Annotated in this window: 49 protein-coding genes and 4 tRNA genes (2 of these 53 running past the window's edge); 34 read left to right on the forward strand and 19 right to left on the reverse strand. The window is 63.6% G+C overall.

All coding sequences use genetic code 11. The features are described from left to right. The 3 genes from D0T11_RS04590 to D0T11_RS04600 all read left to right on the forward strand — a co-directional run. Window positions 1–290, forward strand: the 3' portion of a protein-coding gene (locus D0T11_RS04590) for a TlpA family protein disulfide reductase (RefSeq protein ID WP_119654606.1). It extends 1,168 nt beyond the left edge of the window; 290 of the gene's 1,458 nt are visible here — the last part of the coding sequence; the start codon falls outside the window, past its left edge; its stop codon occupies window positions 288–290. A gap of 208 nt (window positions 291–498) precedes the next feature. Next, on the forward strand, window positions 499–1,122 hold the full coding sequence (locus tag D0T11_RS04595) for an RNA polymerase sigma factor (RefSeq protein ID WP_119654607.1): 624 nt from the start codon (window positions 499–501) through the stop codon (window positions 1,120–1,122). Then, window positions 1,109–2,497 (forward strand): TonB family protein, encoded by a 1,389-nt coding sequence (locus D0T11_RS04600; protein ID WP_119654608.1) that lies wholly within the window; start codon window positions 1,109–1,111, stop codon window positions 2,495–2,497. The genes D0T11_RS04595 and D0T11_RS04600 overlap by 14 nt, the downstream gene beginning before the upstream one ends. Window positions 2,498–2,669: 172 nt before the next feature. On the opposite strand, the gene D0T11_RS04605 is transcribed toward D0T11_RS04600, so the two are convergent. Together D0T11_RS04605 and D0T11_RS04610 are read right to left on the reverse strand one after the other, a co-directional pair. Continuing rightward, window positions 2,670–2,957: a hypothetical protein gene (locus D0T11_RS04605; RefSeq protein ID WP_119654609.1), complete on the reverse strand. Its 288-nt coding sequence runs from the start codon at window positions 2,955–2,957 to the stop codon at window positions 2,670–2,672. 90 nt (window positions 2,958–3,047) lie between these two features. Beyond that, on the reverse strand, window positions 3,048–3,272 hold the full coding sequence (locus D0T11_RS04610) for a dodecin family protein (protein WP_119654610.1): 225 nt from the start codon (window positions 3,270–3,272) through the stop codon (window positions 3,048–3,050). A 205-nt stretch (window positions 3,273–3,477) separates the two neighbouring features. On the opposite strand from D0T11_RS04610, the gene fumC reads away from it, so the two are divergent. From fumC to D0T11_RS04645, 7 genes are all read left to right on the forward strand, one after another. Continuing rightward, entirely contained in the window at window positions 3,478–4,884 is a 1,407-nt protein-coding gene (fumC, locus tag D0T11_RS04615) for a class II fumarate hydratase (protein ID WP_119654611.1), read from the forward strand. Between the two features lie 128 nt (window positions 4,885–5,012). After that, complete coding sequence (locus D0T11_RS04620) at window positions 5,013–5,774, forward strand: hypothetical protein (protein WP_119654612.1); 762 nt, start codon at window positions 5,013–5,015, stop codon at window positions 5,772–5,774. A 126-nt stretch (window positions 5,775–5,900) separates the two neighbouring features. After that, the gene (locus D0T11_RS04625; RefSeq protein WP_119654613.1) at window positions 5,901–6,494 is read left to right on the forward strand and encodes a GNAT family N-acetyltransferase; all 594 of its coding nucleotides are present in this window, start codon (window positions 5,901–5,903) and stop codon (window positions 6,492–6,494) included. Then, entirely contained in the window at window positions 6,487–6,885 is a 399-nt protein-coding gene (locus tag D0T11_RS04630; protein ID WP_245990600.1) for a diacylglycerol kinase family protein, read from the forward strand. The genes D0T11_RS04625 and D0T11_RS04630 overlap by 8 nt, the downstream gene beginning before the upstream one ends. A gap of 117 nt (window positions 6,886–7,002) precedes the next feature. Then, window positions 7,003–7,473, forward strand: coding sequence for a DUF6970 domain-containing protein (locus D0T11_RS23035; RefSeq protein ID WP_245990601.1), 471 nt, complete (start codon window positions 7,003–7,005; stop codon window positions 7,471–7,473). Window positions 7,474–7,646: 173 nt separating this feature from the next. Continuing rightward, complete coding sequence (locus D0T11_RS04640; protein ID WP_119654615.1) at window positions 7,647–8,150, forward strand: DinB family protein; 504 nt, start codon at window positions 7,647–7,649, stop codon at window positions 8,148–8,150. 135 nt (window positions 8,151–8,285) lie between these two features. Continuing rightward, window positions 8,286–8,912 (forward strand): thioredoxin family protein, encoded by a 627-nt coding sequence (locus D0T11_RS04645; RefSeq protein WP_119654616.1) that lies wholly within the window; start codon window positions 8,286–8,288, stop codon window positions 8,910–8,912. Between the two features lie 76 nt (window positions 8,913–8,988). On the opposite strand, the gene D0T11_RS04650 is transcribed toward D0T11_RS04645, so the two are convergent. Both D0T11_RS04650 and D0T11_RS04655 read right to left on the reverse strand, forming a co-directional pair. Continuing rightward, window positions 8,989–9,561, reverse strand: a complete 573-nt coding sequence (locus tag D0T11_RS04650; RefSeq protein ID WP_119654617.1) for a DUF4382 domain-containing protein — start codon at window positions 9,559–9,561, stop codon at window positions 8,989–8,991. A 318-nt stretch (window positions 9,562–9,879) separates the two neighbouring features. Then, the gene (locus tag D0T11_RS04655; protein ID WP_119654618.1) at window positions 9,880–10,359 is read right to left on the reverse strand and encodes a DUF4293 family protein; all 480 of its coding nucleotides are present in this window, start codon (window positions 10,357–10,359) and stop codon (window positions 9,880–9,882) included. Between the two features lie 90 nt (window positions 10,360–10,449). Between D0T11_RS04655 and D0T11_RS04660 the strand changes: the two genes are divergently transcribed. The 5 genes from D0T11_RS04660 (at window position 10,450) to D0T11_RS04680 (ending at window position 15,967) form a co-directional block, all read left to right on the forward strand. Further along, window positions 10,450–11,649 (forward strand): thiolase family protein, encoded by a 1,200-nt coding sequence (locus D0T11_RS04660; RefSeq protein WP_119654619.1) that lies wholly within the window; start codon window positions 10,450–10,452, stop codon window positions 11,647–11,649. A gap of 121 nt (window positions 11,650–11,770) precedes the next feature. Then, a complete protein-coding gene (locus D0T11_RS04665) occupies window positions 11,771–12,310 on the forward strand; it encodes a GNAT family N-acetyltransferase (RefSeq protein WP_119654620.1) in 540 nt (179 codons plus the stop codon). A 234-nt stretch (window positions 12,311–12,544) separates the two neighbouring features. After that, window positions 12,545–13,336 carry a tRNA pseudouridine(38-40) synthase TruA gene (gene truA, locus D0T11_RS04670; protein ID WP_119654621.1) on the forward strand — a complete coding sequence of 264 codons (792 nt, stop codon included), beginning with the start codon at window positions 12,545–12,547 and terminating at the stop codon, window positions 13,334–13,336. 222 nt (window positions 13,337–13,558) lie between these two features. Continuing rightward, the gene (locus D0T11_RS04675; protein ID WP_119654622.1) at window positions 13,559–15,319 is read left to right on the forward strand and encodes an ABC transporter ATP-binding protein; all 1,761 of its coding nucleotides are present in this window, start codon (window positions 13,559–13,561) and stop codon (window positions 15,317–15,319) included. Between the two features lie 123 nt (window positions 15,320–15,442). Further along, window positions 15,443–15,967 (forward strand): hypothetical protein, encoded by a 525-nt coding sequence (locus D0T11_RS04680; protein WP_119654623.1) that lies wholly within the window; start codon window positions 15,443–15,445, stop codon window positions 15,965–15,967. Window positions 15,968–16,072: 105 nt separating this feature from the next. On the opposite strand, the gene D0T11_RS04685 is transcribed toward D0T11_RS04680, so the two are convergent. The 3 genes from D0T11_RS04685 to D0T11_RS04695 all read right to left on the reverse strand — a co-directional run bounded on the left by D0T11_RS04685 (window position 16,073) and on the right by D0T11_RS04695 (window position 17,201). Further along, the gene (locus D0T11_RS04685) at window positions 16,073–16,795 is read right to left on the reverse strand and encodes an outer membrane beta-barrel protein (protein ID WP_147374520.1); all 723 of its coding nucleotides are present in this window, start codon (window positions 16,793–16,795) and stop codon (window positions 16,073–16,075) included. Window positions 16,796–17,000: 205 nt separating this feature from the next. Continuing rightward, window positions 17,001–17,074: transfer RNA gene (locus D0T11_RS04690), tRNA-Pro, on the reverse strand. A gap of 53 nt (window positions 17,075–17,127) precedes the next feature. Next, window positions 17,128–17,201: transfer RNA gene (locus D0T11_RS04695), tRNA-Pro, on the reverse strand. 287 nt (window positions 17,202–17,488) lie between these two features. Between D0T11_RS04695 and D0T11_RS04700 the strand changes: the two genes are divergently transcribed. After that, window positions 17,489–17,869 (forward strand): T9SS type A sorting domain-containing protein, encoded by a 381-nt coding sequence (locus tag D0T11_RS04700; protein WP_119654625.1) that lies wholly within the window; start codon window positions 17,489–17,491, stop codon window positions 17,867–17,869. 177 nt (window positions 17,870–18,046) lie between these two features. Beyond that, window positions 18,047–19,189 (forward strand): NAD(P)/FAD-dependent oxidoreductase, encoded by a 1,143-nt coding sequence (locus D0T11_RS04705; protein ID WP_119654626.1) that lies wholly within the window; start codon window positions 18,047–18,049, stop codon window positions 19,187–19,189. A gap of 24 nt (window positions 19,190–19,213) precedes the next feature. Here the strand turns inward: D0T11_RS04705 and D0T11_RS04710 are convergent, their stop codons facing one another. Next, on the reverse strand, window positions 19,214–20,998 hold the full coding sequence (locus tag D0T11_RS04710) for an ABC transporter ATP-binding protein (RefSeq protein ID WP_119654627.1): 1,785 nt from the start codon (window positions 20,996–20,998) through the stop codon (window positions 19,214–19,216). Window positions 20,999–21,341: 343 nt separating this feature from the next. Between D0T11_RS04710 and D0T11_RS04715 the strand changes: the two genes are divergently transcribed. The 8 genes from D0T11_RS04715 to coaE all read left to right on the forward strand — a co-directional run bounded on the left by D0T11_RS04715 (window position 21,342) and on the right by coaE (window position 28,378). After that, a complete protein-coding gene (locus tag D0T11_RS04715; protein ID WP_119654628.1) occupies window positions 21,342–22,430 on the forward strand; it encodes a Glu/Leu/Phe/Val dehydrogenase dimerization domain-containing protein in 1,089 nt (362 codons plus the stop codon). Between the two features lie 98 nt (window positions 22,431–22,528). Beyond that, a complete protein-coding gene (nusB, locus tag D0T11_RS04720) occupies window positions 22,529–23,713 on the forward strand; it encodes a transcription antitermination factor NusB (RefSeq protein WP_119654629.1) in 1,185 nt (394 codons plus the stop codon). A 197-nt stretch (window positions 23,714–23,910) separates the two neighbouring features. Continuing rightward, window positions 23,911–24,222, forward strand: a complete 312-nt coding sequence (locus D0T11_RS04725; RefSeq protein ID WP_119654630.1) for a YtxH domain-containing protein — start codon at window positions 23,911–23,913, stop codon at window positions 24,220–24,222. Window positions 24,223–24,440: 218 nt separating this feature from the next. Further along, window positions 24,441–25,451 carry an isocitrate/isopropylmalate dehydrogenase family protein gene (locus D0T11_RS04730; RefSeq protein ID WP_119654631.1) on the forward strand — a complete coding sequence of 337 codons (1,011 nt, stop codon included), beginning with the start codon at window positions 24,441–24,443 and terminating at the stop codon, window positions 25,449–25,451. Between the two features lie 169 nt (window positions 25,452–25,620). Next, window positions 25,621–26,145 carry a DUF1573 domain-containing protein gene (locus D0T11_RS04735; protein ID WP_182888237.1) on the forward strand — a complete coding sequence of 175 codons (525 nt, stop codon included), beginning with the start codon at window positions 25,621–25,623 and terminating at the stop codon, window positions 26,143–26,145. A 134-nt stretch (window positions 26,146–26,279) separates the two neighbouring features. Then, window positions 26,280–26,597 (forward strand): preprotein translocase subunit YajC, encoded by a 318-nt coding sequence (gene yajC / locus D0T11_RS04740; protein ID WP_119654633.1) that lies wholly within the window; start codon window positions 26,280–26,282, stop codon window positions 26,595–26,597. A 162-nt stretch (window positions 26,598–26,759) separates the two neighbouring features. Continuing rightward, window positions 26,760–27,677, forward strand: coding sequence for a YbbR-like domain-containing protein (locus tag D0T11_RS04745; RefSeq protein ID WP_147374521.1), 918 nt, complete (start codon window positions 26,760–26,762; stop codon window positions 27,675–27,677). 104 nt (window positions 27,678–27,781) lie between these two features. Continuing rightward, window positions 27,782–28,378: a dephospho-CoA kinase gene (coaE, locus tag D0T11_RS04750; protein WP_182888238.1), complete on the forward strand. Its 597-nt coding sequence runs from the start codon at window positions 27,782–27,784 to the stop codon at window positions 28,376–28,378. A 123-nt stretch (window positions 28,379–28,501) separates the two neighbouring features. Here the strand turns inward: coaE and D0T11_RS04755 are convergent, their stop codons facing one another. Together D0T11_RS04755 and D0T11_RS04760 are read right to left on the reverse strand one after the other, a co-directional pair. Further along, window positions 28,502–29,674 carry a GNAT family N-acetyltransferase gene (locus D0T11_RS04755; protein WP_119654636.1) on the reverse strand — a complete coding sequence of 391 codons (1,173 nt, stop codon included), beginning with the start codon at window positions 29,672–29,674 and terminating at the stop codon, window positions 28,502–28,504. Window positions 29,675–29,685: 11 nt separating this feature from the next. Further along, entirely contained in the window at window positions 29,686–31,326 is a 1,641-nt protein-coding gene (locus tag D0T11_RS04760) for an ArnT family glycosyltransferase (RefSeq protein ID WP_119654637.1), read from the reverse strand. Between the two features lie 208 nt (window positions 31,327–31,534). Here D0T11_RS04760 and D0T11_RS04765 point away from each other — a divergent pair, with 208 nt between their 5' ends. Beyond that, the gene (locus D0T11_RS04765) at window positions 31,535–32,848 is read left to right on the forward strand and encodes a hypothetical protein (protein WP_147374522.1); all 1,314 of its coding nucleotides are present in this window, start codon (window positions 31,535–31,537) and stop codon (window positions 32,846–32,848) included. Here D0T11_RS04765 and D0T11_RS04770 read toward each other — a convergent pair. From D0T11_RS04770 to D0T11_RS04780, 3 genes are all read right to left on the reverse strand, one after another. Beyond that, window positions 32,817–34,436: a hypothetical protein gene (locus tag D0T11_RS04770; RefSeq protein ID WP_119654639.1), complete on the reverse strand. Its 1,620-nt coding sequence runs from the start codon at window positions 34,434–34,436 to the stop codon at window positions 32,817–32,819. The two genes, D0T11_RS04765 and D0T11_RS04770, sit on opposite strands and share 32 nt — an antisense overlap. A 197-nt stretch (window positions 34,437–34,633) precedes the next feature. After that, window positions 34,634–34,711 (reverse strand) — tRNA-Val (locus tag D0T11_RS04775). A 26-nt stretch (window positions 34,712–34,737) separates the two neighbouring features. Then, a tRNA-Val gene (locus D0T11_RS04780) sits at window positions 34,738–34,812 on the reverse strand. Between the two features lie 187 nt (window positions 34,813–34,999). On the opposite strand from D0T11_RS04780, the gene D0T11_RS04785 reads away from it, so the two are divergent. Both D0T11_RS04785 and D0T11_RS23320 read left to right on the forward strand, forming a co-directional pair. After that, window positions 35,000–37,468, forward strand: a complete 2,469-nt coding sequence (locus tag D0T11_RS04785) for an AsmA-like C-terminal region-containing protein (RefSeq protein WP_119654640.1) — start codon at window positions 35,000–35,002, stop codon at window positions 37,466–37,468. Window positions 37,469–37,599: 131 nt separating this feature from the next. Next, window positions 37,600–38,499 carry a TerB family tellurite resistance protein gene (locus D0T11_RS23320; RefSeq protein ID WP_119654641.1) on the forward strand — a complete coding sequence of 300 codons (900 nt, stop codon included), beginning with the start codon at window positions 37,600–37,602 and terminating at the stop codon, window positions 38,497–38,499. 220 nt (window positions 38,500–38,719) lie between these two features. Here D0T11_RS23320 and D0T11_RS04800 read toward each other — a convergent pair whose 3' ends face one another. Then, the gene (locus tag D0T11_RS04800) at window positions 38,720–39,889 is read right to left on the reverse strand and encodes a mechanosensitive ion channel family protein (RefSeq protein ID WP_119654642.1); all 1,170 of its coding nucleotides are present in this window, start codon (window positions 39,887–39,889) and stop codon (window positions 38,720–38,722) included. A 163-nt stretch (window positions 39,890–40,052) separates the two neighbouring features. Beyond that, on the reverse strand, window positions 40,053–41,282 hold the full coding sequence (locus D0T11_RS04805; protein WP_119654643.1) for a Glu/Leu/Phe/Val dehydrogenase dimerization domain-containing protein: 1,230 nt from the start codon (window positions 41,280–41,282) through the stop codon (window positions 40,053–40,055). A 351-nt stretch (window positions 41,283–41,633) separates the two neighbouring features. Here D0T11_RS04805 and D0T11_RS04810 point away from each other — a divergent pair, with 351 nt between their 5' ends. Then, window positions 41,634–41,942, forward strand: coding sequence for an ArsR/SmtB family transcription factor (locus tag D0T11_RS04810; protein WP_119654644.1), 309 nt, complete (start codon window positions 41,634–41,636; stop codon window positions 41,940–41,942). Window positions 41,943–42,101: 159 nt separating this feature from the next. Here D0T11_RS04810 and hemA read toward each other — a convergent pair whose 3' ends face one another. Continuing rightward, window positions 42,102–43,376 carry a glutamyl-tRNA reductase gene (gene hemA, locus D0T11_RS04815; RefSeq protein ID WP_119654645.1) on the reverse strand — a complete coding sequence of 425 codons (1,275 nt, stop codon included), beginning with the start codon at window positions 43,374–43,376 and terminating at the stop codon, window positions 42,102–42,104. Between the two features lie 266 nt (window positions 43,377–43,642). Between hemA and D0T11_RS04820 the strand changes: the two genes are divergently transcribed. Continuing rightward, window positions 43,643–44,833, forward strand: coding sequence for an ATP-binding protein (locus tag D0T11_RS04820; protein ID WP_245990602.1), 1,191 nt, complete (start codon window positions 43,643–43,645; stop codon window positions 44,831–44,833). A 73-nt stretch (window positions 44,834–44,906) separates the two neighbouring features. Here the strand turns inward: D0T11_RS04820 and D0T11_RS04825 are convergent, their stop codons facing one another. The 3 genes from D0T11_RS04825 to D0T11_RS04835 all read right to left on the reverse strand — a co-directional run bounded on the left by D0T11_RS04825 (window position 44,907) and on the right by D0T11_RS04835 (window position 47,508). Next, window positions 44,907–45,971, reverse strand: coding sequence for a lipocalin family protein (locus tag D0T11_RS04825; RefSeq protein ID WP_119654646.1), 1,065 nt, complete (start codon window positions 45,969–45,971; stop codon window positions 44,907–44,909). A gap of 53 nt (window positions 45,972–46,024) precedes the next feature. Further along, window positions 46,025–46,723, reverse strand: a complete 699-nt coding sequence (locus D0T11_RS04830; RefSeq protein ID WP_119654647.1) for a carboxypeptidase-like regulatory domain-containing protein — start codon at window positions 46,721–46,723, stop codon at window positions 46,025–46,027. A 92-nt stretch (window positions 46,724–46,815) separates the two neighbouring features. Then, a complete protein-coding gene (locus tag D0T11_RS04835) occupies window positions 46,816–47,508 on the reverse strand; it encodes a carboxypeptidase regulatory-like domain-containing protein (RefSeq protein ID WP_119654648.1) in 693 nt (230 codons plus the stop codon). Between the two features lie 253 nt (window positions 47,509–47,761). Between D0T11_RS04835 and D0T11_RS04840 the strand changes: the two genes are divergently transcribed. The 4 genes from D0T11_RS04840 to D0T11_RS04855 form a co-directional block, all read left to right on the forward strand. After that, entirely contained in the window at window positions 47,762–49,501 is a 1,740-nt protein-coding gene (locus tag D0T11_RS04840) for an amino acid permease (RefSeq protein ID WP_380283566.1), read from the forward strand. 149 nt (window positions 49,502–49,650) lie between these two features. Beyond that, a complete protein-coding gene (locus D0T11_RS04845) occupies window positions 49,651–54,426 on the forward strand; it encodes a DUF3320 domain-containing protein (protein ID WP_119654649.1) in 4,776 nt (1,591 codons plus the stop codon). Between the two features lie 88 nt (window positions 54,427–54,514). After that, the gene (locus D0T11_RS04850; RefSeq protein WP_245990603.1) at window positions 54,515–56,788 is read left to right on the forward strand and encodes a M3 family metallopeptidase; all 2,274 of its coding nucleotides are present in this window, start codon (window positions 54,515–54,517) and stop codon (window positions 56,786–56,788) included. Window positions 56,789–56,942: 154 nt separating this feature from the next. After that, window positions 56,943–57,131: the start of a DoxX family membrane protein gene (locus D0T11_RS04855; protein ID WP_119654650.1), read on the forward strand. It continues 222 nt past the right edge of the window; 189 of the gene's 411 nt are visible here — the first part of the coding sequence; it begins with the start codon at window positions 56,943–56,945; its stop codon lies off the right edge, out of view.

Consider the following 57,131-nt stretch of genomic DNA (forward strand, 5'->3'; position numbering starts at 1 on the left):
ACATTGTCTTCCTCAATATTGCCCTTGATGAAAACGACGGGGCCTGGCGGCAGCTGGTTATCAGCAAGAAGCTGCCGGGCGTGCATGTGCGCTCCTCCGGCGGGTTGCGCTCGGCCGTAGCTCACGCCTATGCCGTGCAGGATGTGCCCAGCTATTTCCTGCTGGCCGAGGACGGCACCTTCCTCAACACCCGCCCCAAACGCCTGAGCAGCCGCGCCGCCGTGGATGAAATCAAGGAGTCGTTCGGCAAAGCCAACACCTACAGCAGCACGCTGCCAGTGAAGAAGTGAAGAGTTGAGAGGGAAGGAATGCAGGAATTCGCAGAACTGTCATTCCGGACGAGGCGGGGAGTCGGGCTGGATTCGTTGGACCTAATCGTTCAACGGTTTGTCCTGGATTTCCCGCTTCGCCCGGAATGACAGTTCTGCTTTCCCCGCCCTCCCAACTCTTTTCTCCTGCTTCTGGCTTCCAGCTCCTGACTCCTGCTTATCTTTCCCCATGTTCTTCCGTCGTCCTGCGCCCGCCGCCGAGCTGTCCGACGCGGAACTGCTCCGCCGCTACCACGCCCGGGGCGACGTGCACGATCTGGGTACGCTTTATGAGCGGCACATGCCCCTGGTGCTGGCCGTGAGCCGCCGCTACCTGCGCGACGAAGCCGACGCCCAGGACGCCGTGATGCAGGTATTTGAGCAGTTGGTGGACAAGCTGCGCCGGCACGAGGTGGAAAATTTTCCGCCCTGGCTCCAGGTGACGGCCCGCAACCACTGCCTGATGGTGCTGCGCGCCCGGCAACGGGCGGGGCCGGCAGCGGGTGGGGCCTTGGTGGTGCACTTTCCCGACGCCGCCGGTATGGAATCGGCCGCCGCCCGGCATCAGGCAGACGACGACCCCGCCGAAGCTGAGCAGCACGAACACCAGTTGCAGCAGCTGGAGCGCAGCCTCGCCGAATTGCCCCCCGGTCAGCGCCAGTGCCTGGAGCTGTTCTACCTCGAAAAGAAAAGTTACCGCGAAGTGGCCGCCCTCACTGGCCTCGACCTGAACGCGGTGAAAAGCCACCTTCAGAACGGCAAGCGCACCCTGCGCCGCCAGCTTCAGCCCGCCCCACCTCATGCTTCGCCCTGATTCCGCCTCTGCGCCTACGCCCGCCCGGCACCTGCCGCCGGAGCTGCTGCGCCGGTACGTGGCCGGGGAGCTGCCGCCAGCCGAGCAACACGCTGTGGAAGCCCACACCCTAGTGTGTGACCAGTGCGCCGACGTGCTGGAGGGCCTGGAAATACAGCCCGCCGCCGTGCAGCAGGCCAGCCTGAGCGAGCTGCGCCACCGCCTCCATGCCCGGGTAGCCGAGCTGGCCGCCGAAACTGCCCCCGCGCCGGCGGCCCTACCGATGTGGAACTGGCGGCCCCTGGCCGCCGCTGCCGTGTTGTTGCTCTCATTGGGCGTGGTGGCCTGGCTGCTATTGCGGGGTAGCCCAAAAACCCCAGAAACAGCTTCCCGCCCGGCTTATTCCCTTCCAGCCGCGCCGGTGCCCGATGGAACCGGGGCGACGGCCGCCGCGCCGCAATTGGATATGGCGGTTGTAACGCCAGCGGCCGAGCCAGTGGTACCGCCGGCCGCTTTGCCGCCCCGGCCACCCCGCGTCCGGGGGCTGGCTAGGCCTCAGCGGGAAGTGGCCCGGGCAATAGGAACGCAGGAGCCGCCCCTGGAAAGTGCTGCGGCTGACAGGATGATGGGGGAGGGGCAGGCCGCTGATCTGGCACTGGGAGAGCCCCGGGAGCTGCCCACGCAGGAAGCTGCCGGAACCGTGGACCAGGCCCGTAACGTGGCCGCCGAGGCTCCGAAGGCAAAGGCTAAAATGGCCCGGGCCGCCGTAGCCAGTGCGCCCGTGACCGGGGCTGCCTCTGCGGAAGCTACGCGCACGGTGCAGGGCCGCGTGACCGATACGGCGGGCCAGCCCGTGCCGGGTGCTACGGTGCTGGTGCCCGGTACCAGCACCGGCACCAGCACCGCTGCCGATGGCTCCTTCGCGCTTACCGTGCCCGCCGCCACGCTCCGGCTGAGCGTCAGCTCCATCGGCTACACCTCCCAGACCCGCGCCCTGCGCTCTACCGACTCCGTGCTGGCCCTGGCAATGGTGCCCGACGCGAAGCAGCTGAGCGAGGTAGTGGTGCGGCGCGAGGCTCCGCCCATGCTGCCCAGCATTGGGGCCATGCCGGCCGGCGGCTTCCCGGCCCTCCGCCAATACCTGCGCGACAGTCTCGACTACCCGGAAAAAGCCCTCAACGACCACCAGGAAGGAACGGTGCGCGTTCAGTTCGTGGTGGATACCGATGGCCGCCTGCGGGACTTTAAGGTTGTCAGCCGGCTTTCGCCCGAGTGCGATGCGGAAGCGTTGCGGCTGCTCAAAGCAGGTCCCACCTGGTTTCCGGCCGTGCAGAACAACCGCCGTACGGCTCGCAAAGTCGAAATCAACGTGCCGTTTTCCTTGGAGAAAAGGTGAGAAGACACGGGTCGTGCTAAAGAAGCTGTTCAGAAAGTATTCGGAATCAATCGGAATGTCATGCCTGATCTGGCATTGTGTTGACTTTGCCAACAGCTTCCAAAGAAGCGGAGTCGTTGATCATCAGCTAATTACTGATAATCAACGACTCCGCTTCTTTGGCTCAAGGAATCTACCCGCTGTAGCCGCCGCCGCTTTCAGGAGCGGTGGCACTGCCACCGGCCTTATCAGGCGTGGGCAGTTCAGGTTCGGTTTTCACCGCTACGCCGCTGTAATCCGGCGTGCCGTTGCCCTCGGTCGGAACGGGCGTGCCCTCGGCGGTTGGGCTTTTGCTTTTATCAGGCGCGGGAGCCTCTTTATTTTCTTCGTGGGGCGGCGTAATGGCAGCCTCCTGGGCCGTGGTGGGCTTGGTGGGCGAAGTGGAAAGAGCGTCGGACTCGTCTTCGAAGGTCTTTTTCATGGGATGGGAAGTTGGGGTTGAAAACCAACCGCCCGAATACGCCGCACAACTGCTCGGGGTACTCGGGCGACTGTTGAACAGGCAGCTTACTTAGCCGATAGACTTACCGGAGCGCTCTACAGCAAAGCTGATTTTGGCCGTAATACGGTACTCGGTAATCTTGTTGTCGCGCACGCGGCAACTCTGGTCCTTGATATAAATGGAGCTGATACCCTTGATGGTGGCACCGGCTTCGTTGAGGGCATTCTGCATGGCGTCTTCGAAGCTTTTTTCGGACGAGGCCAGCACTTCAATCACTTTTTTGATAGAACTCATAAGGCAGGAAAAGTAGAAGGATGGAAAATCAGTTGAGCTCAGGTGTACGCAGGTTGGGCCGCAAGGGTCGCGGAAGGCCCATAAAATGAGCAATCGGGCGGGCCGGGCGGGCTTTTGCCGCAACCGGTAAGCCGGCTGCCGCGTCGTTATGTACTTTTGCCCAACCTTCGATTCGTCTTCTACTTACTTCCTACCCTCTACCCGCATGACGCAGTTTCGCACTGAGAAAGACACGATGGGCACCGTACAGGTGCCGGCCGACGCCTATTACGGCGCCCAGACCCAACGCAGCATCGACAACTTCCAGATTGCCCAGGACATCAACCGGATGCCCCAGGAAATCATCCGCGCCTTCGCCTACCTCAAGAAAGCCGCTGCCCTCACCAACCGCGACGCCGGCGTGCTGGAGGCTGATAAAGCCGCGCTGATTGGCCGCGTGGCCGATGAAATTCTGGAAGGCAAGCTCGACGACCAGTTTCCGCTGGTGGTGTGGCAGACCGGCTCGGGCACCCAGAGCAACATGAACGTGAACGAGGTAATTGCCTACCGCGGCCACGTGTTGCAGGGCGGTAGCCTCCAGGACGAGAAGAAGGTGCTGGCCCCCAACGACGACGTGAACAAGAGCCAGAGCTCCAACGACACGTTCCCGACGGCCATGCACATTGCGGCCTACAAAATTCTGGTCGAAAACACCATCCCCGGCCTCGAAAAGCTCCGCGACACGCTCCGCAGCAAGAGCGACCAGTTCATGCACGTCGTCAAAATCGGGCGCACCCACCTCATGGACGCCACCCCGCTCACGGTGGGCCAGGAGTTTTCGGGCTACGTGTCGCAGCTCGACCACGGCCTGCGCGCCATCCGCAACACGCTGGCTCACCTGAGCGAGCTGGCCCTGGGCGGCACGGCCGTGGGCACGGGCATCAACACACCCAAGGGCTACTCCGAGAACGTAGCCAAGCATATTGCCGACCTCACCGGCCTGCCCTTCATTACGGCCGAAAATAAGTTTGAGGCCCTGGCCGCCCACGACGCCATTGTGGAAGCCCACGGCGCGCTGAAAACCGTGGCGGCTTCGCTGATGAAAATCGGCAACGATATCCGCCTGCTGGCTTCGGGTCCGCGCGCCGGCATCGGCGAGCTGCACATCCCCGACAACGAGCCCGGCTCCAGCATTATGCCCGGCAAGGTGAACCCCACCCAGTGCGAGGCCCTGACGATGGTAGCCGCCCAGGTGATGGGCAACGACGTGGCCATCAATATTGGCGGCATGAGCGGGCACTTCGAGCTGAACGTGTTCAAGCCCGTCATGATTTACAACTTCCTGCACTCGGCCCGCCTGATTGGCGACGTGTGCGTGAGCTTCAACGACAAGTGTGCCGTGGGCATCGAGCCCCTGGAAGCCAACATCAAGAAGCACGTAGACAGCAGCCTGATGCTGGTAACGGCCCTCAACCCCCACATCGGCTACTACAAGGCCGCCGAAATTGCCCAGACGGCCCACAAAAACGGCTCAACCCTCAAGGAAACCGCCCTCCAGTTGGGCTACCTCACCGAGGCACAGTTCGATGAGTGGCTCCGGCCCGAAGACATGGTGGGCGAAATCAAGAAGTAAGCGCACAAGCATTCCGCTGCCAGCGGGGCGGCTGCGGCTAACCAGCCGTATCCGCCCCGCTTTGCTTTGGGCGGTAGTCAGGGGTGACTTCTCGGTGCTTCCCGCATTAAGGGGCAAAGCCCGATGCTATGACCACTAGCTGGAAAACCCTGGGCAAGCTGGCCGGGGTCGTGCTGGGCCTGTACGTGGCCGGTAAGCTGCTCCTTGTCTTTATTGTGCTGGCATTCGTGCTGGTTTTCTGCACGCCCGGGTGGAAAAACGACCAGCAGGTATATCTGCGCAACTACACGGGCCAGCCGATGCAGGTGGAACTAACGGTGCCCCGCTCGGCCGTGACCGTAGACACCGTATGGTGGGGGCTGGCTGAATCCGGCTCGGCCATTGGCCGGGCCATTGTGGTGAAGCAGCTGGTTATTCGGGGCCGCCCTTATCCGCTAAAAACCCCACTGCTGCTACCCGGCACTGCCGATACACTGCTGGTCGAGGAAGCTCCCGGTATTGTAAAGCTGCTGGGCTATACGTACTTCAATCCCTGGGCCGACCTGCCCCTGTGGACGGAGCGGATGAGCCAGCCCATTCCTGCTTTTGGTCGGGGCGGCAGTATAATGGCAGTGCGTACCCCCGCCGACTCGTTGCGGCTGCAACTGCTCCTCGCACCGGATAGCACGTTCTGGGTGGCCACACTGGGGGCCGGGCTGCGCCACAGTGACCCTGACGAGAGCTGGGTAACGCAGGACTTTCTCAAACCAGTAGTGAGCTGGCGTGACCACACCGGCCGCCAACACCGGGAGCCATTTCCTGCCGGTGAGTGGCTGTTGAAAATGGAAAGCGTACAACGCCAGCGCGGCAACGTTGACTTTCATCTTGCCCACTACGTGGATTATAAGTGAGGAAAACGGTGAGGCGGCTGACACGCCACGTGAGTTTAGCATTCGGCAAGCCGTAAGTGGCGAAGAAACCGGTTTCTCTTTTTTACCGGCATCTTTACGGCCCACTCCCCCAACTCCCTTGCCCGCATGGACTTCGCTCAGGATATTCTGCTTGAAAACAACTGCGTCCGGCTGCGGCCGCTACAAACCACCGACTTTGAAGCCCTGCGTGCCGTAGCCGCTGCGCCGGACCTGTGGGCCTACACCCTCACCCGCGCCGACGACCCCATCAGCTTGGCCGCTTACCTGGCTGAGGCCGTGCAGGGCCGCCAGCAGCAGCGCCGCTATCCGTTCCTGCTTATCGACAAGGAAACGGGCCGGCCGGCCGGTAGCACCAGCTACTACAACCTCGATGTGGCCGATGCCCGCCTCAGTATCGGGTACACCTGGGTGGGAGAGGAGTTCCAGCGCAGCGGCCTGAACCGGGCCGCCAAGCACGCCTTGCTGCGCCATGCTTTCGATGTGCTGGGCTGCGAGCGGGTGGAGCTGGAAACCGACGCGCGTAACCACAAGTCGCAGAACGCGATGCGCCGCATGGGAGCTACCCAGGAAGGCACCCTGCGCAGCCACCGCCTCACGCAGGGTGGTATCCGGCGCGACACCATTATCTTCAGCATCCTGCGCCCCGAGTGGGAGCAGCTGCGCCACACCGTTTTCCAGCAGTTTGATGCCCGTGGCTGAGTCCGGCCCACCCACCCCGCGCCGGTTTCCGGCCCTGTTGCGGCAGCGGGCCGCCAGTTTCGGCCACGCCCTGCGGGGGGTGGGAGCAGCCTTGCGCACCGAGGTGCACCTCTGGTTTCACGCGGCGGCTACGGTGGCAGTGGTGGCGCTGGGCCTGTACTGCGGGCTGGCGCGGTGGGAGTGGGTGGCGGTGGTGCTGAGCGTGGGAGCCGTGTGGTGCGCCGAGCTGGTGAATACCGCCGTGGAGGCCGTCGTCGACCTCGTTTCGCCCCAGTACCACCCGCTGGCCGGCCGGGCCAAAGACGTGGCCGCCGGGGCCGTGCTGGTGATGGCCCTGGCGGCGGCGGTGGTGGGCGTGGTGGTGTTCGGGCCGCGGCTATGGGGCCAGTGAACGAAGCGGCCTATTCGTCAACGAAGTAGGGCTGGGCTGCGTACCGGAGGTTTATGTGCATCTTTGTTGCCCCGGTGGTTACGGTAGGCGCACACCACTGCTAACGCCCTGCTCCGTATGCGACTCCCTTTGTTTTTCGCGGCTCCCCTGGTGGGACTGCTACTCAACGCCACTGCCTGCCAGCGCGGTGTGACCGTAAACACGCCCACCGACCCGCCCCAGACGGGCATGGCCGGCGGCGTATCGACACCTGCCCCCACTAGCACCAATACCATCGAACCAACCCCCAACTCAGCGCCTGCCTTCGATAGTGCGAAGCGCCCGGCCTGGCTGGAGACCAAAATCCGCCAGCACTACAAGGCGGAGAAGGCCAACCCGCCCATCCACATCTACAGCTACCAGTACAACGGGGCCACGGTCTATTACGAAACCACGCCCTGCTGCGACCAGTTTACCAACCTCTACAACGCCGAGGGCAAGCTCATCTGCCACCCCGATGGCGGCCTGACCGGCCGCGGCGACGGCAAGTGCCCCGAGTTTGCCGACAACCGGACGGAGGAAAAACTCGTTTGGCAAGACCCGCGATAAGTTTTTTGAGTTAGAAAGTTTGGGAGTTAGAAAGTGAGCCTTGCAGAAAGGCGTTGCTGCTGGCATTGAATAAGGGCAACGTCTTTTCTTTCGTCGCGCTGCAACTCACCAGCCGCCCCGCTTCCCCCCGCGAACTTTCTAACTTTGCAACTTCTCAACTCTCTAATGGAATAATGATTAACACCAACGAAAAGCTGGGAGCCTACAGCGTGTGGGCCAATGCAACCCTGCTCCGGCACCTTGACGGCCTGGTGGCCCAGGGGGCTACCCTCCCCGCTGGTGCCTTGCGCATCTTCAGTCACGTTCTCAATGCCCAGGCCATCTGGCTGGGACGCCTTACCCAAACGCCCAGCCCCGTAAAAGTGTGGCAGGAGCATGATCTGGCCGGTTTGCACCACTGGCACGGGCAAACGTCGGAGCGGTTCTACCAGTATGGCCAGCAGGCCGACGACGCGGAGCTGCACCGCCTCATCACCTACACCAACTCGGTGGGCGAAGGCTACACCAGCCAGGTATCGGACGTGCTGACCCACGTGCCCATGCACGGCAACTACCACCGCGCCCAGGTGGCCAAGGAGTTGCGCGCCGCCGGCCTGGAGCCCATCAACACCGACTTTATTACCTACTGCCGCGAGTTGTCGGCCCAGGCTATCCTGGCCGACGTGCCCAGCCTGTAAGCCGCCGGGTTCGCGCGGTCAGCAAAACCCTTTCGGTGGCTTCGGCCAGCCGAAAGGGTTTTTCGTTTGTTAGGGTGTTTCCGGCGGCCGGCTCCGGCCAACGGTGGTTTATTTCTCTGACAACCCGTTTTTCTTATGACGACTCCCATTGCTGCCCAGTCTCCCGTGCTGAGTCCCGAGCGCCTTGCCGGGGCGTATTCCTACGCCGCCTACCGCCAGCTGATTGATGAGCTGATGACGCAGGGCAAGACGACGGGCGAAACCCAATCGGAAGACCTGACGGCCTATGCCCGCCTCAACATCCAGCGCATGGAGCGCCTCGACAAAAAGGCCGAGCTCCTGCCCGAAATGACGGCCGCCCTGGCGGCTCTCACCCAGTCCTACGAGTGGGTCATCATCACGGAAGGCTGGTGCGGCGACGCGGCCCAGATTGTGCCGGTACTCGAAAAAATAGCCCAGGCCAGCCAGGGCCGCATCCGCACCCACTACCTGCTGCGCGATGAAAACCTGGACCTCATGGACCATTACCTCACCAACGGCGGCCGCTCCATTCCCAAGCTGCTCATCCTGCGCGCCGCTACCCTGACGGAAGTTGCCAACTGGGGGCCGCGCCCGGCCCTGGCCCAGGACCTGTTCCTGGAAATGAAAGCCGCCGGTGCCACCCACGAGGAATTCGCCGAACAGCTCCACGGCTGGTACGCCAAAAACAAAACCCAGGCCACCCAGCACGAGCTGCTGGGCGTGGTGGAGCAGATGGCGTAAAGCAAAAAAAGACCAACGGACCCTGACGGCCCGTTGGTCTTTTTTTGCGCCTTAACAGGCCGGGAGCTACCCGAGCCTAGCTGGGCGTAGCAGGGGGAATTATGATAACGACGACCTGCGCCTCCTTAAGCGTCCCGCGCAATACCGGCTTGAGGCCGTACGTGCCATTGCCACGGCTGACAATGTCCCGCTCCACGGAAAAATCAACAGTCAGCAGGTACGTGGTGCCGGCCACCAGGGGCGTATCGTCTAATTTGATTTTCAGGCCCGAAGTAGTTCCGCTGGGCGTGTCCAGCGGTAAAATGGTGCCATCGGCCAGCTTGATGGTACTACCGGTGCCCAGCACCAGGCGCATACTTTCCAAAGTGCCGCTGAAGGCCGGAGTCAGGCTGATCTGGCCGGTGGTGGCGCTCATCAGGTCGTAGTGGCGCACGGCAACGCCGGGCAATACCACTTTGTTGCCCTGGCTGAACTGGCCTTCGGCCTGCTCCAGATCGATGAGCACGGCCCCGATGGCGCTGGACTTGGTCTTGCTGTCGGCCTGCTGACTGACTGCGGCGGGCTGAATTTCCGAAAGCGTATCACTACAGCCGGAAAGTAGAGCAGCTCCCAGAACCAAAGCGGGAAATAAAGGAGTAAGAAGTTTCATGTGCGATAGGAGTAAAAGATGGACAGAGTGGACTACGGGGTGAAATATATAACATTATGAATAGAAATAAAAATAGTTGATGGTATACCAGCCATGACTAACGAGTTGTCGGTGAGGGGAGAGAAGCCCGCTGACGTCCGGTAGCCATGCCCGGACGGTAGCCTTCTGAAGCTGCAAGGCACTAGGAGCAACAGAGAAATCCAGCCACATCCGCTGAGTCCAAATCGGGAATCAGGCTGTTTCATTCCCGAAAAAAAGGTAAAAAAAAGCTCCGGTTAAGAATAACCGGAGCTGGCAATAGGGTTACCGTGCCGGCGGCTACCGCAAACGGTCCATGCTGCGCACCAGCCGCTCGTCGCGGCGGATGAGGCGGCTGGCCAGCAGGTTGAGCAGCAGGGCCAGGGTGGGCAGGTAGAAGCCCGCCTGGAAAACGCCGGGCATTTTGATGTTGAGCATCTGCTCGCCCACGCCGGAGTAGTAAAAGCCCGCCCCGATGGTGCCCACAATCAGCAGGAAGTTGACCATGCCCAGCTTGAGCTGGTTGAAACGGTTGCGGAACTGGAAGATTTCCAGCAGCGCCACGGCCGCTGAGGCCGCCGCCAGGGCCGCAATCGGCCAGCTGCTGACGGGGGGAGCCGGTGGGCCGGCAGCGGGTTTCTCAAAAGCCAGTTGCGTGGCCGTGAGCACTACCGTTTGCTGGCTGGCAGGATCAAACTTGCTCCAGATGGGCAGAAACAGGACGCTCAGCATGGCCAAGGCCAGCAGCAGCAGGAAAACGCTTTGGATTCTTTGTATCATCTTTGTGTTTTGACAGTTCGGCTTACAAAATACGACCCCGCGGGGCCGGCAAAAGTAGCCAACTACGACCGAAAAAACGCACTCTATCTAATGTCTACCGCTTACATCGTGGACGCTGTCCGCACTCCCATCGGAAAATTCGGCGGCGCGCTCAGCAGCGTCCGCCCCGACGATATGGCTGCGCACGTGCTGCGCGAGCTGCTGCGCCGCAACCCTACCCTCGACCCGGCCGCCATTGAAGATGTGGTGCTGGGGGCCGCCAACCAGGCCGGCGAAGACAACCGCAACGTGGCCCGCATGGCCGGTTTGCTGGCCGGATTGCCCGTTACGGTGCCCGGCACCACCGTCAACCGCCTCTGCGCTTCGGGCCTGCAAAGCATCATGGACGCCTCGCGGGCCATCAGGGCCGGCGAGGGCGACGTGTACCTGGCCGGCGGTACCGAAAGCATGACCCGCGCCCCCTTCGTGATGGCAAAATCGGCTACGGCCTTCGACCGCGACTTCACGGCCCACGACACCACCCTGGGTTGGCGCTTTGTCAACCCCAAGCTCTCCAAGCAGCACCACCCCTACGCCATGGGCGAAACGGCCGAGAACGTGGCCCGCCAGTACCAAGTGAGCCGCGAAGACCAGGATGCTTTTGCCTTTGAGTCGCAGCGCAAATACCAGCGGGCCTTCGAGAAGGGCCGCTTCCGCCGCGAAATCGTGCCCGTGTTCATTCCCAAGCCCAAAGGCGCTTCCGCCCTCTTCGACCAGGACGAGCACCCGCGCCTGTCCAGCCTCGAAAAGCTGGCCACCCTGCGCCCCGCCTTCCAGGTCGATGGCAGCGTGACGGCCGGCAACTCGGCCGGTATCAACGACGGGGCCGCCGCCTTGCTGATCGTGAGCGAAACGGCGCTGGAAAAATACAGCCTCACGCCCATGGCCCGGGTAGTGGCCTCGGCCGTGGTGGGCGTCGACCCCGCCTACATGGGCATCGGCCCGATTACGGCCGTGCGCAAGGTGCTGGAGCGCGCCGGCCTGACCATCGACGACATCGACCTGTTCGAGGTCAACGAGGCCTTCGCCGCCCAGGCCCTGGCCTGCCTGCGGGAGTTGCACATCGACCCGGCCAAAGTGAACGTGAACGGGGGCTCCATTGCCATCGGCCACCCGCTGGGGGCCAGCGGAGCCCGCATCACCACCACCCTGCTCCACGAAATGCAGCGCCGCGAAAACGTGCGCTACGGCCTGGCGACCATGTGCGTGGGCGTGGGCCAGGGCGCGGCCGTGATTTACGAGAAGGTGTGAGTGGCCGCAACATCGGCGTAGCTTCCGCTCCGCCGATGTTGCTGACTGCTGAACGAACCCGTCCGGCGACACGCGAGGCGGAAGCTTCGTGCCGCCTCCTGCCCCCCAAGCCCCTGCCCCCATGCCCGAGCCGCTGCTGACCCCGACGCTGGAACTGCCCGTGGCCGGGGCGCGGCTGCGGCCCTGGCGCTTTTCGGATGCCGCTGCCCTGGCCCGCCACGCCAACGACGAGCGGATTGCCCGGAATCTGCGCGACTCCTTCCCCTATCCCTACTCGGCCGCCGACGCGGAATTTTTCCTGTGCCTGGTCGCCGACAGCACCCGCGACCTGTTTCTGGCCCTGGAGGTAGACGGGCAGGCCGTGGGCAGCGTGGGCGTCCATTTCAAAACCGATGTGCGCCGCCGCTCGGCCGAAATCGGGTACTGGCTCGCGCCCGCCTGCTGGGGCCGGGGGCTGGCCACGGCCGCCGTGCAATCGGTATCGGCCTACGTGCTGGCCCACTTCGACGTCTGCCGCCTCTATGCTGTGGTATTTGCCACCAACCCCGCCTCGGCCCGGGTGCTCGAAAAGGCTGGCTACGAACTCGAAGCCCGCATGCGCCGCAGCATAACGAAGGATGATCAGACGCTGGATTCCCTGCTCTACGCCTTGGTAGTATAAGGTGGCAGCTGGCGGAAGTCTGGCCGGCTTTGCTGCGCCCGGATTTGGTAGGTTATTTTTTTAGCCCAAGAAAATAACCTACCAAAACGCATCGGACAATTCCGGTGGCCCAACGGCGGCGCATGGCACGGTGCCAACGGCTTTGGTAGCCGACCGCGGTCCGCGCCCGCTTGACGCGACAACTCCACAAAAAAGCCAATAGCTACCCGCTAGAGGGCAACAGCCAAACAAACCATGCGTTACTTTCTTCACCTGGCCTACGATGGCTCCGCGTTTCACGGCTGGCAGATTCAGCCCGGCGTGCGCACGGTGCAGCAGGAGCTGGACCGCTGCCTGAGCCAGGTGCTGCGCCAGCCGGTGTACTGCCTGGGCAGCGGCCGCACCGACGCGGGCGTGCACGCCAGCCACCAGGTGGCCCACTTCGATGCCGAGCTGCCCGAGGGCCTCGACGTGCCCACGCTGCTCTACCGCCTCAACCGGGCGCTGCCGGCCGGCATCCGGGGCCAGGTGCTGCACCCCGTCGCGCCCGATGCCCACGCCCGCTACCACGCCAGAATCCGCACTTACGAGTACCACGTGCGCCTGCTGCCCGACCCCTTCGCGGCCAGCTTCAGCCTCTACCTCGACCGCGCCCCCGACGTGGCCGCCATGAATGAGGCTGCTGCGCAGCTGCTGGGCGTGCACGATTTCACCAGCTTTTCCAAAGTGAAAGGCAGCGAGAAGCACTACATCTGCACTTGTTTTGAGGCCGGCTGGCACGAGGAGCCGGGCGGGCTGGTGTTCCGTATCCGGGCCAACCGCTTCGTGCGGGGCATGGTGCGGCTGGTGGTGGGCACGCTGCTGAGCGTGGGCCGGGGCAAAATGAGCCCGGAGCAGTTCGGGCAGGTGTTCCGCAGCCTGAGCCGGGTGCACGCCAGCGGCGCGGCCCTGGCCAATGGCCTGTTCCTGTGCCGCGTGGAGTACCCGCCCGAGCTGGTAGAAGGCGTGGCGCTGCCGGCGGGCCTGCCGTATTTCAGGGGGGAGTAGGGGCGGGGCTTGCCCCCGCCCGCCGCTGGAACGAGGGTTGTTGAACAGCATCGTGGAATTGGCGTGAATGGTGGGAGCAGCTAAGCCTTACTTCTGTATCGTTTAATCCGTCCTGACAATGCCGTTCAACGGCGGGTGGGGACAAGCCCCACCCCTACATCGTTCTTCCGAATCAATCCGGCGGCCGGCTGGTTACCTTTGCAGTCCCTTTAGCAACCCCAAATGGAGCAAGCTTCCCCCGTCACCAAAACCGGCAACGTCTTCGACTGGCAGGTACTGCGCCGGCTCGTGAAATACGTGCGGCCCTACCAGCGCGTCTTTTACTTCCTGATTTTCCTCACCATCGCCACGGCCGCGTTGGGCACCTTGCGGCCTTTCCTGATCCAGCGGATGGTGGACATCACCATTGAGGAGGGTGACTGGGCGGGGCTCAACCGCATGTTTGGCCTGCTGCTGGGGCTGCTGGTGGGCCACGCGCTGGTGAGCTACCTGCAAACCTACTTCGGGGGCTGGCTGGGCCAGTACATCGTGCGCGACATCCGCGTCGACCTCTACCAGCACATCCTCGACCTGCGCCTCAAGTTCTTCGACCGCACGCCCATCGGCCAGCTCGTGACCCGCAACATCTCCGACGTGGAAACGCTGTCCGACGTGTTCAGCGAGGGGCTGGCGGCCATGATTGGCGACATTCTGCAACTGGTGTTCATCGTGAGCTTCATGTTCTACATCGACTGGCGCCTGACGCTGGTGAGCCTCTCGGTGATTCCGCCCTTGCTGGTGAGCACCTACGTGTTCAAGGAGAAGGTCAAGAAGTCGTTTCAGCAGGTACGCACGGCCGTTTCCAACCTCAACTCCTTCGTGCAGGAACACCTGACGGGCATGAACGTGGTCCAGATTTTCAACAACGAGGAGCGCGAGTTCCGCAAGTTTGAGCAGATCAACCAGGAGCACACCCGGGCCAACATCCGCTCGGTGCTCTACTACAGCATCTACTTTCCGGTGGCCGAAGTGCTGGCCGCCGCCGGCGTGGGCCTGCTGGTGTGGTACGCCGCCCAGGGCCAGATCGAGGGCACCATTTCCAAGGGCGCGCTCATCGCCTTCATCATGTACAACGCCCTGTTCTTCCGGCCCATCCGCCAGATTGCCGACCGCTTCAACACCCTGCAACTGGGTTTGGTAAGCACCGAGCGCCTGCTCAAGCTCCTCGACAGCAAGGAGCTCATTGCCGACAACGGCACCTACATCCCGGAGCAGCTGCGCGGCGAGGTGCAGTTCGAGCACGTCTGGTTTGCCTACAACGACGAGGACTGGGTGCTGCGCGACGTGAACTTCGACGTGCAGGCGGGCCAGACCTACGCCTTTGTGGGGGCCACCGGGGCGGGCAAAACCAGCATCATCAACCTGCTCAGCCGCTTCTACGAAATCAATAAAGGCACCATCCGCATCGATGGCCACGATTTGCGCGACTACGACCTGAAAGACCTGCGCCGCCACATCGGGGTGGTGCTCCAGGACGTGTTCCTGTTTGCCGGCACCATCCGCGACAACATCACGCTGGGCAAAACCGACATCACCGACACCCAGATCTGGGAAGCCGCCGATTTGGTGGGGGCCCGCCGCTTCATCGAGCGCCTGCCCGGCGCACTGGATTACGCCGTGATGGAGCGCGGGGCCACGCTCTCGGTGGGCCAGCGCCAGCTCATCAGCTTCGTGCGGGCCATGGTCTACCAGCCGCGCATCATCATTCTGGATGAGGCCACCTCCTCGGTCGATTCCGAGACGGAGGAGCTGATTCAGCAGGCCATCGAGAAGCTCATGCAGGGCCGCACCAGCCTCGTAATTGCCCACCGCCTGAGCACCATCCAGAAAGCCGACCAGATTATCGTCCTCGACAAGGGCGAAATCATGGAGTCGGGCACCCACGAGGAATTGCTGCGCCACCAGGGCTTCTACGCCAACCTCTACCAGATGCAGTACGCTTGATTTTGAGCGGTTAGCTGACAGCTTATAGCGGTTAGCTTTCGTTCTTCGAAATCACTTGTAATTCTGTTTGTTGAACATAAGCTAATAGCTATAAGCTGTCAGCTAACCGCTGAAAAAAACTCCATGAACCGAATTCTCTTACTCCTGGCCTTGCTGCTGATTGTTGGTTTTGCCGTGGCCTACTGGCAGATGGGCGGCTTCAAGGCGGCCACCGTCACGGCGGAAACCACCGCCCGGCCCTACTTCGTGGCCGGCCGCTACTACGCCGGCCCGGCCAACGACGAAGCCTTCGGCGACCTGACCCGCGAGGCCTACACCCTGCGCAAAGCCGGCAAGCTGCGCGGCGACTTCGGTAACATCTTCTACAACAACCCCGAAAGCACCCGCGACTCGGCCCGCGTGTTCGTGGGCGTGCTCGTGGCCGATACCACCTCGCAGCAGCTGCCCGCCGGCTACACGTACCGCACCTTCGCCGCCGGCCAGCCGGTGCTGCATGCCCGCATCAGCGCCAGCTACCTCGTGGCCCCCGATAAGCTCTACGCCGGCATCAAAACCGCCGCCGAAGCGCAGAAGCTAGTGCTTTCCCACGTCTACCTGGAGCACTTCCCCGACCAAGGCGAGCCGGAGGTATTCGCGGTAGTGAAGTAAGCTTTTTAGGAGCGCTCCGCTTTCCCCCGACTGCTATTTCCCCCAAGTGGCCCTTCCGAAGTTTTCGAAAGGGCCACTTTGTAGGGAGTTGCAGTTGGTATGGGGCTAGTTACGCCCCAGGTAAAGCGAGATACCCAGGTTCAGGTCGTTGAGGCCGAAGCCGAAATCAAAGTAGGTGTCCGTGCTTTTCACCTCCCCGGAACCATTCTGGGGCTTATTGGTAAGTCGATTATACGCGGCTCCGCGCAGTGTCAGTTCCAGCCCGATGTTGTTGGTGGGGAAGAACACGATGCCCGGCAGCAACCCCGCGTACAATCCTTCGTTACGGCGCCCGATTCCGCCCGGCAAGGAATTATACCTCACGCCAGGGCGGTAAATATTCTGGTAGCCCCCCTGCACTTGCCCGTACAAGGCTACTTTGTCGCCGACAAACTTGTAATAGCGGCCAAATGCCCCGGCTGATAGCGCGCGTTCTTTGCTCTCCGAGAACACGAGAACCGGGCCGTACTGACCGTTATAGTAGTTGTACCCGTTGGATTTGGTCAGGCCTACACCCGCCGAAATTCCCAATGCCAGGTTATCGGCAATGAAATAGCCCGCACTGGGGTTGAAATTGAATAGCGCCGTCTTCGCTTCAAGCTTCTGATTCCCCGGCAGAAAAGGGGAGTCAATTTCCTGCTTGATCTGATTGTAGCCAACAGAGCCGGTCAACAGTTTGGTCCCGGCTGATAGCTGGGCCTGGGCCGCTCCGCCAATAAGACTCAGCAGCAGGGCTCCTGCAAGGTGATTTTTCATAAAAAGGAAACGGGAAAGGTGAATAAATAGCAATGTGTAATTGCTGAACTCCCAGTCAACGGCTACTTCCCCGCTATAGTATAGCGTTCGGGCATTATCATGATTCGGTGTAGCTGCTGAAGTCAGTAGGCCGGGCCGGGCGGAGGCAGTGCCCGCAAGGAATGCCGCAGGCTCCTGCACGCAAAACAGCCCGCCGAACCGAAGTTCAGCGGGCTGCTCCTTAGAGAGAGTACCAGGGTCGGGGTGGCAGGATTCGAACCTGCGGCCTCCTGCTCCCAAAGCAGGCGCGATACCGGGCTACGCTACACCCCGAAAAAAAGCCTCCGGGTGGGGTTCCCGGAGGCTTCATCTAAAAAATTCTTCGGTCGGAGTGGCAGGATTCGAACCTACGACCTCCAGCACCCCATGCTGGCGCGATACCAGGCTACGCTACACCCCGATGAATTATAGGGCAAATGTACGGTGACCCGGGCGTAATGTGCAAGTATCGGCCGGTTTTTTCTGCGCGGGGCCGCGCCTTTTTACCCCGGCTTCGGGCTAGGCCGTTGTTGATGTGGAAGTTGGCCCGACAACAAAAAAGATGCTTCGGACAATAAGAGTTGGATTGGCGCGTTTCTTGCCAGCCAGTTCGCACTGTTTTTTTGCCTGACTACATCCGGGGTGGGGTGGGTTTTTCGTACCTTTCCTATCCCGTATCGTTCCCTCTTTCCTGATATAAGAACGCGTATGAAAACGTTTACTTTCCTGACTTGCCTCTTCCTGACCCTTTTCTTCGGCGCAACGGCCCAGGCGCAAACCGAGGCAAAATCGTCTCCCGTAGCCCTGATTACGGACAAGATGGCGGACCCCACGCCCAACACCGATGCGTTGAAGGTGCGGATAGAAACCAACCCCGTCACCAAGCGCCTCATTGTGCGCACCGACGCGTCCGGTCCTACCCGGGTGGAAGTCAACGGCACTGATGGTCGCCCCGTCCTGACCCGCGACCTGATTTCGGGCGACGCGGCAGCGGTGCTCGACGTGAGCAACCTGCCGGCCGGAACCTACCTCGTGAAGTGTACGTCCGGGGAGCGCCGCGGCGTGAAACGCCTGTTGCTGGGCCAGTAACGACCGATTCAACTCTTACCGAAAGCCCCGAAACAACAGTTTCGGGGCTTTTTTTGTTTGTAGCAGCCAGGGAGGCGAATAAGGGCGGGAAGGGTGAGGAGCAGGCGGCTGGTAGTCCGGGGTTTGCCGCTTATTTTGGTTCTTCCGCCTTTTCGTCCTTTGACTGGCCCCCGTTTTATGCACAACCTTTCTTACTGGGAACACCACTCATTTCTGGACGGGGCCGATGTGGTCGTTGTGGGCGGCGGGCTGGTGGGCCTCACGGCAGCCATCTACACCCGGCAGCTGCGCCCCACGGCCCGGGTGCTGGTGCTGGAGCGCGACGTACTGCCCAACGGAGCCAGCACCAAAAATGCCGGTTTTGCCTGCTTCGGCAGCATTTCGGAACTGCTGGCCCAGGAGGAGCAGGGCGGTACGGCCGCGCTGCTGGGCGTGGTGCGGAGCCGCTGGGCGGGCCTGGCCCGCCTGCGCGCCCTGCTCGGCGACGAGGCCATCGGTTACCGGCCCGAAGGGGGCTACGAACTGTTTCGACCCGAGGATGAGGCCCTGGCCGCCACCTGCCGGGCCCGGATGGATTACTACAACAACCTGCTGGCCCCCATCATCGGCCGCCCCGACATTTTCCGGGAAGCCACCGACCGGATTCCGGCCCTGGGGCTGGCGGGCGTGCGCACGATGCTGGAAAACACGGCCGAGGGCAGCCTCGATACCGGCCAGATGATGCAGGTGCTGCTGCGGCGGGCCTGGGTGGCGGGCGTCACGGTGCTCCACGGTTGCCCGGTGCAGCGGCTGGAGCCTACGGCCGGCATGGTGCGCGTGCAGCTGGCGGGCACGGTGCTCGAAGCCGGGCAGGTACTGCTGGCCACCAACGCCTTCAGCCGGGAGCTGGTGCCGGAACTCGACGTGGTGCCCGGCCGGGGCCAGGTCCTCGTGACGGCGCCCATCCCGGGCCTGCGCCTGCCCGGCACGTTTCACTACGATAAGGGCTACTACTACTTCCGGCAGGTAGGCGAGCGGGTGCTGCTGGGCGGCGGCCGCAACCTCGATTTCGCCGCCGAAGAAACCACCGAGCCCGGCCTGACCCCGCAGGTGCAGCAGCAGCTGGAACACCTGCTGCACGAGGTAATCATGCCCGGCCGCCGCCCCCGCATCGACTACCGCTGGAGCGGCGTAATGGCCTTCGGGGCGGCGCTGGAACCCATTATCCGGGAAGTGCAGCCGAACTTATTCGTGGCCGTGCGCTGCAACGGCATGGGCGTGGCCCTGGGCGCCGGCAGCGGCTGGCAGGCCGCGGAGTTGATGCGGGGAAGTGAGAAGTGAGAAATCGAACGTCATTCTCACTTCTCATGCCTCCTCGCTCTGCAACTGCCGCTCGTAGAGGGCGCGGTAGAGGCCCTGCTCGTCCTGCATGAGGGCGTCGTGGGGGCCGTGCTGCACAATCTGGCCGTCGTCGAGAACCAGGATTTCGTCGGCCAGCTTCACGGAGCTCACGCGGTGGCTGATGATGAGGCTGGTGCGGTTGTGCATGATGCGCTGCAAGGCGCCCAGAATGGCGTTTTCAGTGCTCGTATCCACCGCCGAGAGGGCGTCGTCCAAGATCAGGATTTTGGGCTCCTTCACCAGGGCGCGGGCGATGCTCACGCGCTGCTTCTGGCCGCCCGAAAGCGTGATACCCCGCTCGCCCAGCTTCGTATCGAAGCCCTGGGGGAAGGCCAGAATGTTCTCGTACACGTTGGCGTCGCGGGCGGCCTGGAGCATGCGGGCTTCGTCGGGGGTATCGAGGCCGAAGTTGATGTTGTTGCGGATGGAATCAGAGAACAGGAACACGTCCTGGGGCACGTAGCCGATCTGGCTGCGCAGGGAGGTAATGGCCAGGTCGCGCACGTCCACCTCGTCCACCCGGATGCTGCCTTCGGTCACGTCGTAGAGGCGGGAGAGCAGGGCGGCCACGGTGCTTTTGCCCGAGCCGGTATTGCCGATAACGGCCAGCGTCTGACCCTGGCGGACGCGGAACGAGACGTCGCGCAGGGCCTGGATGCCGGTATCGGGGTAGGTGAACGAGACGTGGTCGAAGACGATGTCGCCCTGAATGTCGAGCGTCAGGTCCTGGCGCGAGACGATGTCGGTGTGTTGGTCGAGAAACTCGTTGATGCGGGCCTGGGAGGCCTCGGCGCGCTGCACCAACGAGCTGGTCCAGCCCAGGGCCGTCACGGGCCAGGTGAGCAGGTTCACGTAAATCAGGAACTCGGCAATGCTGCCCGTGGTGATAGTGCCCCGAATTACTTCCTGGCCCCCAATCCAGACGGTAATAATGGTGCTCAGGCCGATCAGGAACAGAATCAGCGGAAAAAACAGGGAGTTTACGAAGTTCAGGCTCAGCGACTTTTCCTTGTACTCGTTGGAGGCCTCCGTGAACTGGCGGTGCGAATCCTCCTCCCGCACGAACGACTTAATCACCCGGATGCCCGAAAACGCCTCCTGCACGAAGGTGGTCATGCGGGCCAGGGAACGTTGAATCTCGTCGGATTTGCGCTCAATCAGGTTGTTGACGTAGAAAATACTGATGCTCAGCACCGGCAGCGGCAGCAGCGTGTAAAGCGTGAGCTTCACGTTTACCAGCAGCATGAGCGGGATGATGAGCAGGAACAGAATCACGAGCTGCATAAAATACATGAGCGCCGGCCCGATGTACATGCGCACCCGGCCTACGTCCTCGGAAATGCGCGACATCAGGTCGCCGGTGCTGTGGCGGCGGTAGAAGCTCAGCGGCAAGGACTGGTAGTGCTGGTAGATTTCATTTTTCTGGTCGTTTTCCACGTGCCGGCTCATCACGATGAGCGTCTGGCGCATGAAGAACAGGAAGATGCCCCGCAGCAGGGCCATTACCAGAATCAGCACGCCATACAGCAGCACATTGCGCCCGAACAGCTCGTAGACCTGCGCCTGGGCCGGGGTGCCGGCGTAAAGGTGGTAGAGGTCGATGCCCTCGCCCACCAGGTCGAAGGCGTAGCGCACGATCTGGGCCGGAAAAATGGCCAGCAGCGTGCTCAGGGCCACGAACAGCATTCCGCCCAGGAAGTGCCATTTGTAGCGCAGCAGGTATTTGTTGGTAGCGGAAAGAGCGCGCACGGAAAGAGAGTTGGGGAGTTTAGGAGTTTGGAAGTTAGAAAGTTAAAAGCGGGCGGAAGGGTTTCGGCCAGGGCATGCCCTGGCCCAAAACGACCGGGAATCACTTTCTAACTTTCTAGCTTCCAAACTTCTAAACTCCCGTAAAACGACGTACTTTTGCACCCGCATTGCGGGTGCCTCTCCGGGCGGACCGGGTTGCGGGTTTCATTGAGCGAGGGGAAAACAGCCACGGGCCGTAATCAGTCGTTGAACGAAATCCGGAGCGTTGGTTCCGGACCGGAAGGTGCCGCAAAGGTACACTTCCCTACCCTCCCCACCCACCCAATTCCCACCCCCCACTCTCATGGTTGAAACGAACGTAGTAACCGACCCCTCCGTTTTCGGACAGATTGCCGAGCACCAGCACGAGCAGGTAGTCTTCTGCCACGACCACGAAACGGGCCTGCGCGCCATCATCGGCATCCACAACACCGTTCTCGGCCCGGCCCTGGGCGGTACCCGCATGTGGCACTACGCCTCCGATGCCGAAGCCCTCAACGACGTGCTGCGCCTGAGCCGGGGCATGACCTACAAGGCCGCTATTTCGGGCCTCAACCTGGGCGGGGGCAAGGCCGTCATCATCGGCGACGCCACGATGAAGACCGAGGCGCTACTGCGCAAGTTCGGCCGCTTCGTGCAGAACCTGAACGGCAAGTACATCACGGCCGAGGACGTGAACATGACGACCCGCGACATGGAGTTCATCCGCATGGAAACCAAGCACGTGTCGGGCCTGCCCGAGAGCATGGGCGGCAGCGGCGACCCTTCGCCGGTAACGGCCTACGGCACCTATGTGGGCATGAAGGCCGCCGCCAAGCGCGCCTTCGGCTCCGACTCGCTGGCCGGCAAGCGCATTGCCGTGCAGGGCATGGGCCACGTGGGCACTTACCTGCTGGAGTATCTGCAAAAGGAAGGCGCGCAGCTCATCGTGAGCGACTACTACGAAGACCGCGCCCTGGACGCGGCCAACCGCTTCGGGGCTACCATGGTGGGCCTTAACGACATCTACGACCAGGACGTGGACATCTATTCGCCCTGCGCGCTCGGGGCCACGCTCAACGACGATACCATCGCCCGCCTCCGGTGCCAGGTAGTGGCTGGCTGCGCCAACAACCAGCTGGCCGATGAGAACATCCACGGACCGGAGCTCGTGCGCCGCGGCATCGTGTACGCCCCCGACTTCCTCATTAACGCCGGCGGCCTCATCAACGTGTACTCCGAGGTAGTGGGCGGCAACCGCGAGGCGGCCCTCACCCAGACCGAGAAAATCTACGACATCACCACCCAGGTGCTCAACAAGGCCGAGCAGGAAGGCAGCCACCCCCAGGCCGCCGCTACCCGCCAGGCCGAGGAGCGCATCGCCGCCATCGGCAAGGTCAAATCAACTTATTAATTGAGTTGTCAGTTGCTGGTTGTCAGTTGTCAGGGTAGTTCTTACAAGAACCAACCGACAACTGACAACCAGCAACTGACAACTGACAACCCAACAAAATGCTCAACCGTCGCACGCTCCGCATCAAGGTCATGCAGGCCCTGTACGCCTACCATCAGGCCGTCGGGTCCGATTATTTACTGGCTCTTGACCGCATTGCGGAGGCCTTCGTGCCCGACCTGAACGCGCCCGAGGCCCAGGACCGCAAGCTGCTGCAGGGGCAGCGGAAGCTGGCCGAGGTCGTTTTCAAGGAGTGGCACAAAACCGGCGAGCAGCCCGAGCCCACCGAGGATGCCGACGTGAACGAGGCGGTGAAGGACGCCATCAAGTTCTATCAGGTGGCCGTAGCCAAGGATAAAACCTACTACGCTGGCCAGCTCGTGTACGCGGCGGAAAGCATTCATAACCAGTATATCCACCTGCTCAATATTCCGGAGGCATTGCTTCAGGTGATTGAGGAAGAGCGCGTGCGTGACTCCCGCCGCCTGACGGCCGCCAAGGAGCCGTTGCTGGATGCCTCGCGGCTGCTGGAAAACCAGGCCATCGAGAAGCTCATCAGCAACCTCCAGCTCCAGGACCTCACCATTCGCCGCTCCCAGAAATGGCACGGCGAGGACGAGCTGGACACCCTGCGCACTGCCTGGCGCACCGAAATGAAGCAGGACCCCGAGTTGCTGAGCTACCTGGCGGCCCCCGCCGGCAACTACCTGGAAGACCAGGAAATGCTCAAGAACCTGTATAAAAACCACGTGTTCAAGGGCACCAGCCTGCCGGCCTACATTGAGGAAGACGACCTGAACTGGGAGGAAAACCGGGCCGTGGTGAAGAACCTGGTGGTGAAAACCGTGAAGATGCTCGATGAGGCCGCCGACGAAACCCTGGAACTCATGTCGCTCTCGGCCAACTGGCCCGAGGACAAGGAGTTTGCCGAAAGCCTCTACCAGCAAACCCTGGCCGAGGACGCCAAGTACGAGCAGCTCATTGCCGACTCAACCCAGAACTGGGACGTGGAGCGCGTAGCCCTCACCGATAAGATTCTGCTGAAAATGGCCCTCTGCGAGATGCACCTGTTCCGGGCTATTCCGGTGAAGGTGACCATCAACGAGTACATCGAAATCAGCAAGATGTACAGCACGCCCAAAAGCAAGCAGTTCGTGAACGGGATTCTGGATAAATTGGCCCAGGATCTGACCGCCAGCGGCGCTATTCGCAAGTCGGGCCGGGGGCTGCTCGACAACCAGTAGGTGAAATGGTGAGCTAGACGTTCGAAGACCCTGGTTGCCCTATCAGAGCAGATCGGCCTTCCGAATATCAAACTCACCATATCACCATTTCACCACCTCACCTCCCGCCGGGCATATCTTAACGGCCGTTTTTTGCGTATTCAGATTTCGAACTCCCTGTTTCATATCTCACCTCCCTGTACTCACTTCCAGAAAAAATGGGTAGCAAAACCACCACCGGTATTCTCTGCTTTGCCGGCGGCGCCCTCACCGGAGCCGTTGTCGGACTTCTCTACGCGCCCGAAAAAGGCCGCGAAACCCGTAGCTGGCTGAGCTATCAGCTGGAAAAATACCGTGAAACCCTGGCCGACCTCACCGAAAACCTGGTGACCAGCCGTTCCGATCAGGGGCCAAGCTCGGCCAAGAGCGAGGGCCAGCGCGTGATTCAGGACGCCAAAAGCAAGGCCGAGCAGCTGCTCGGCGACGTCGATCAGCTCATCAACCAGATCAACTCCCGCAAAACGGTTTAACATGCTGGCCTGATTTGAGGGAAGTGCCGGAGTGCTGATAAAAAACTATCAGTACGTCGGCACTTCTTCATTTTCAGCACCCGATCAGGATGGGTACCTTTGCGCCCTGATACGGGAACTGGTTTGTTCCCCGTAGTGAGCCGCTCTCCTGTGATGGCCGCCTGCCGGCTTACCCGGCTCACACTTTCTGATAGCCCATTAACCCCCAACTCCATACAATGCAGCTCATCACCCTCATCCCCGGCGACGGCATCGGTCCCGAAATCACGAAAGCAGTAACCGATATTTTCGCGGCGGCCCAGGTGCCGGTGCAGTGGGAAGAACAGAATGCGGGCCAGACCACGTTCGACCAGTCGGGCGAGTTGATTCCGCAGGCCTTGCTCACGTCGCTCGAAAAGAACCGGGTGGCGCTCAAAGGCCCCATCACAACGCCCGTGGGCAAAGGGTTTCGCAGCATCAACGTCACGCTGCGCCAGAAGTACAACCTTTATCAGAACGTGCGGCCGGCCAAAACCACTGAGGGCATTGCCTCCCGCTACGCCGATTCGGGCATCGACCTGGTGCTGTTCCGCGAGAACACCGAGGGCCTGTACGCCGGCCTCGAAATTTTCGACGAGCACAACGGCATTGCCGATTCCATTGCCCGCAACACGGTGGCCGGGGCCCGCCAGATCTGCCGCGCGGCCTTCGCGTACGCCGCCAAACACAACCGCAAAAAGGTAACGCTGGCCCACAAAGCCAATATTCTGAAGGTGGCGGGCAAGGTGATGCTCGACGCGGCCCAGGAAGCGGCCCGCGAGTTCCCTCAGATTCAGTACGAGGAAAAAATCATCGATAACATGTGCATGCAGCTGGTTACCCGGCCCGAGCAGTTCGACGTGATTGTGACCACCAACCTGTTCGGCGACATTCTCTCCGACCTCTGCGCCGGCCTCGTGGGCGGCCTGGGCGTGGTAGCCGGCGCCAACATCGGCGACGACATGGCCATTTTTGAAGCCGTCCACGGCTCGGCCCCCGACATTGCCGGCCAGGGCAAAGCCAATCCCACGGCCCTGCTGCGCTCGGCCCTGATGATGCTCCACCACATTGGCGAGCATGCTCAGGCCGACAAAATTGAGAAGGCCCTGGAACTGACCCTGAAGGACAAGCCCAAATGCACCGGCGACCTGGGCGGCCAGGCTTCCACCAGCGAATTCGCCCAGGCCATTATTGATAACATGGGCAAGTAAGTTGAGTAGTTGCCGGTCGTTCATAACAGAACGTCATTCCTCGGCTGCGGCTTTGCCTGCACTCGGAATGATGCTCTGTTACGAACGACCGGCAACTACCAACTCATCCCTGCTTATCTTCGCTTTCCGAAGCATACTGAATGCTTCTTTTTCTGACCACCAGACTATTATGAAACGTACGCTGTTTTCCGCCGTTCTGCTTTCCGGCGCGCTGCTGATGGGCGCCTGCAATAACAACAAGGCTGAGGTAGGGGCCGAGGGCATGAACGCCGCCGCCGCCGATGCCAACGCTACTGCCGCCCCCTTGGTAGATAACCCCAACGTAGTGGGCGAAACGGCCGCCCCCAACCCCAACGCCCCGGTGATGACCTTCGCCGTGGCCGACCACGATTTCGGCGACATCAAGCCGGGCGCGGTGGTGAAGCACACCTTCGAGTTTACCAACACCGGCAAATCGCCGCTGCTGATTGAGAATGCCACCGCCAGCTGCGGCTGCACTACGCCCAACTGGACCAAGGAGCCTATTCAGCCGGGTGAGAAGGGCACGATTGACGTGCAGTTCGACTCCCACGGCAAAACGGGAATGCAGAACAAGGAGGTAGCCATTCAGGCCAACACCCAGCCTAGCATCACCAAAGTGGTGATTAAAACCAACGTGCTGTCGGACGGCACGAACGGTCCCGTTCTCCAGTAATCGGCCGGTTTTCTGTCTGTCATCCGGGGCGAAGCCACTTCGTTCCGGATGACAGTTTTTTTTGAGCGCGGCGGCCCCGGGAGGTTCATCCAGTGGCCCGCCGACGACTCGCTTACCCTTTGCTTCACCACCGTATGTTCGCCACCTTATTGCTCCAGACTCCCGCCGGTTCGGGCAGCCTGCTTTCCTACCTGCCCATTGTCGGCATGGCGGTAGTCGTGTACTTTTTTATGATTCGGCCCCAGCAGAAGCGCTCGGCGGATGCCAAAAAATTCCGGGCTGCCCTGGGCAAGGGAGCCAGCGTGGTGACCATTGGCGGCCTGCACGGCAAAGTAGTGGACCTGAGCGACGAAACCGTGACAGTGGAGGTAGACAAAGGCGTGCGCCTGCGTTTCGACCGCTCGGCCATTGCCCGCGAAACCAGCCTTAAAACGGCGACCCCGGCCGCGTAATGCCCCCTGAATCCGGCTGTTTTCGGCGGCCGGATTTGTATCTTGGAGCTGCCGGCCCCACCAGAAGTCTGACTTCCGGCGGGCGTCCGGCAGTTCGTTTGTCCTCCATTCCGCCCCGTTGTGTCGTCTGTCCGTCCGAGTGTCCGTGTGCTGCGCTGGTTCATGAGCCCGTTTTTCGGGCAGGAGCGTAGCTATTGGCGGGCCGTAACGGCGTGTTTTCTGGTGGCCAGCACGTTCTGGCTGCTCAACGCCCTCAACAAGACCTACACCACGCGCATCACCTACCCGCTGGCCTGCCGCTACGATGAGGGCCGGTTTGTGCCGGTGCAGCCGTTGCCCACCGAGGTGGCCGTGAACGTAACCGGCCGGGGCTGGAAGCTGCTACGCCGGCAGCTGCTGCTGGACGTGAAACCGGCCGAGCTGACATTGCGCACCTCGGCCACCCGCTACCTCACCTCCAACACCCTGCGCCCCGCCTTGCAGCAGGCCATGGACGGCTTGCAGTTCAACTACCTGCTCTCCGACACGCTCTGGGTCAGCCTCGACCGGCTGGTGAGCCGCCGCCTGCCCCTGGCCCTGAGCCCCGCCACCGACGGGGCGGCCCTGCCCTACGATGCCCGTTTCGAGCCGGCCGAAGTGCTGTTCAGGGGGCCGGCCAGCAAGGTTGAAAACCTGCCCGACCCCTACCCGGTGCACCTGCCCCAGGCCCCGGCCGGCTCCACCGCCGGCGACATTCAGGTGCCCATTGGCGGGCCGGAACTGGTGCAAACCAACGTGCAGGACGTGCGCGTGCGCTTGGTGCGCCGCCCCGTGGTGACGCTGCCCGTGGATGTGGTGCCGGAGCTGCTGGACGCCCCGCAAGGCCGCCGGTTCCGGCTTTCGCCGGCCACCGTGCGGGTACGCCTCCAGTTCTTCCCCGAAGACACCGCCCGCTTCAGCCCCGATCAGGTGCGCGTGCAGCTCCACTACGGCCAGTTCATCAACCAGGACTCCAGCCTGCGCCCCTTCCTCTCCGAAAAGCCCCCCCAGGTGCGGGGCTACCTCGTGCTGACGCGGGGCGTGCGCGTGCGGAGCCGATAGAACACGTTCTTCGTTCCCCCCCCGCAGGTAAGCCGCGCGTAGGTTCGGTAAGGCACGCATCGGTGACGAACAACGAAAAACCAGCAATGAAAAACGGAAAGCAGATGCTGAAAATCGGAATTACGGGCGGCATTGGCTCGGGCAAAAGCATTGTGGGCCGGCTGTTTCAGGTGCTGGGCGTGCCGGTGTACGACTCCGATGCGCGGGCCAAGTGGGTGATGAGCCACGACCCCGCGCTGCGGGAAGACCTGCTGGCTGCTTTTGGTCCCGAAACCTTTGATGCCGCCGGGCAGCTCAATCGCTCCTACCTGGCCCGCGTGGCCTTCCCCGACCCAGCCCAGCTGGCCCGCCTGAACGCCCTGGTCCACCCGCGTGTGGGGGAAGATTTCGCCGTCTGGGCCGCCGCCCGGGCCGCCGAGGGCTGCCCCTACATCCTCAAGGAAGCGGCCCTGCTCTACGAATCCGGGGCCTACCGGCAGCTCGACCAGGTCATTACCGTTTTCGCGCCCCAGGCTATCCGCCAGGCCCGGGTGCTGCGCCGCGACCCCCACCGCACCGCCGCAGACATCCTCACCATCATCGGCAAGCAGCTCAGCGAGGAAGAAAAACTCGCACGCGCCGACTACGTGGTGCACAACGACGACGAACACCTGCTCATTCCGCAGGTGTTGGCTCTTGATGTGGAAATTAGGAAGTCGTAAACCACCGTCATTCAGAGCGCAGCGAAGAATCTCGCGTGCTGATGTTGAGTCACTATTACAACATCAGCACGCGAGGTTCTTCGCTGCGCTCTGAATGACGAAACTCTTGCCCAGCTTCCCAACTCACCGGATAATCGGGCTGCGCTCAAACGTCCGCTCGCGGTCGAAGAGGTAGCGGTAGGTGGTGTGGGTTTTGTAGATGCGGGCGCCGATGGAGCGCGTAACGGCCAGCATGCGGGGGTTGAAGTCGCCAATCCAGTTCATTTCGATTTCCTGGTAGCCGGCGCGCATGAACTCGGCGCGGGCGTGCACCATCAGGGCGCTTTCGATGCCCTGACCCTGCCACGCGGGCACCACCCCGAAGATGACGCCGAACAGCTTTTTATCCCGGCGCTGCTGGTATTGGCGCTTCTGCCAGAGAAAGTGCAGCTTGCTGAGCAGTCCGAAGCGAGGGTTCACGTGCTTGAACATCTGGTTGAGCTCGGGCAGGCTCACGAAGAAGGCAATGGGCTCGTCGTGGTGGTAGGCAAACCAGAGCAGGCGCTCATCGAGCACCGGCTTCATTTGCTTGACCAGGTCGCGGGCCTTGTCCAGACTCATCGGGCTCACGCCGCTGTGGTTGGCCCAGGCCAGATTGTACACGTGGTGGAAGTCGCGGGCCAGCTGCTCGGCATTGCGCTTGTTGGCGTGCTGGAAGCGGAAATCCGGGTACTGTCGGGCGTATTTGTCGAAGGCTTTGGAGAAGGTCGGGTGCAGAGGCGTATCCACCGCGCGGTAGCAGGTATACTGGCGGAAATAGAGCTGGAAGCCGTACTGCTCGAAGAGGCGCTGGTAGTAGGGCTGGTGGAAGAACATGCCGTAGTTGGGCTCCGTGAACCCCTCCGTAAGCAGGCCCCAGAACCGGTCCCGCTCCCCGAAGTTGATGGGGCCGTCCATGGCGGCCAGGCCGCGCTGGGCCAGCCACTGGCGGCAGGCCTCCAGCAACTCGTTGGCCGCCGCTTGGTCATCCTCGCACTCAAAAAAGCCCATGCCGCCCACCGCCAGCGTGGGATCGGGCTGAGGAGCCTCGTGGTTGATGAAGGCCGCCACCCGCCCGATAACCGTGCCCGCCGCGTTGGTGAGCACCCACCGGATGGCCTCGCCGTGGGCAAAACTCGGATTCTTGTTCGGGTCGAACACGGCTTCAATCTCCGGATCGAGGGGCGAAATCCACTGGGGCTGATTTTGGTAGAGGCGGGCGGGCAGGTCCAGGAACTGGCGGATGCGGGCGGGGGAGTTTACTTCGAGAAGCGGCATAGCAGGAGAAATCAGCGGCGGCCGGAAAGCGGCGGCCGGGCGAATACGGACAGCAATTTAAGGCCATTTACGCGCCGCACGTACACTTCGCGGCCCACCGAGTCGGGATACGGCGCCGGATGCCAACGGTAGGTGGTGAGAAAGTAGCGGGCCTTACTTGGGGGAACCATGCGCAGGCGCGCCCGCTCGGCGGGGGGCAGCAGCAGCTGGGCATTGTGCAGCATCAGGGCCGTGCGCGGCTCGGTGGCCACGGTTACGGCCGGGCTGGCATCGTGGGCCATAATCCACTCCAGGCCCTCCCGCCCCGAGAGGCCCCAGTAGTCGCGCTCGAACAGGCGCTCGGCCGTAGGGCCGGGCAGAAAGCTGAAATACACGTTCTGATACGGATGATCCGCCACCATGCGCCAGGCCGTGTGGCCCAGGCCGGCCACCAGCAGCAGGGCCACCGCGTAGCCGCTGCGCCGCAGAAACGGAGCAGCAGGGCGCTGCCAGCCCCGCCACAGGGCCTGCGCCCCCCGGCCCGCCAGCAGCAGCAGGGCCGGATACACAAAATACAGGTGCCGCCACCCGTCATACACCACTGAGCGCAGCAGCACAATGGCCAGCAGCGGCCCAAACAGCCAGGCCAGCACCAGCAAATCGGCCCGGCCGGCCGGAGTGCGCAGCCAGGCGGCCGGCCCGAGTAGGCCGGCCCGCGCCACCACGGCCGTGCCGGCCAGCCCCAGGGCCACGTACGGCAGCGGGGTGGTAATGAGTAGCCAAACGGGTACGTAGTGCCAGGGCAGGGCCTGCACCGCTATTTCCCGCCCCAGATACAGCGTCAGCATATCGGCCCGGTAGTGGCTGAAGCTGCGGAAAGCGGCCAGAAAGTGTGGCCCCGGCTGCTCCCAGAGGTAGGGCCAGCCCGCCACCACCACGCCTGCCAGCAGCGGAAAAAACAGCAGCAGCTGCCCGGCCAGCTCCCGCCGGATGGCCGGGCGCGACCACCCTTCGAGGGCCGCGAAACCCAGCGTGAGGCCCACTAGCAGCACGCCCATCGTGCGCACATCAATGGCCGCGCCCACGGCCAGGGCATGCCCGGCAGCCCGCGCCCAGGTGGGCCGCCGCAGCCAGCGTAGCAGCGTGCCCACGGCCAGCGTGAAAAAGCCCAGAAACACCAGGTCCTTGTAGTTGTAAAAGGATTCGGCAAACATGCGCGGCGACAGCACCAGGGCCGCCGCCACGGCCAGCCCCCACCCGCCGCTGCCCAGGTAGCGGGCCGCCAGCCGGTAGAGGGCGTAGGTACCCGCCACGCAGGTCAGCCAAATAACCAAGTGGCGGAAGAAGTACACGTCGCGGGAGTCCTCCACGCCCACCACTTTCTCCAGCACCACCAGCGGCAGTTGGTAGAGCACGCCGTGGTCGGCGTCCTGGTTCTCGCTCATGGCCGGAATCTGGGCGAAGGTGGCCTGGCGGCGGGCCAGCGCCGGGGCCAGGCGCAGGGCCACGTACTTGGCGTTGATGATGCCGTTGAGCCGGTCCAGCTGCTCGTCCCAGCCCACGCCGTAGTCGCGGTGCAGGGCCACGCCCAGCAAAGCCAGCAGCCCAAAAAACGCGCCCACCAGCCAGCCAAACCAGGCAGGACGGGCAACGGGGGCAGAGAAACGGGACATAGGGCCAGGGGAAGAAAGAAGTCGAGAGGAAGTGCGGCTTTGTGTTGCATCTTCACCGGTTGCAAAACAAGTTGCAACGGGTGAAGATGCAACACAAGCTGACGGAGCCAACCGGCCCGTGAAAGATGCCCACCCGGTGAAGCCGCGCAAACGCTGCTAAATTCGGGAATTCATTTCCGAATCTCTCCCTTTTAGTCATCTGCTGCCGGTGCTTCGTTCTCTTCCCCGCTACGTCTGGCCCGTGGCCGCGCTGCTGCTGGTGCTGCGGCTGGCCCTCAACCTGGGCCTCAATCCCGGCCTGGAGTGGAACTACGATGAGCGCCGCAACGCCCGCATTGCCGATAACTACCTGGCCGGGCGCGGCTACGTCAGCCTCGACCCCGAGCGGAAACAAATCCGGCCTGATTCGTTCCATGCCAGCTTTCCGGTGTTCGTGTACGTGGCCTGGAGCCGGACCGGGCTGCCCCGGCACTACCTCACGCTGCTGGTGTACGCCGCCGCCGCCGGCTGCTACCTGCTGGGCGGCCTGTACGTGCAGCGCACCCTGCACTACTGCGGGCTGGCCCCCGGCGTAGGCTGGCTGGGGGCGGGGCTCTGGGCCGTGTCGCCGGGGGTGGTCTACTACATCGGGGCCTTCTGGTGGTTTGAGAACCTGACCCTGCCGCTGCTGATTGTGGTGGTGTATAAGCTGCTGCGCCTGCACGGCGGCCGGCCCCTGCGCCGGCCCGATGCCCTGCTGCTGGTGGCGGCCGTGGTGCTTTCGTGCCTGCTGCGGGGCTACCTGCTGGCAGTGTACGGGTTGCTGTTCGCCGTGTTTCTGGGACTGATGACGGCCCGGCCGGCGCGGCAGCAGCGGGCGGCCTGGGGCCTGAGCCTGGCCCTGCTGCTGGCCCTGGGCCTGGCGCACTGGCCCATTCTGGTTAAAAACCACCGCCTGTTCGGGGCCTACACCCTCAGCAACCAGGCCGGCTTCGAGCTGCTCCAGGGCCACAACGCCGTCACGCGGGGCCGGTTTATGTTTGATTGGGACGACCGCCAGGGGCCGTTCGACCAGTACCTGCGGGCGCGGGTGCCCGGGCTGGATTCGCTCGATCAGTACCAGGAAAGCCGGGCGCGGGCACGGGTGGCCCGGCAGTGGGTGCTGGCCCATCCCGGGGCCGAGCTGCGCCTGTGGGTGCGCAAAACGGTGCTGTTCTTCTCGCCCGAAAACTTCATTGCCGACGCCCCCCGCACGCCCTGGAACCCGTTCACGGCCCTGGTGCACCTGGCTTTCTTCGGGGCGCTGGCCCTCACGCTCACGGGCTTCCGGGGCCTGCGCCTGCGCCCCACCGACTGGCTGCTGCTCGCGCCGCTGGTGGCCGTGTGGGGGCTAAGCCTGGTATTTTTCGTAGGGTTCCGGTGGCGGTTTTTTGCCGAGCCGGCCCTGCTGCTGTTCCCGCTGGTAGTGGCGGGCCGGCTGGGGTGGCTGCCGGGCGGGGCGAAGCGGCGGCTTAGCGGGTCTGGCACACCACCAGCACCGTAACGCCATCGGCCCGCACCGTGTGCAGGAGCCGGCCCATTTCGGGGGTGAGGTGAACGGGGCGGAAGCGGAAGCCGGTGATATAGTAATGGCCCGGCTCCTCGGGCGCGAAAACGAAGCGGGCGCGGTCGGCGGCGGGCAGCAGGGCCAGGTTGTTCTCGAAGGGCGGCAGGTGCGACACGTCCACGGCAATGCGGCCGGTGGGCTGGTGACGCAGCAGCCACTCCAGCCCCTGCCGGTAGGCCAGGCCCCAGTAGTCGCGCTCGAACTGCTGCTCTACTACTTGGGCGGGCAGAAAGCTGAAATACACCTGCTGTTGGGGGTGCATGGCCACCATCCGCCCGGCCGTAACAACCGCTTCCAGGGCCGCCAGCAGGCCCAGCGCCGCCACTACCGGCCGCCACCGGCTTTGCGCCCGCGCCCAGGCCCAGAGCTGCCGGCCCGCGCCCACGGCCAGCAGCAGCAGGGCCGGATACGTGAAGTACAAGTGCCGCCAGCCATCATAAATAACCGACTGCAACCCGATAACCAGCACGAAAGGCCCCAGCAGCCAGCCGCCGAACAGCAGATCGAGGCGGCCGGCCGCAGTGCTCAGCAGCCGCTTGGGGTGGCGCAGCAGCCGGCCGGCCAGCGCCAGCAGCCCCGCCAGGCCCGCCAGCGAGTAGGCTACCGGCGTGGTAATCAGCAGCCACACGGGCGCGTAGTGCCAGGGCAGGCGCAACGACGACTCGGCCCGGCCCAGGTACCACACCGGCCCGTCCCAGCGGAAGCGCTGCATCTGCCCGAAAGCGGCCAGCAGGTTGGTCAGGGGGGCTTCCCAGAGGTAGGGCCAGCCCAGCACGGTGGTTGCCGCCGCCAGCAGCAGGTAGCCGCCCGCCAGCACCGCCAGCCGGCCACGGCCGACGGGCTGCGTGGGCCAGCTGGCTTCCAGCGCCAGCAGGCCGAGGGTAAAGGGCACCAGCAGCAGGCCCAGAATACGGATGTCGATGGCGGCGGCAGTGGCCAGGGCATGCACCAGGGCGCGCCCCGCCGTGGGCCGGGCCAGCAGGCGGCTCAGCGTGTAGATGCCCAGCGTGAATGCCGCCAGAAACACGAGGTCTTTGGCGTTGTAGAACGACTCGGCAAACATACGGGGGCTGAGCACGAACAGGCCGGCCGTGAGCAGGGCCAGGTACTGGTTGCGGAAGCGCCGCCGCGCCAGCCCGTATAGCGCCCCCAACCCGCCCAGGCACACCAGCCAGGTACCGAAATGGCGCAGCAGGTAGTACGTTCGCGGGTCGGTGCCGGGCCGCAGCACATCCAGCAAAGCCAGCGGCACCTCGAACAGCACGCCGTGGTCGTTGTCGACGTAACCGGCCAAAGGGGGGGCGCTCTGGAGCAGCAGCTGGTTGGCCGCCCATTCCGGGGCTACCAGCCCGGCCACGTAGCGCAGGCTCACCAGGCCGTTGGCCCGGTCCACGGGCTCATCCCAGGAAACCCCGTAATCGGGCACCAGCCCCGCGCCCAGCACCAGCAGCAGCCCGAAAACCAGCGGAACCAGCCAGCGGGGAGCATAACGAACGGGCGATTGCGCCCCGGCAGCAACAGCCATCCGAATCAGTAAGTAAATAGGCCAGGAAATAAGGCGGGACCCGCGCCGCTACCAGCCGTGGCCCCGTTTAGGGCGTAGTGTGCCCCCCGGCAGGGGGCGCAGCGGAGGCCGGCAGCCACTGCCCCGGCAAGGTACGACCCGGCCTGGCGGCATGGCAATAAAAAAGGACTGCCGTTGCCGACAGTCCTTTTTTAAGATGGTGGGAGATACTGGGTTCGAACCAGTGACCCTCTGCTTGTAAGGCAGATGCTCTGAACCAGCTGAGCTAATCTCCCGGGGGGGGTATGCGTACTAAAAAAAGTGGGAGATACTGGGTTCGAACCAGTGACCCTCTGCTTGTAAGGCAGATGCTCTGAACCAGCTGAGCTAATCTCCCAATGGGCGTATCCTGTTTGGGATGGCAAATATGGCGGGTCATTTTCGAAAACGCAACTCTTTGTCCCATCTTTGGCTAAAGAAATTTCCTGATTCCGCCCCCATTCTGCGGGAAGGTGCTGCCAGTCAGAAATTTCGGAAAACCCAGGAAGGTATCGTCGGTGAGTAGATTTCTGAAAATTTCTTTTTTGACCCTGCTCTTTTTGCTGAGCGCGGCCGCGCTGGGGCTCTGGCTGGGGCAGGACCGGATTATCGGGCTGTTCGTGGCCGGCCTCAACCAGCACCTGGCCGTGCCGGTGCGCGCCCGCCGCCTGGAGGTATCGGTGCTCGACCAGTTTCCGCGCCTGTCCGTGACGCTGCACGACGTGGTGGTGAGCGGCTCCCAGCCCCAGGACACTACCCGGCTGCTGCGGGCCAGGCGGCTGTTCTGCGCCTTCGATGCCACCGACCTGCTGGCCGGGCGCTACCGCATCCGGGCCATTACCCTCACCAACGGGCAGCTGAACGTGCGCCGCGACGCCCGGGGGGCCGGCAACTACCACCTGCTGCGCTCCGATACCACGGCCCCCGCCAACGCGCCGTTTGGCCTGGAGCTGGAAGACATCCGGCTGGAGCGCGTGCGGCTCACGTACGCCGATGCTGCCCGCCGCCAGTTCTTTGCCCTGCGCACGCCCGGCCTGCGGGCCGCCGTCGACGTAACGGAAGCCCGCCTCAATGTGGCGGCCAGCGGCACGGCCCAAATGGAAACTATCCGCCTGGGGGCCGACGATTATTTTCGGGCCAAGGACCTGCGCCTGCGGGTTTCGCTCACGATTGACCGGGCCGGGCAGCAGCTCACCATCCGGCCCTCGGAAATTGGGGTGGGGGCGGCGGCCTACACCGTGGCGGGCACCGTTGGCTACGCCGGCGCGCCCCGGCTCAACCTCACCGCCGCCGCCCGCCAGACCGACGCCCAGGCCCTGCTGGCGTTGTTGCCGCCGCGCCTCACCCGGGGGCTGGCCGGCTACCGCAGCCGGGGCGCGGTGTATTTCGAGGGTAGCGTGCGCGGAGAGTGGTCGGGGCAGCACAACCCGGCTGTGGCCGTCCGCTTCGGATGCCGGGAGGCCTCGTTTTTTCACCCCGAATACCGGCAGGCCATCGACCACGTGAGTTTGCAGGGCTCTTTCAGCAACGGGGCGCAGCAAACGGCGGCCAGCTCGGTGCTGCGGCTAAAGCAGGTGCGCGGGCAGCTGGCCGGCCGGCCGTTCAGCGGCGCGCTGGTGCTGCGTGACTTCCGCACCCCGACCCTCGACCTGAGCTTGCTGGCCGACCTGGACATGGCCCGGGCGGTGCGGTTTTTCCCGGTGGCCGCCGTTCAGGCCGCCCAAGGCGAAGCCCGGCTGCGCCTGGAACTGCACGGCCCGGTAGCTGCCCTGCGCCGGCAACCCACCGCCGCGCAGGCCCACGGCGAACTGAGCCTGCGCGGCGTTATGCTCCGCCTGCGCGACTTCCGCCAGCCCTTCACCGGCCTCAGCGCCCGCCTGGAGCTACGCGGGGCCGATGTGGCCGTGCGGGAGCTGCGCGGCCGCCTCGGCCACTCCGACTTCCGGGGCAGCGCCACCCTGCGCAACGTGGCCGGCTGGGCCTCGCGCCCCGGCCAGCCCCTGCGCGTAGAGGCCAACCTGAGTTCCGAACTGCTCGATTTCAATCAGCTCCTGTACGTGTATCAGCCCGCCGCCCCGGGGGCTTCGGGCGGCGGGGCGGCCAGCACGAGCGGCGGCCTGCACGTACCGCCCAACCTGGTTCTGGACGTGCGCGCCCAGGCGGGGCAGGTGCGCTTCCGCCGGTTGCGGGGCCGGGCGTTGCGCGGAAGCCTGCGGCTCCGCAACCAGGTATTCAGCTCCGCCGGCCTGAGCCTGACGGCCGCCGGCGGGCAGCTAAGCGCCCACGGCACCGTGGATGCCCGCCAGCCCCGGCTACTAAAAGCCAGCACCGTAGCCAGTTGCCAGCAGGTGCCGCTGGATAGTCTGTTTTACGTGTTCGAAGATTTTGGCCAGCAGTTTATCACCAGCCGCCACCTGCGCGGCACGCTCACGGCCACGGCCGTTTCCGATACCTACTTCGATGGCCGGCTGACGCCCCTGCCGGACCGGCTGGAGGCCCAGGTACAGGCCACCGTGCGGGCGGGCGCGCTGCTCAACTTCGAACCCTTGCAGAAGCTGAGCCTGGTAGCCGACCGTGCCACCCTACGCCACCTGCGCTTCGCGGAGCTGCACAACAACTTCTACATCCAGAGCCGGACGGTGTACGTGCCGGAAATGGATATCCGCTCCAACGTGCGGGCCGCCGCCCTGATCCGGATAACCGGCACCCACACCTTCGACCAGCAGCTCGACTACCACGTGCGGATTCCGCTGCTGCCGGGCCTGCTGCCCCGGGCCGCCGCCCGCGCCGATGGCCCCATGTTGCGGCTGGCCATTCGGGGCACCGAAAGCAACTTCACGGTGCGCTACGAAACGGGCAGCCCCACCCTGCCGGCAGCCCGGCCGGCCCCGGCACCGGTAGCTTCGCCCGCTGCGCCGGGGCCGGCCCGCCCGGCGGCCAAGCCTTCCTGGGAGGTAAAAAAGCCCGCCAAAAAACCTGCGGAGCCCCAGGTCGGCGACTACTTCGAGTTTTGAAGTCCGGCAAAATTTCAGCCGCGAAAGCAACAGAAACGGCATTTGAGCCGGCTCCCGACGGCCCGGAGCCAACCTCTACCGCAGTCAGTGCGTTAAGACGGCAGATTATTCCTCCTCCTACCCTTCTTTCCATGAACGACTCCCAACTGCTCCAGAACTATTCCGACCAGGAAAAAGCCGCTTACTTGAGCGTTATTGCCAGTCTGGCTTCGGCCGACCGCGAGGCATCGGCCCCCGAAGTGGAATTCCTCCAGCAGCTGGCCCACCAGGCCGGCCTGAGCGGCGGGGCTACCCAGCAGGTGTTGGCTGCCGCCAAAGACGCCACCAACGAAAGCATCAAAGCCAGCCTCGACGCACTGCGTGGCAGCGACCTGCGTTTCTCGCTGGTGACTGACCTGATCAGCTTCGCCCGCGCCGACGGCGCGTACTCCAACACGGAGGAAGATATGGTGAACAAGATTTCCTCTTACCTCGGCATCAGCCAGCAGCAGACCCACACGCTGGAACAGGTAGTCGATCAGGCCGCCAGCGTACCCCACAACGCCAGCGACCCGGCCAAACAGGGCTTTTTCAGCGGTATTACCGATAAGCTGGAAGGAGCCGGTATCCCGAAAGGCGCCCTCATGGCCGGCCTGCTCGGCGTGGTCGCGCCCATGGTCATTTCCAAGGTGATGGGCGGCCGGGGCCAGAGCGGCGGCGGCGGCATGGGCGGTGGCCTGATGAGCAGCGGCATGGGCGGCCTGCTCGGCGGCGCGGCCCAAAGCGGTATGGGTGGCTTACTCGGCGGTTTGCTGGGTGGCGGCCTGCTCGGCGGTGCCATGGGCGGCGGTCAGCAGCAGGCGCAGTACGGCAACTATCCGCAGCAAGGTTCCCATACGGGCAGCGGCGGCCTGGGCTCCATCATGTCGATTCTGGGCGGCCTCGGTGGCCAGCCCAACTCCCAGCCCCGCAGCGCCGGCGGCGGTGGCCTCGGCGGCCTGCTCAGCGGCGGTATGGGGGGCCTGCTCGGCGGCCTGCTTGGCGGCCGGTAGCTGGTAGCTGGTAGCTGGTAGCTGGTAGCTGGTAGCTGGTAGCTGGTAGCTGGTAGCTGGTAGCTGGTAGCTGGTAGCTGGTAGCTGGTAGCTGGTAGCTGGTAGCTGAAAAAACGAAGAAGGCCCCGTACTCAACCGAGTACGGGGCCTTCTTTTTGTCGAAGTATTGGGGTATTCTGAATGAGAGCTCTCTGCTATCAGCTCTCTGCTAACCGCTTATTTAAGAGCTGGCAATGGATTGATTCCCGGATTGCTGGAGGCTTTTGGGCAGGTCGGTGCCGCCGCCGGTGCCGGACAGGCGGGTCATGGTGGTATCGACGAAGCTGGCCCCGACTTCTTCCACGGCCGACACGATTTTAAAGTTGACCTCCTCCATCACGTCGAGGTACTCATCGTAGCTGTTGGTGTGCACGTAGTACTGCACCCGCACGTCCTTCGAATTGGAGGTGAGGGAGGTAAACTTCACCTGCACATCGGGCGTGATGAGGCGGTGCTCCACGATGGCCTTGCGCACCTGGTCGAGGATGCGGTGGAGCTGGTCGCTGGTGGTCATCTGGGTGAGCGACATCATGAAGAACACCCGGCGGGCAGTGCGCCGCGAGAGGTTATCGAGGGGCTTGTCGATCATGGACTTATTGGGCACCGTCACGTAGCTTTTCTCCACGGTACGAATTCGGGTGCTGCGGAAACCGATTTTCTCCACCGAGCCCGTCAGATCGCCCACGCTCACCAAATCGCCCACTACAAAGGGCTGGTCGAGGAAGATGGTGAACGAGGCCAGCAGGTTTTCCAGGCTTTCCTTGGCGGCGAAGGCCACGGCCAGGCCGCCAATGCCCAGGCCCCCGACCACGGCCGTTACATCAACATCGAACACCTTGCCCAGAATGATGAGGAAGGCCACAATGGCCACGAACAACTTGATCAGGTCGCGGGCGAAGGGTACGAGCTGGTTGGTGAGCCGTGAGGGGTCGCGCAACGCCCGGTTCATGAACACGAGCACCGCCAGATCGATCATGCGCAGAAAAATCCAGGTGATGCCCGTGATAAAGGCAATTTGGTAGACCCGGAAGGCAAACACCCCATACCAGGGCGTGTTGCGGCCCAGTTCGGCCGTACGCACCGGAATATCCATCACGGTGTAGGCGATAAACACCGTAATCAGGAAGATGACGATGGAAATGGGCTTGATGAGCAGCTGGTGAAACTGCGCCTCGGTCACGTCCTCATCCACCTTCGCTTTAAAGAAGCGGAAGAGTACCTTGGTGAGCAGGCGTGACACGAGGTTCTTGAGCACCAACCCCGCCAGCAGAATGACGGCGGCAATCAGGTATTCCTGCACCTCCACGCTCAGAAAGCGGTAGTGCAGAATCTCTTGAACAGACATGGGCATGGGCGGCGGAAAAAAGGGCTAAAGGAGCAACAAACAAGCCGGCTGCTCACTGCCCCGATTGGCAGCAAGCAGCCGGCTTGTCAGGGTTCTAACGCAACCAGGCACCTGGCGTTACGCTACGTCCTGCCGCAAACACCGGGCCGGGCGGGGCCGGCGGCGGCGGTTACACCAGTTGGCGCAGGGCCATTTCGAACGATTTCTGGGCCAGACCGGTGGTCTGTTCGCCCTGGGCCCGGGTGCGGGCCAGCGCCGCCCGGATCACGCGGGACGTATCCTGAAAAATGGCTTGATCAGTGATTTCGGCGTTGGATTCCATCAGGTAGGCGAACACCCGGGCCATGCCGCAGTTGGCAATAAAGTCGGGAATCACGCTCACCTGGGCGTCGGCAAACTCGCCGGTGGGGCCGAAGAAGATTTCGGGGTCCTGGAAGGGCACGTTGGCCCCGCAGGAAATAACCTCCAGGCCGCCGGCTACCAGCGCCTCCACCTGCGCCCGGCTCACGAGCCGCGAGGCGGCGGCCGGGATAAAGATTTCGGCCCCACTGCTCCAGATGCGCCGGTCTACTTCCTCGAAAGACAGCAGATCGGGGGCGGCCAGTTCGTTGCCGTTGCGGGTGAGGAAGAGGTGGCGGATTTCTTCCAGCGAAAAACCTTCTTCCTTGATCAGGCCCCCGGCCCGGTCGATGATGCCCGTGACACGGCCGCCCTGGCTGGCCAGATAATAGGCCGCCGCCGCCCCCACATTGCCCCAGCCCTGGATGATGGCCCGCTTGCCGGCCACCGGGCGGTTGCCCCACAGTTCATAGTAGTGGCGCACGGCCTCGGCCACGCCGTAGCCCGTAATCAGGTCGGCCACGGTGTATTTGCGGCTGAGCTCGGGGGTAAAGGTGGCGTCTTCGAGCACTTTTACCACGCCTTGACGCAGCTGGCCCAGCTTCTGGATCTTCTGGGGCTCAGTGGCGTGGTAGTGCCCGTTCACCACACCTTCCTGGGGGTGCCAGAGGCCGTAGTCCTCCGTAATCGGAATCACATCGTGAATTTCGTCCACGTTCAGGTCGCCGCCGGTGCCGTAATAGGCTTTGAGCAGCGGAATTACGGCCCGGTACCAGCGCTCCAGCACGCCCCGCTTGCGGGGGTCCTGGGGGTCGAAGTTGATACCCGACTTGGCCCCGCCAATGGCCGGCCCCGAGACGGTGAACTTCACTTCCATCGTTTTGGCCAGACTTTCTACTTCGCGCTTATCGAGGCCCTTGCGCATGCGGGTGCCGCCGCCGGCCGCCCCGCCCCGCAGCGAGTTGATGACGACCCAGCCTTCGGCCTCGGTTTCGGCATCCTGCCATTCAAATACGATTTCGGGACGCTTGTTTTCAAACTTGGCCAGCAGCTCTTTCATCGGCGGTAGGGGTGGGGTGGGTGTAAAATTCCGGGGCAAAGGTACACACGTCAGACTGGCCCGCCACCTGCCCAAACCGCCAAGACAATCCTGCTCAGCGGCTAACCCTTAATATAATATAAATCATATATACAGACGAACCCTCTCCTAAGCTCAACCGTCAGGCAGCGTCTGCGGCGGGGAGCCGTCTTTAGCCCGCCGTCTTGCGTAGAAGGACGCACGGGTACAATTTTCCCACGTTTGTAACTTTTTTTTGACCCTGGTACCCTCCAAGGAACTTTGCGGGTTTAAAATATCGTATTAGCCATATTCCTGCATACCTCCCCCTTGGTACCACCGTTGTAACGACATATGAAACCATTGCTTTCACGCGTAGAATCCAAAAAAGTAGATAAGGCTGCTGCCATGCTTAAAGTGCTGGCGCACCCGAAACGGCTGGCTATCGTGGACTTGCTGGGCAAGGAGGACAAGATGACCGTCACGGAAATCTACCGTTCGCTCGACCTGCCGCAGGCCATTGCCTCCCAGCACCTCATCACGCTCAAAGACCGGGGTATTCTTTCCTCGCTCAAGGTGGGCACCAAAATCTACTACTCCCTCTCCATTCCGAAGCTGCTCGACGTAATCGACTCTTTGGAAGACTGCTGCGACACAATCTGACTGGCAGCCGTTAGCTGTTAGCTGACGTTCCGGGAGTGTTTCAGCGGTGCTTTCTGAATTAAAAAAGGCCACCTGACATCCGTTGTCAGGTGGCCCTTTTTTTTGGGATAACCGCCCCCACCTACTGCTCTTCAGTGGCAGGCCAGCAGCGGATAATTTTCAGCTAACAGCGGCGCTCTGGCGTTCGAGGTCGAAGAGGTCGGTGAGCGTGTCGATGAGCTGGTCGGCCTCGCCGCGCTTGCAGGCAGCTTTGAGCTGGAGCACGGGCTGCTTGAGGATTTTCTGCATCAGCGAGCGGGTGATGTCGTCGAGGCGCTTGGTTTCGGCGGGGCTCAGCTTCTTCTGGTAGCGGTCCATCTCTTCGAGGCGGATTTGCTCCAGCGCATTCTTGAGCTTCTGAATGGTGGGCGACACCAGCATTTCCTTGGTCCAGTCCTGGAGGCCCACCATGCTTTCGGCAATGATGGCCCGCACCTGGGGCACGGCGGCCAGGCGGCGCTCCAGGGCGGCCGAAGCCTTGCTCTGGATGGCATCGATGTTATAGACCAGCACGCCGGGCACCTGCTCCACGTCGGGGGCGATGCTGCGGGGCACCGACAGGTCGATGAAGAACTTATAGCTCAGCACTTCTAGGTTGGCCACCAGGGCGCGGGTGAAGAAGGGCTCGGCATGGGCGATGCTGCTAATCACCACATCGGCTTCCTTGAGCGCTTCCGCCAGGTTCTCGAAGTCAACCAAACCAAGGCCGCACTCCTCGGCCAGCGCCTCGGCCTTGGCGCGGGTGCGGTTGCAGATAGTGACGTCGGTGAACGTTTTGCTGTCGCCGAAGTGGCGGCAGACGTCGGCCCCAATTTCGCCCAGGCCCACTACCAGCACGCGGGGGTTGGCCACGTCGGCGGTCAGCTCTTCTACTAATTCCAGGGCGGCGTAGGAGGTGGAGGCGGCCCCGTCGCGGAACGAGGTTTCCTGCTGCACGCGCTTGTTGGTAAAAAACACGGTGTGCAGCAGTCGGTGCAGAAACGGACCGGCCGCATCGGCATCGGCCGACCACTGGTAGGCTTGCTTGACCTGGTTGCTGATTTGCAGGTCGCCGACGACCTGGGCCTCCAGGCCCATGGCTACCTCAAAGAGGTGCTGAACGGCGTCGTGGTGCTCATCGAACACGTCGAAGTAAGGAAAGAACTCGCTGACCTCCGCCAGACCCTTAAGCTCACCCAGGGCCTCGATAATGGCGGGGCTCTGGTCGCGCTCGGCCGAATAATACACCTCGGTGCGGTTACAGGTACTGAGCACCAGCAGGTCGGAGAGGCCCAACTCGTGGTGTAGCGTGTGCAGGAAACGCCGGCAGGCAGCCTCGTCCAGCGCAATCAGCTCGCGAATGGCGAGTGGGGCTTTCTTGAAGGATAAACTGACGGCCTTGAATGGATGGAGCATAGCAGGTGCTAGTGCGAAAATCAGGGGGCAAAAATACGTTACAAATTGCTAGGGTAAAAACAGAAGAACCGGGCCGGGGGTTCGGGGCAACGCCAAATTTGGACAGAAACCGGTTTTGAGCCGTTTAACGAACCATTGGGGCGGCGAAAATGGGTGAAAAACATCTTTCTTCGGACCGGCCACTGGCTGGGGCTTGGGCCGGAAACGTATCTTCGCCGGGGTGCCGGCCGTATCCGGCACGTCTGCCACCCCGTTTTCTGCCCTCCGTGCTGCCCATTCCCATCTACGATCAGAAGTCCCGCATCAAGCTTATCATCGTGGGGGTGGCTCTGCTGATCGGGGCGGCTACGGTCATCTACACCAACATTCTGGTGCAGCGCCTCTCCGAGCGCGAGCGGCAGCAGATCGACCTCTACGCCAAAACCCAGCGCTACATTATCAACACGGAGGAGGAGTCGAACCTGTCGTTTCTCTACGACGAAATCATTGAGGCCAACAAAACCATCCCCGTCATCATCACCGACGGCGACGACAACATCATCGACGCCCGCAACGTGAACGTGCCCAAAGGCGTGCCCGAGGAGGCATCTATCCAGTTTCTGCGGGATGAAATTGCCCAGATGCGGGAGCAGCACCCACCCATCGTCATCGAAATCGGGGCCGGGCTGCGCAACAAGCTCTATTACAAGGAGTCGGCTTTGCTTACCCAGCTGCGGTTTTATCCGCTGGTGCAGCTGGCCATCATCGGCTGCTTCGGGGTGATTGCCTATTTCACGTTCAGCTACTCGCGCCGGGCCGAGCAGAACCGCGTGTGGGTGGGCCTGGCCAAGGAAACGGCCCACCAACTGGGCACCCCGCTCAGCTCCCTGGTGGGCTGGCAGGAATACCTGCGCGAATCGGAGCGGTTCCGGGATGAGCCCATCGTGGAGGAGCTGGGCAAGGACATCCGGCGGCTCGAAATTATTACTGAGCGGTTCAGCAACATCGGTTCGGTGCCGGTGCTCAAGGACGAAAACATCCTGCGCGTCACCGAAAACGCCATCAGCTACCTGCAAAGCCGGGTGTCGCGCAAGGTGAGCTTCGAGGTGAAAACCGACCTGCCCCGCGACACGCCCGCCCAAGTCAACATCCCGCTCTTCGACTGGGTGATTGAGAACATCTGCAAAAACGCCGTGGACGCCATGGACGGGCGCGGCAGCATCGTGCTGCACCTGCGCCGCCCGGTGCGCGGCAACAAGGCCCAGATTGTCCTCGACATCACCGATACCGGCAAGGGCATCCCGAAAAGCAAAATGCAAAGTGTGTTTCTGCCCGGCTACACCACCAAAAAGCGCGGCTGGGGCCTGGGCCTGGCTCTGGCCAAGCGCATCATCGAGAACTACCATAAGGGCCGCCTCTTCGTGAAATGGAGCGAGCCCGGCCGTGGCACCACCTTTCGGGTCATCCTGAACGGCTGAGTTGTCGGTTGTCAGTTTTTAGTTGTCAGTAAAAGGACATCATACTGACAACTAAAAACTGACAACCGACAACTCATTTCCCCCGGTTCGTGATTTCCACGTAGCTGTTGCCTTTTACGGCTTGGCCGTTGTGCGTGCCTTCTACCTGGCACATGCCTTCCCAATAGTGCATTTTGATGCCGGCGAAGAGCTTGAGCGTCAGCTCCTGATCGGGTAGGACGGGGGTGATGGTGAGGTCGTAGCCCTGACTGGGCACGCGCAGGCGCCACTTGTTGGGGTAGCGCAGTTGGGAATGGGGGCTGGTCCAGTAGTCGAGCACCTCCAACTGGAAGTCCTCGGCGTTCAGGTGCTGGTTGCTTAGGTCGGGGCCGTAGTGGGTGCCGCCCGACACGGTTTGGTTGGTTTTGCGGTCGAAGAGCTGGTAAGCCATCAGCTCAGCGCGGGGCTCCTCGAGCTGGATGGAAAACCAGTCCCAGCCGATGCCTTTATTGGTGACCGAGTTGCCGTTCCATTGGCGGTCGTACCATAACTCGCCTTCCACCTCGCGCACTTTGCCGCCTATTTCCAGGGTGCCAGTGGTAGCGAGGCGGGGGTAGCTGTAATAGCCGGCCTTGGCCACCGCGCCGTAGCTCTCGTAGCCGGTGCCGCCGTGCAACAGTACCGGTTTGGCGGGCGTGGTGGTCAGGTTGATGGCCTGGCCGGGGTGGTCGGTCATGCGGCCCTGGAGGTGGTAGCGGCCCTCCTGGCCGGTGAGGGTCCAGGTTTCGTTTTGCTTGCGGGCGCTCAGTTTCAGGGGCAGCGCCGAAGCCATCAGCTCGGGCAGGCGTGTGACTTTATAATCGTAGCGGAATTGCTTGGTTTGAGGGTCGGTGAGGGCGAAGTTCACCATCTGCCAATCCTTCTTGCCGTTGAGGTTGAAGTGGAAGAACACGTACTCCACCCCGAACGTCTCGCCGGTGGCCTTGTCGCGCAAGTGGCCCGTGAAGTACCACCATTCCAGGGAATTCTGCCGGTGCACGGCTTCCTCCCGGGGCAGCTCGGCCCGCTCCGTAAACACGTCGAATTTATTGGTGGGCTTCAGGGCGCAGCCCGAGGCCGCAAAAAGAAGCAGAACAGTAGCCAGCAACAGATTTCTCATACTGCTGCCATAAGGATTTCGGGGGGCGAAAGGTTTGGCGAAGCGTTGAGTTACTACCGCCGGAACGGCCGCGTCAGCCGCTGCCACAGGCCGCGGGGCGTGTACCAGCGGGAAATGTAAAAGATGCCCATCACGTCGCCGGAGTCTTTCATAACTACCGTCTTCAGCCGATCGGTCGACCCAAGCGGTTTGACGACTACCTCGAAGCCGAGGGCCGAAAACACCAGCCTACCGCTTAGTTCCGCAGCGGACAGTCCCAGCTGGTATGTTCCGTCAGAGGTGGTGGACACGCCGTTTCTGGTTCCTTCTACCAGCACCGTAGCACCGGGCAGCCCCTTGCCGTGGGCATCCACCACCCGGCCCCGTATCAGATGGGTCGCTGCCGGATCATTTGCTCCCCACTGCGTTTTCAAGGGCTGTACCGTGTTGCTGTCCGGGTAGGATTGGGCTATAGTAGGCAACGTTGCGCTCAGGCCCAGTAGGGCAAGTACGGCTACCAGGCTGCGTGGCCAACGGGAAACTACATCGGGCACTATAAGCGGCCGGTTCAACTGCGGGGCCGCGAACCGGCCGCAGACCTTCCCCTTTGCCGGGCGGACGAGCCAGGCTACCACCTGGGCATCACTCATGCAACTGAAATCGACCACCGTTTTGGCGCAGGCGGCGCAGTGGCGGCCCTGGGCGGCGGGCGTCATAGTGGCCCAGCTTTCGTGGCAGGGCTCGGGGATGGTGAGCGTGAGGGAACGGCGCATCGGGCGGCAGGTTTCGGTGAGGGTCTGCGGGGTTGATGCCGGCCGGTAGCCGATTCCACACGCGGCACGGAGTTTTTTGCGCGCCGCCCGGGCTACAACGGCGGCTTGCGGGGCGGCTCGTGAGCCATCAGCCGGCCCATAATCTGTCCCCGGCCGGGGCGCGACTTCAGCCGCACCAGCAGCGGGGCCGGGGCGGGCGATACGGGCACGCTCAGCGTTTGGGCCTCAAATACAAACGGGCTGCCCGACACGCGCAGGCTTACCGCCCCATTCCGCACCGCTTCCCACTGCTGCCGCATAGTGAAGAGGAAGTTGCCCTGCTCGTCGGTAACGGCCCCATAGGGCGTGTCGGCAAGGAAGATTTCGGCCCCGGCCACGGCCCGCCCGGTGGAATCGTCGAGGACCCGGCCCCGGATGGTCACCTGGCCCTGGGGGGCAGAAGCCAGCTCGTCCGTCTGCTCAATAGAGGCGGTAGCCGTGTTGGGGTCGGGTTTGGCCGTTTGGCAGGAGGTGAGCAGGGGCTTGAGGCTGAGCAGGGCCAGACCCGTGAGCAGCCACCGCCGCCAGCGCGGGGCGGCGGGCGGCGGGGCGAACTGCCCGGCCCGGAAGAATCCGCAGACCCGGCCCGCGTCCGGCCGGGCCAGCCAGGCCCGCACTTCGCCTTTCGTCATGGCCGAAAAATCCACGACCTCGTGCTGGCAGCTGCCGCAGAAGCGCCCGGCTGCGGTGGGCGTCATGGCAGACCAGGGCTGGGGGCAGGGCTCGGGAACGGAGAAGGTGGGCATAGCAGAGTTGGAAAGGAAGCGGTAGGCGGTAAGTATAAGCAGATTTGCCGGTTACGAGGAGCCCCGGGGCTAAAGGCCTGGGCTATTCAGCGGCTTCCTGTCTCGCTCCGTAGCCCAGGGCTTTAGCCCTGGGCATCAGGGGAAATGGCCGATAACTCGCTCTCCCTGATGCAGCCCCCCGGCATTATTCTGTATCTTTTGCCCTCTAAACCCTGTTCCTACTACTTTGTCGACCCCGCTACCCCCCTCCCGCTTGAGCGGGCTATTCCGCCGCAAAACGGTTTCTGATCTGCTCGTCAATCCGCCCGCCGACTCGGATCTGATCGGCCCCAACCCCGGCGAACATGGCCTGGAGCGCCACCTCACCGTCCGCGACCTGACCTCGCTCGGCATTGCCGCCGTGATTGGGGCGGGCATTTTCAGCACCATCGGCAACGCGGCCCACGACGGCGGCCCGGCCGTGTCGATGTTGTTCGTGTTCACGGCCATTGCCTGCGCGTTTTCGGCCCTGTGTTACGCCCAGTTCGCGGCCACCATTCCCGTTAGCGGCTCGGCCTACACCTACGCCTACGCCTCGTTTGGGGAGCTGGCGGCCTGGATTATCGGCTGGGCCCTGATTATGGAATATGCGGTGGGCAACATCGTGGTGGCCATTTCGTGGTCCGATTACTTTACTGGCCTCATGGATGGAATCGGGCTCCACATTCCCATCTGGCTCACGATGGGCATGCAGAGCGCCTACAACCAGTACCACGAAGTGCTGGCCCTGATGCAGTCGGGCAAGCCCCTGACCGAGGCCTCGGCTTCCCAGCTGGCCGGCTACAACGCCTGGAATCTGGCCCCCGCGCTGCCCGGCGGCCTGCGCCTGGTCATCGACCTGCCCGCCGGCCTGATTACGCTGGCCATTACGGCCTTGGTCTACATTGGCATCAAGGAATCCAAGAACGCCTCCAACATCCTCGTGGGCCTCAAACTGGTGGTGGTGGCCGTGGTAATTGTAGTGGGCATCTTCTACATCGAGCCCGATAACTGGAGTCCGTTCGCGCCCAACGGTATTGGCGGGGTGCTCAAGGGCGTGTCGGCGGTGTTCTTCGCCTACATCGGTTTCGATGCCATTTCGACCACCGCCGAGGAGTGCAAAAACCCCCAGCGCGACCTGCCCAGGGCCATGATTTATGCCCTCATCATCTGCACCATCCTTTATGTAATCGTGACGCTGGTACTTACCGGCATGGTGAACTACAAGGAGCTGGCCGTGGGCGACCCGCTGGCCTACGTGTTCAATAAAGTGGGCGTGAAGTGGCTGGGCGGCGTGGTGGCCGTGTCGGCCGTGTTTGCTATGGCCTCGGTGCTGCTCGTGTTCCAGATCGGCCAGCCCCGTATCTGGATGACGATGAGCCGCGACGGTCTGTTGCCTCCGGTGTTTGCCAAGGTGCACCCCAAGTTCCGCACGCCCTCATTCAGTACCATCGTCACGGGCTTTTTCGTGGGCATTCCGGCGCTGCTGCTGAACATGGACCTGGTAATTGATCTGACCAGCATCGGTACGCTGTTCGCCTTTGCGCTGGTCTGCGGCGGCATCCTCATCATCGACCCCTACGGCACTTCCGACGCCCGCTTCAAGGTGCCCTACATCAACGGCCAGTTCCTGGTACCCCTCATTCTGACCATTTGCGGCGTGCTGGTGCTGATGTATAACCAGGACGGTATCCGCGAATTTACCCGCGCCTTGGGCAGCGGCTACGAGGAAGGCCGCCACTACATTCCGATGCTGGTGTTCTTCGCCTTCTGCCTGGGCCTCTCGTGGGTGTCGTTCCGCAAGCGCCTGAGTCTGCTACCCACCCTGGGCCTGCTCACCAACCTGTACCTGATGACCCAGCTGGGCGTGAATAACTGGCTGCTGTTCTTCGGCTGGCTGGTCATCGGCCTGGCCCTGTACTTCAACTACGGCTACAAACACTCCAAGCTGAGCCTCAAGAAGGCGGTTGGTTGATAACGGTTGGCCACGCGAGTAATTAATGAGTAGAACGTCATTCCGAGCGTAGCCGAGGAATGACGTTCTCATTTATCCTGGTTCGTTAGCGGCCTATCCACGCCGGCAAAAACCCTGAAAATTATAATTCACCAGTCTGCCGCTACCGCATGAACACCCTCGCCGTCCGCCTGGAAGCTGCCCGCCGGGAGTTGCTGGATCTGGGGCTGCGTAACCCGCTGCTCAACTTCCGGCCCTCGGCGGCGCGGGGCGTCACGGTGGTGGGCGAGCAGGCGGCGGCCGTGTTCGACGTGCTGGTGCGCCGGGGCCGGGCCATGCGGTTTGCGGCCCGGCCCGAAGTGCCGACCCCGCCCCGCGCGGGCTGGAAGGGCGACCCGGAGCGGGCCGCCCGCCGGGCCGCCGCGCTGGGGGTGCCGCTGCCGCCCGCCTTGGCTCCCGCGCCACTGTCTCCCCCGCCCGTCGTCGACCCGCTGGATGGCTGGCTGCAAACGGCGGAAACCGCGCCGGGGCTGCACCAGCGCCTGCTGGCTACCTACCACGCGGCCCGCACCAGCCTCGAAGAACAGGGCGTGAATCTGCTCTACCTGGCCCTGGGACAGCTCACCTGGTACGAAGCCGCCGACAGCCCCGCCCCCCGCCGGGCTCCGCTGCTGCTGGTGCCGGTGCTGCTGGAGCGCGGCGGCCCCACCGAGCGGTTCCGGCTGCGCTACACCGGGGCGGAAGTGGAAGGCAACCCCTCGTTGCAGGCCCGGTTACGCGCCGATTTCGGGGTGAGTCTGCCCCTGCCCGACGACGAGGCGGACCCCGCCGCCTACCTGGCAGCCGTGGCGGCGGCCGTAACGGGCCTGCCCCGCTGGGCCGTGACCCCCGATACCCTGGAACTGGGCTTCTTCTCCTTCGGCCGCTTCCGCCTCTACCGCGACCTGGACCCCGCCGCCTGGCCCGATCACCAACCCCTGCTCAGCCACCCCGCCCTGGCCMCCCTGCTCGACCCCGCCGGCGGCTTCCCCGATGCCCCACCCACGCTCACGGAGGACGACTTTCTTGACGACGTACCGGCCGCCACCGACCTGCACCAAGTGCTGGAGGCCGATTCGTCGCAGCTGCTGGCACTGCTGGCGGTCCACGAGGGACGCAACCTCGTCATTCAGGGGCCGCCCGGCACGGGCAAGTCGCAGACCATTGCCAACCTGCTGGCCGAGGCTATCGGGGCGGGCAAGAAGGTGCTGTTTGTGGCCGAGAAGCGGGCGGCCCTGGAGGTAGTTAAGCGCCGCCTCGATGCCTTGGGACTGGGCGTGGCCTGCCTGGAACTACACAGCCATAAGGCCAACAAAAAGGAGGTGCTGGCCGAGCTCCAGGCTACCCTGCTGCTGGGCCGGCCGGCCGCCGTAGCGGCCCCGGTTCACGACCAGCTCAGCCAGCTGCCCCGCTACCGGGCGGCCCTCAACGCCTACGCCCGGGCCGTGAGCACGCCCATCGGGCGCAGCCGCCGCACGGCTCAGCAGGTGGCCGGCGAGCTGCTGGCTCTGGGCGAATCGGGTACCCCGCCGGAGCTGCCCCGCCTGCCCTTCGCCGCCCTCACCACCTGGACCGATGCCGACGCGGCCCACGCCGCGGCCCTGGCCGCCCGCCTGCAAGCTACGCTCCGCAAAATCGGGGTGCCCCGGCAGCTGCTGTTCTGGGGCAGTGAGCTGACGGTGCTGCTGCCGGCCGCCGAAGCCGCCCTGCCCTGGGTGCTGGCCGAGGCCGCCGCCGCCGTAACGGCCCTCGAAACGGCCACCGTGGCTCTGGCTAGCCACCTCAGTTTGCCTGCTGCCGCCGACCGCGCCGCCGCCGAACAACTACTGCCCGCCGCCCGCCACTTGCTGCTGGCCCCGCCCCTGGCCGGAGTGGCCGTGGCGGATGCGGCCTGGGCAACGGACCGATTATCAGCAGTGCTGGCGGCCGGCGCGGCCCACGCGGTTTTGCACCAGCGGTACGCCGAAACTCTGCAACCCGCCGCCTGGCAGGAGTCTTTGGTTGTCGAAGAAACGGCCCTGCTGACTTACGGGGGCAAGTGGTGGAAATTTCTGGTGCCCGAATACCGCCGGGCCCGCCGCCACCTCCAGACCCTCTGGCGCGGCCCGCTCCCGACTGCGGCGGCCGAAGTGCTGCCGGTGCTGGTGGCCCTGCGCCAGGCCGCCGCCCACGCCGCCMCCCTGGCGGCGGCCGACGCGCTAGGTGCCCGCTTGTTCGGCCTAACCTGGCAGGGTGCGGCCTCCAATTGGCCCGCCCTGCACCGCACCGCCGACTACCTCCGCCTGACCCACCAGCGCGTCAGCCGCCGGGAGTTGCCCGCGGCGGTGCCGGATTATCTGGCGCGCCACGCCGATGCTGCGCAAGCATGGGCGGCGGAGCTGGCCCGGTTGCTGGCGGCTACGGAAGCAAGCTTGACCCGGCACCGCGCCGCCACTCAGGCCGTGGTAGAGGCGCTGGCTCTAAACGAAGTCCGGCGGTTTGGGCCATTGGGTCGGTTGCAGTTCCAGTCCTTTGCTGATCAGCAGGCCACGCTGGCCGCCTGGGCCGCCGATTTGCCCGCCCTGCATCCGGTGCTGGAGTGGAACAACGCGGCCGCCGCCGTGGGGGCCGAGGGGCACCCGGAGCTGCTGGTGCCGGCCGAGCACTGGCCCCCGGCGGCGGAGTGGCTGGCCGAAGCCGTGCGCCGCACCTGGCTGGAGTTTTTGCAGCAGCAGGCCCACGCGCAGCACCCCGCCCTGCGGCAGTTCGAGCGCGCCGCCCACGAGGAAACGGCCGCCCGCTTCCGGTCGGCCGATGCCCTTGACCAGCATTACCACCGGGTAGAGGTTTTGCGCCGCCACCACGCCCGCCTGCCCAGCCTCCAGGCCCCGGGTCAGATGGGCTTGCTCTGCCACGAATTCGCCAAGAAAACCCGCCATTTGGCCCTGCGCCGCCTCCTGGAGCAGGCCGGCCAGGCCGTGCAGGCTATCAAGCCGGTGTTCATGATGTCGCCGCTTTCGGTGGCCGGCTACCTGCCGCCGGGGGCCGTGGAGTTCGATTTGGTGGTGTTCGATGAGGCCAGCCAGGTGAAGCCCGTAGACGCGCTGGGGGCCATTGCCCGGGGCCGCCAGCTGGTGGTGGTCGGCGACTCGAAGCAGCTGCCGCCCACGTCCTTCTTCGACTCCCTCACCCGCTCCGATGAGGAGCCGGACGAGGACCACGTAACGGCCGACATTCCGAGTATTCTGGAGCTGTGCCAGGCCCGCCGGATGCCCCAACGCATGCTACGCTGGCACTACCGCAGCCAGCACGAATCCCTGATTCAGCCCGCTAACGCGCTGTTTTACGAAAATCAGCTGGTGGTTTTTCCGAGTGCCGGCCGCCCCACAACCGAGCCGCTGGGCCTGGCCTGCCACTACCTGCCCGACACGTTTTATGAGCGCGGTACCACCCGCACCAACCCGCTGGAGGCCCGGGCCGTGGCCGCCGCCGTGCTCCGCCACGCCCGCACCACGCCCGGCCGCACGCTGGGCGTGGTGGCCTTCAGCACGGCCCAGCGCCAGGCCATTCAGGAGGCCGTGGAAGAGCTGGCCCCGCAGCAGCCCGATCTGGCGGATTTCCTTACCCGCCACCCCCGGGAGCCCTTCTTCGTCAAGAACCTGGAAAATGTGCAGGGCGACGAGCGGGACGTAATTTTCATCAGCATCGGCTACGGCCGTACGCGCCAGGGCAAGCTGGCCATGAGCTTCGGGCCGCTGAACGCCGAGGGCGGGGAGCGCCGCCTCAACGTGCTCATCACCCGGGCCCGGCAACGCTGCGAAGTCTTCACCAACCTGCGCCCCGCCGACCTCGACCTGACCCGTACGCCGGCCCGGGGCGTGGCCGCGCTCAAGGCGTTTCTGCAATTCGCCGGCGCTGAAAACGACCCCATCGCTGCCCCACTGCCGGAAGCGCAACCAGCGCCGGAAACCCCGTTCGAGGATGTGGTAGGGCGGGCCCTCACCGCCCGGGGCTACGTGGTGCGCCGGCGGGTGGGCTCGCGCGGGTTCGCCCTCGATCTGGCCGTGGTCGATGTTACCACGCCGGGGGCGTTTCGGCTGGGTATTATCTGCGACGCGGCCCCGTACGCCGCCGCCCGCTCTGCCCGCGACCGGGACCGGCTGCGGCCGGCCGTGCTGGCGAGCCGGGGCTGGCGGCTGCACCACGTCTGGAGTACCGACTGGTTTCGCAACCCTGCCGCCGCTCTGGAGCAGCTGGTGGCGGCCATTGAGATGGCTCCGGCCGGGAATGTAGTTCCTTCTGAAGTGCCTGATGAAGAGGTTTCAGAAGCAACGGGCGGGGCGACAGTACGGCGGGAACCGGCCCCGGCGGAACCCCGGGCCCTTGCCGAACCGTATCAGGTGGCCCGGCTGCCCGCCGCCGTGGGCCACCGCGCTCTGCACGAGCACGGCCTGGGTCAGCTGGCGACCTGGCTGGCCCAGGTGGTGGGCGTCGAAAGCCCGATTCACCTGGCGGAAGCTACCCGCCGCCTGGCCCGGGCCAGTGGGGTCCGGCAGGTGGGTGCCCGGATGCTGCGCACCGGTGAGGCCGCGGCCCAGCTCGCCCAAAACCTGCGCTACCTACGCCTTGAAGGAAATTTTCTGTGGGCCACGGCCCTGCCCGAAGTACCGGTGCGCGACCGGAGCGCCCTGCCCGCCGCCCTGCGCAAGGCCCCGATTGCGCCCGAGGAGTTGGCCGAAGCTTTGCGCACGCTCATCGCGCAGAGCTTTGGCCTGCCCCGGGCGGAGGCCGTAGTTGGCGCGGCCCGCCTGCTCGGGTTTAGTCGTCCTTCCGAGGAGTTGCGCTTCCAGCTGGAAACGGCTTTGGCCGAGCTGCTGGCCACCGATCAGCTGGAGGAAATCAGCGGAATCCTGAAGCCCAGAAGCTGAAGCCAGCTCACTGCTGGCGGCCTGAAACCCATCAACCGCTGCCTTTGGCGTATCTTAGCCTGACGTATTCGTTCTGAAATTCCTGCCTATGTTCCCTTTATTTCCTTCTTCCGTGCCGGTTCTGACAATGCTGGCCGGCCTCGGACTGGCCGGTGCCGCGTTGTCGGCCCAGGCCCAGCCCTCGGCCCCGTCCGCGCCGGTGACTGCCGCCGCCGTCCCGATGCCGTTGCTCCAGCCCTGGAGCGGCCCCCACGGCGGGGTGCCGCCTTTCGACCAGGTGAAAGTGGCCGACTTCAAGCCCGCCCTGGAAGCCGGGATGGTCGAAAATCTGGCCGATATTGCCCGCATTGCCAACGACCCGGCCGCGCCCACCTTCGAGAACACCATTGCCGCGATGGAGCGCAGCGGCCGCACCCTGGATCGGGTAGAAACGGTGTACGGCATCTGGGGCACCTCGCTCAACGACGCCAAATTCGCGGCGGTGCAGGCCGAAATGGCTCCCAAAATGGCCGCCTTCAGCGACCAGATAACCCAGAACGCGGCGCTGTTCAAGCGCATCGAGGCAGTGTATAACTCAATGACGACCAGCGGACTCACGCCCGAGCAGCAACGCCTGACGGAAGTGCGCTACAAAGCCTTTGTGCGGGCCGGGGCCAAGCTCGATGCGCCAGCCAAGGCCCGCCTTTCGGCCATCAATCAGCAGCTGGCCGGGCTGTTCAACAACTTCTCGCAGAACGTGCTGGCCGATGAGGCCGACCAGACGCTGGTACTCAAAACCGAGCAGGACCTGAGCGGGCTGCCCACCTCCCTGCGCGACGGGGCCAAAGCCGCCGCCGATTCGCGCAAAGTGGCCGCGGCCGGCGTCATCACCAACACCCGCTCCAGCGTCGACCCGTTCCTGACGTACTCCGACCAGCGCCCGCTGCGCGAGAAGGCCTGGCGCATGTTCACCAACCGCGGCGACAACGGCGGGGCGCATGACAATAACGCCCTCATCACCCAGATTCTGCAGTTGCGGGCCGAGCGGGCCAAGCTGCTGGGCTACAAAACCCACGCCCACCTGCGCCTCGACAACACGATGGCTAAAACCCCCGAGGCCGCCATGGAGCTCATGGAGCAGGTCTGGAAGCCGGCCGTGGCCCGGGTGCACGAGGAAGTGGCCGACATGCTGGCCTTGGCCAAGAAGGAAGGCGCCCCCGCCGACTTCAAGATCGAGCCCTGGGACTATAACTATTACGCCGAAAAAGTGCGTAAGGAGCGCTACGACCTCGACCAGAACGAAGTGAAGCAGTATTTGCAGCTGGATAAGATGCGCGAGGGCATGTTCTGGATGGCCGGCGAGCTGTTCAACTTCACCTTCCAGCCCGTTACCGACGTGCCCGTGTTCCACCCCGACGTGCGGGTGTGGCAGGTGAACGACAAGACCACCGGCCAGCAGGTGGGCCTCTGGTACTTCGACCCTTACGCCCGGCCGGGCAAGAAATCGGGGGCCTGGATGAACGCCTACCGCCGCCAGGAACGAATGGACGGCCAGGCCGTGACCACCATCGTGTCCAACAACTCCAACTTTGTGAAGGGCAAGGCCGGCGAGCCGGTGCTCATTTCCTGGACCGACGCCACGACCTTGTTTCACGAGTTCGGACACGCCTTGCACGGGCTGTCGAGCAACGTGACCTACGGCGGCCTCTCAGGCACGAGCGTGGTGCGTGACTACGTGGAATTCCCCTCGCAGGTGCTCGAAAACTGGCTGGCTACGCCCGAAGTGCTTAACCGCTTCGCCCTGCATTACCAAACCGGCAAGCCCATCCCGCAGGTGCTCGTCGACCGCATCAACAAGGCCAGCACCTTCAATGAGGGCTATGCGACCACCGAGTTCCTGGCCAGCGCCCTCATTGATATGAAGCTGCACCTGGCCGGCGACCAGAAAATCGACCCCGACAAATTCGAGCGCGAAACCCTGGCCCAGCTGGGCATGCCCTCCGAGCTGGTGATGCGCCACCGCACGCCCCAGTTCAACCACGTATTCGCCTCCGACGGGTACTCGGCCGGCTACTACTCCTACCTGTGGTCGGTGGTGCTGGCGGCCGATGCGTTCAGCGCCTTCACCGAGGCCGGTGGGGCCTATGATAAGCAAGTGGGTGAGCGGCTGCGCCAGAACGTGTTCCGGGTGGGCAACACCATCGACCCGGCCGCTGGCTACCGCGCCTTCCGGGGCCGCGACCCGAAAATCGATGCCCTGATGCAGCAGCGCGGCTTCCCGATGACGACGGCTCCGGCGGCGGCCGCGCCGGCCGCTAAGATGGAGGCCGCACCAGTGGACCAGGGCAAGACCAAAGTAAAGATGAGGAATAAGCGCAAGTAGCCACTGCTTCGTCTGGTTTTAAGTGAAGGAAGGCCCCAGTATCGGGGCCTTCCTTTTTTGTCCGTTTACCGGGGCCGACTGCGGCCGTTGCCCGTTCAGGAACGGGTTATTTGGGGCCGCGCACCCCGGGACCGGCCGGGCCGTATGGGTATGCATGCTGAAGCTCACCAACCCCGCACTGGCTTTTGTGCTGGGCCGCCTGCTGCTGGGCCTTAATTTCCTGATGCACTTTCTGGTGCGCCTGCCCAAGCTGGCTGGCTTCCGGGCGGGCCTGATGAAGCAGTTTGCCACCACGCCGCTGCCCGCGCCGCTGGTGGAGGCGTTTGCTACGGTGCTGCCCTTC

The organism is Hymenobacter rubripertinctus, assembly GCF_003583925.1.
GTDB lineage: Bacteria > Bacteroidota > Bacteroidia > Cytophagales > Hymenobacteraceae > Hymenobacter > Hymenobacter rubripertinctus.

Coding starts and splice junctions, on each gene's coding strand:
- D0T11_RS04655 (WP_119654618.1), bottom strand. CDS start 10,359: ATGATACAAAGAATCCAAAGCGTTTTCCTGCTGCTGCTGGCCTTGGCC.
- D0T11_RS04755 (WP_119654636.1), bottom strand. CDS start 29,674: ATGCCGCTTCTCGAAGTAAACTCCCCCGCCCGCATCCGCCAGTTCCTG.
- D0T11_RS04745 (WP_147374521.1), top strand. CDS start 26,760: ATGAGCCCGTTTTTCGGGCAGGAGCGTAGCTATTGGCGGGCCGTAACG.
- D0T11_RS04805 (WP_119654643.1), bottom strand. CDS start 41,282: ATGAAAGAGCTGCTGGCCAAGTTTGAAAACAAGCGTCCCGAAATCGTA.
- coaE (WP_182888238.1), top strand. CDS start 27,782: ATGCTGAAAATCGGAATTACGGGCGGCATTGGCTCGGGCAAAAGCATT.
- yajC (WP_119654633.1), top strand. CDS start 26,280: ATGTTCGCCACCTTATTGCTCCAGACTCCCGCCGGTTCGGGCAGCCTG.
- D0T11_RS04770 (WP_119654639.1), bottom strand. CDS start 34,436: ATGGCTGTTGCTGCCGGGGCGCAATCGCCCGTTCGTTATGCTCCCCGC.
- D0T11_RS04830 (WP_119654647.1), bottom strand. CDS start 46,723: ATGCGCCGTTCCCTCACGCTCACCATCCCCGAGCCCTGCCACGAAAGC.
- D0T11_RS04650 (WP_119654617.1), bottom strand. CDS start 9,561: ATGAAACTTCTTACTCCTTTATTTCCCGCTTTGGTTCTGGGAGCTGCT.
- D0T11_RS04600 (WP_119654608.1), top strand. CDS start 1,109: ATGCTTCGCCCTGATTCCGCCTCTGCGCCTACGCCCGCCCGGCACCTG.
- D0T11_RS04595 (WP_119654607.1), top strand. CDS start 499: ATGTTCTTCCGTCGTCCTGCGCCCGCCGCCGAGCTGTCCGACGCGGAA.
- D0T11_RS04730 (WP_119654631.1), top strand. CDS start 24,441: ATGCAGCTCATCACCCTCATCCCCGGCGACGGCATCGGTCCCGAAATC.
- D0T11_RS04715 (WP_119654628.1), top strand. CDS start 21,342: ATGGTTGAAACGAACGTAGTAACCGACCCCTCCGTTTTCGGACAGATT.
- D0T11_RS04675 (WP_119654622.1), top strand. CDS start 13,559: ATGGAGCAAGCTTCCCCCGTCACCAAAACCGGCAACGTCTTCGACTGG.
- fumC (WP_119654611.1), top strand. CDS start 3,478: ATGACGCAGTTTCGCACTGAGAAAGACACGATGGGCACCGTACAGGTG.
- D0T11_RS04645 (WP_119654616.1), top strand. CDS start 8,286: ATGACGACTCCCATTGCTGCCCAGTCTCCCGTGCTGAGTCCCGAGCGC.
- D0T11_RS04605 (WP_119654609.1), bottom strand. CDS start 2,957: ATGAAAAAGACCTTCGAAGACGAGTCCGACGCTCTTTCCACTTCGCCC.
- D0T11_RS04660 (WP_119654619.1), top strand. CDS start 10,450: ATGTCTACCGCTTACATCGTGGACGCTGTCCGCACTCCCATCGGAAAA.
- D0T11_RS04735 (WP_182888237.1), top strand. CDS start 25,621: ATGAAACGTACGCTGTTTTCCGCCGTTCTGCTTTCCGGCGCGCTGCTG.
- D0T11_RS04680 (WP_119654623.1), top strand. CDS start 15,443: ATGAACCGAATTCTCTTACTCCTGGCCTTGCTGCTGATTGTTGGTTTT.
- D0T11_RS04800 (WP_119654642.1), bottom strand. CDS start 39,889: ATGCCCATGTCTGTTCAAGAGATTCTGCACTACCGCTTTCTGAGCGTG.
- D0T11_RS04610 (WP_119654610.1), bottom strand. CDS start 3,272: ATGAGTTCTATCAAAAAAGTGATTGAAGTGCTGGCCTCGTCCGAAAAA.
- nusB (WP_119654629.1), top strand. CDS start 22,529: ATGCTCAACCGTCGCACGCTCCGCATCAAGGTCATGCAGGCCCTGTAC.
- D0T11_RS04835 (WP_119654648.1), bottom strand. CDS start 47,508: ATGCCCACCTTCTCCGTTCCCGAGCCCTGCCCCCAGCCCTGGTCTGCC.
- D0T11_RS04665 (WP_119654620.1), top strand. CDS start 11,771: ATGCCCGAGCCGCTGCTGACCCCGACGCTGGAACTGCCCGTGGCCGGG.
- truA (WP_119654621.1), top strand. CDS start 12,545: ATGCGTTACTTTCTTCACCTGGCCTACGATGGCTCCGCGTTTCACGGC.
- D0T11_RS04705 (WP_119654626.1), top strand. CDS start 18,047: ATGCACAACCTTTCTTACTGGGAACACCACTCATTTCTGGACGGGGCC.
- D0T11_RS04640 (WP_119654615.1), top strand. CDS start 7,647: ATGATTAACACCAACGAAAAGCTGGGAGCCTACAGCGTGTGGGCCAAT.
- D0T11_RS04625 (WP_119654613.1), top strand. CDS start 5,901: ATGGACTTCGCTCAGGATATTCTGCTTGAAAACAACTGCGTCCGGCTG.
- D0T11_RS23035 (WP_245990601.1), top strand. CDS start 7,003: ATGCGACTCCCTTTGTTTTTCGCGGCTCCCCTGGTGGGACTGCTACTC.
- D0T11_RS04810 (WP_119654644.1), top strand. CDS start 41,634: ATGAAACCATTGCTTTCACGCGTAGAATCCAAAAAAGTAGATAAGGCT.
- hemA (WP_119654645.1), bottom strand. CDS start 43,376: ATGCTCCATCCATTCAAGGCCGTCAGTTTATCCTTCAAGAAAGCCCCA.
- D0T11_RS04620 (WP_119654612.1), top strand. CDS start 5,013: ATGACCACTAGCTGGAAAACCCTGGGCAAGCTGGCCGGGGTCGTGCTG.
- D0T11_RS04760 (WP_119654637.1), bottom strand. CDS start 31,326: ATGTCCCGTTTCTCTGCCCCCGTTGCCCGTCCTGCCTGGTTTGGCTGG.
- D0T11_RS04850 (WP_245990603.1), top strand. CDS start 54,515: ATGTTCCCTTTATTTCCTTCTTCCGTGCCGGTTCTGACAATGCTGGCC.
- D0T11_RS04825 (WP_119654646.1), bottom strand. CDS start 45,971: ATGAGAAATCTGTTGCTGGCTACTGTTCTGCTTCTTTTTGCGGCCTCG.
- D0T11_RS23320 (WP_119654641.1), top strand. CDS start 37,600: ATGAACGACTCCCAACTGCTCCAGAACTATTCCGACCAGGAAAAAGCC.
- D0T11_RS04725 (WP_119654630.1), top strand. CDS start 23,911: ATGGGTAGCAAAACCACCACCGGTATTCTCTGCTTTGCCGGCGGCGCC.
- D0T11_RS04700 (WP_119654625.1), top strand. CDS start 17,489: ATGAAAACGTTTACTTTCCTGACTTGCCTCTTCCTGACCCTTTTCTTC.